This is a genomic window from Streptomyces sp. BK022, from assembly GCF_004217355.1.
Taxonomy (GTDB): domain Bacteria; phylum Actinomycetota; class Actinomycetes; order Streptomycetales; family Streptomycetaceae; genus Streptomyces; species Streptomyces griseoluteus.
The window spans coordinates 1,186,111-1,242,497 of record NZ_SHKU01000001.1; the positions used below are offsets into that span (position 1 = coordinate 1,186,111).

Genomic DNA, 56,387 nt, shown 5'->3' on the forward strand with positions numbered 1-56,387 from the left:
TTCCCGCACGATCTCGTCAATCAGGGAGCCGGACTGGGTCGAGCCGTCGTCGGTGACTACGCTGAGCACGGGCGTGCCTTCCCGACCCGCGCGCCAACGCGGGCCTACTCGGAGACCATCACAGGATCATTCGCGAAGGTACGCCTTCCGCGTCCCCCGTCGATCCACAGGTTCTGAGCATTGCTCGGCGTCAGCCTGCGGCGTTCGCAGCAGTGGGCGGCTCGAACATTCTCCGGGCGAGGCCCCGTAGACCTTCACCCGACTGGACCGCAAACCTTTCAGGCATCGTGCCGTTTTTAAGGACGCGGACCTCCGTGTGAGAGGCCCACGGCAGAGAGAGGGCAGAGATGATCGGCGACGTCACCTACACCGACATGCTCGCTGGGCGAGTGACTTTCACCCAGACCGAGGACAAGACAGTCCGCATGACCGGTCAGTTCAATGACGGCTTCTACGACCCCAACGCACGGTGCCTCCTGTACGTCGGTGATCTGCCTCCCGCCGACCAGCTCGACATGACGATCAACCCTCCGGGGACGTCGGCGTTCGAGTACGACTACGAGGACGTGACCATCGACGACTTCACCGGCGTGAATATCCGGATCATCGCCGATGACGAGGTCATCGCCGTCGGTGACCCCACCGTGCCGGTCGGATAGAGGTACGGGCCACGCGCTGCGGCATGAGGACACCGGCAAGAAGTAGGTAAGACGGCCACCGTCGGGCGTATGGAGAGCCGGCGGGGGCCCGATGGTCTGTCAGGCTGCCTGCTCCCACGGCCAGTCGGCGTCACGGCCTCGGAAGAGCAGGTCGACCACGGTGAACACCTGGTCGGACAAGGGGCAGAAGCTGCAGCAGATCGGGCGTTGCGCCATCGGCGGGCGATGATGCTGCTGGCCTCGGCCGGGGGGAACCGGGTGCCGGTGATCGCCCAGCTGGTACAGGCCGACGAGGACACTGAGCGGGATGTGAGCCACCGGTTCAACGAGGTCGGCCTGGCCTGCCGGGACCCTCGACGGGTGGGAGGCCGTCCCCGTCGCTCAGTCGTGACGAGGCGGACTTCGTCATCCGGACGGCCGCCACCCGCCCCACCAAGCTGGGCCACCCCTTCACCCGCTGGTCGCTGCGCAAACTCGTCGCCTACCTGCGGTTCCACCCGACCGGTCTCGAGACCACCCTGCCTCCCTACTTCCCAGCGTGCGCCCTGCCGTGGAATGCGGCGCACCCTGGGAAGCGAACCTCCGAAGCCCCGGCTTCCGCTCTCTCGTTCAGGAGCTCTGTCATGAGCGTCGACCTTCCGTCGATCCGGACCCGGATGGAGAGCGGCGTGCTGTTTGCCACCCTCGACGCGGGCGCCTTGAACCTTCTCGGTGTCGACCTGGTGCGCGACCTGGTCCTGCTGGTCGACCGGCTGTACGCCGACCCGGGTGACGTGCGTGTCGTCGTCATCGACAGCGCTTCACCGGACTTCTTCTCCGCTCACGTGGACCTCACGGCCGTCCCGCAGTACACCGCGGAGGCCGCGAAAGCTGGTGGTCCTGGCGATGCTTCCCTGGGTATGTTCCTGCACAAGCTGGCCCGGGTCCCGGTGATCACCATCGCCAAGGTTCGCGGGCGTGCCCGCGGTGGCGGCAATGAACTCGCCCTGGCGTGCGACATGATCTTCGCCTCGCGCGAGAAGGCGATCTTCGGGCAGTTCGAGGCCGGCACCGGTGCTCTGCCCGGCGCGGGCGGTGTCCAGCACCTGGCCCGGCAGCTCGGCCGGCATCGCGCCATCGAGGCCATCGCCGGTGCCGACGACTTCGACGCGGACACCGCGGAGCGCTACGGCTGGATCAACCGCGCCCTGCCCGACGCCGAGCTGGACGGCTTCGTCGAACGCTTGGCGAAACGCATCGCCGGCTTCCCGCCGCAAGGAGTGCGAGCGGCCAAGCGAGCCGTCAACGACCTCACCCTGGCATCGGCCGCCCACGTCCGATCGGACAGCGTCACATTCCAGAGTCTGATCACCCGCCCCGAGACCCGTGAGCGCCTGGACTACCTTGCCCGGCACGGCCTGCAAAGCCCCGGAGAGCTCGAGCGGGAACTCGGTAAGGCTGTGGGGGACTTCTCCGCTGAAACCGACCCACAGGCCGGCTGATGCTCCTCGGTAATCACAGGAGGGACGGACGGGGCCACCACCTGCCGATTGGCCTGCGACCTGGAAGCGGATCGTCTGAAAGGCTGCACACCCAGTCCTGCGCCGTGAGGAGAAGCCATGCAGGTAGCCGTGATCACCTTTGACGGATTCAACGAGCTCGACAGCTTCATCGCCTCCGCGTTGATCAACCGCTGGCGCAAGGACGGGCTGGAGGCCTTCATCACCACACCCACACCGGTCATCACGTCGATGAACGGCGTCGAGGTAACCGGGCAGCGCCCCATGGAGTTCGTGACCGACGCGGACGTCGTGCTGATCGGCAGCGGCGTGAAGGCACGCGAGGTGGTCGCCGACGACCAGTTGATCTCCCGGCTGCAGCTGGACCCGTCCCGACAGCTGATCGGTGCGCAGTGCTCCGGCGCGCTGGTTCTCGCCCGGCTCGGACTGCTGAACGGCATGCCGGTCAGCACGGACATGAAGAGCCGCCCCTTCGTAGAGGCATACGACGTCACCGTGCTGGACACGCCGTTCCACGCCGAGGGCAACATCGCCACCGCGGGCGGCTGTCTGGCCTCCCAGTACCTCGCCTCCTGGGTGATGACCCGCACCCTCGGGGAGGACGCGGTGCGCGATGTCCTCGGTTACGTGGCCCCGGTCGGCGAAAGCGAGGAGACCATCGAGCGCGCCCTGCGCGCCGTCCACGCCGGCGAGATCGCACTGCACTGACGCAACCGCGTCCGCCCGGCTCTGCCTCGGGGGGATGGTTGGACGGGGTGGGCGCCTCCCACTCCTCACCATGAGCCCGCGGACGGGAACGGCGCTCCCTCCATCCAGGTGTCGGCTGATCGGCCGCCGGAGGCATCATCTTGTGCCCGCGGATGACGTCGTGCCCTGGCCGTATGGCGCGCGCCCGTGTCGTGCGCTCGGGCGGCGGTCGCTCAGACTGTGAGGCCTTCGATGGCGACGGGAAGATGGCGGGGGCCCCGCAGGACCGCGTTGGCGCGGTACGGCGGCGGGTCCTCGATCAGCCCGGAGAGCGTGACCCGGCGGAACAGTTCGGGCACGGCCAGGTGCAGTTCGATACGGGCGAGCGGGGCGCCGAAGCAGTAGTGGATGCCTGTGTAGAAACCCAGGTGCTCGTTGTCCTTGCGGTCGGGATCGAACTGGTCGGGGTCCTTGAAGCGTTTGGGGTCGCGGTTGGCCGCGGCCAGCATGAGCCAGACCGGCGAGCCCTTGGGAATGGTGGTATCGGCGACGTCGATGTCTGCCAGGGCGGTGGTCCACGGGACGAACTGGACCGGGGGCTCGTATCGCAGCACCTCCTCGATGAGCGGTACGGCCAGTTCCGGCTTCTTCTGGAACCGGTCGAGGACGTCGGGGTGGCGCAGCAGGGTGAGGGTCGTGTTGGTGATCGCGTTGACGGTGGTCTCGTGGCCGGCGACGAGGAGCAGCACCGCGGTGGCCTCCAGGTCAGCCGGTGTCATGTCGGGGGCGAGCGCGCTGAGCATCCCGGCGCCGGGGTGGCGGCGTTTGGTCTCGATCAGGTCGGACAGGTAGGCGCCGATGTCCTGGCGCGCCCGCTGTGCCTTTTCCTGGCCGCTTCCGCCGGCGGCTTGGGGATCGATTCCGGACGCCAGGGCGTCGGCCCAGCCGTGGAAGAGCGGTTCGTCCTCGCGCGGCACGCCGAGGACCTTGCAGATGGCGGTGACGGGAAGCGGGTAGGAGAAGTCCTCGACGATGTCGACCTGGTCCTTGCCCTCAAAGGCGTCGAGCAGCTCGGTGACGGCCTTGGCCAGCTCTCCGCGCAGTCCGTCGAGGAATCCGGGGCTGTGCGGCGGCCCGAACGGCCGGTTGATGGTGTCGCGCAGCCGGTCGTGCTCGGGCGGGTCGGTGAAGATGAAACTGGGCGGCAGGCCGGTCTCCTCCGACGGTTGCCCTGGACGGGCGTGGCCCGGTGGGCGGTGGCTGGTGTCGTTGCTCAGCCGCGGGTCGTTGGCCAGGTTGCGCACCTCGTAGTAGGTGCTGACCAGGTAGGTGCCGTCTTCCTCCCGCCTGACCGGCGTCTTGCGCAGTTCCGCATAGAGCGGGTACGGATCGGCTCTGTTGGCGTAGTCGGTTATCTGCGCGGAGATGGTGTCGGGCGTCATGGTGTCTCCTGAGGGGCTCCGGACGGCGCAGGGACCGGTGATCAGGCATGCGACGGAACGAACTCGACACGCCGCTCGCTCGGTGAGTGACCCGTCAGCGTGACGGTGGGCCCGTGGGTGGGCAGGTGGGGGTCGGGGAAGTCCGGATCGAGCGGCTGCAGCGTCTCCGTCCGGCGGTTGACCGTGCCGTACTCCGGCGGGAAAGGCGCCCCGGCCGCGATCTGCCGCTCGTAGAAGCCCATCCACTTGGCTCCGTCGAAGGCCGCCGCGGCGATGACGCGGCCGCGGTAGCCGTACACCGCGACGAACCGCGCCTCGGCGAGTGCCCCTTGGGCGACGACCATCTGGTCGCCCATCGAGGGAACACCCACCGACTTGATGTTCACGCCGAACTGGGAGGACCAGAACATCGGCAGCCACAGGTGCGGACGGCGCTCAGGGCCTGCACAGACCATGTTGTGGGCGGCGATCTCGGCCTGTTCGACGGCGTTGCCCCAGTGCTCCAGCGCCAGGAACTGGTAGTCGAACAGCGGGTGCGGGCTGCGTGCGACGTCACCGGCGGCGTAGATGTCGTCGGTGACGATGCCGTTGACGTCGAACACCCGGCATCCGGCGTCGCAGGCGATTCCCCGGGCACCCGCGGCCACCCCCGAGCCGGCGAGCCATTCCGTGTTCCGGATGGCACCGAGCGAGACGACCGCCACCTCCACGTCGATGGCCGAACCGTCGGACAGGTGGGCGCGTCTGAGTCGTCCCACATCGTCGCCCTCGAGGGCAGTGACGCTGATGCCGCAGCGCAGGTCGACTCCGTGCTTGCACTGCAACCGGGCCGCGACCGCGCCGATCACTCCGCCGAGTGCGCCTACCAGCGGTGCCGGGCCGCGTTCGGCGACGGTGACCTCGTGGCCCAACTCCCGGCAGACCGAGGCGACTTCGGAGCCCGTGAATCCGGCGCCGATCACCAGCACCCGGGACGCGCCGCCGGTCAGCTTCCGGTGCAGCTGTGCGGAGTCGTCGCGGGTCCGCAGCACAAACACCCCGTCCAGGGCGGCCTCTTCCGGGTGGAACCAGGGTCGCGCTCTGGTCCCGGTCGTGATCAGGAGCCGGTCGTAGGGGACGGTGTCGCCGTTCGCCAGGCATACCTGCTTGGCGTCCCGGTCAAGGCGCGTGGCGGCAACGCCCAGGTGCCATTCGGCGTCGATGTCGCGCCGCCGTGGCAGTGCGGTGTCCTCGGGCCGTGCCCGTCCGAGCAATGCCTGCTTGGACAGCGGCGGCCGATCGTACGGTTCGTACGGCTCATCGCCGATCATGGTCAGCGATCCGGCGAAGCCCTTCTCGCGCAGGGTCTCCGCCGCGCGCAGACCCGCCAGCGAGGCACCGACGACGACAATGCGGCCCTGGCGCACCACGTCGACGTCCGTGTCAGCCGACATGGGGTTCCACCCGCTTCGTCGGCTCGTCGGAGTAGTCGACAAGGATGGCCTGGACCGGGCAAGCGGCGGCAGCCTCTTCCACCCGGTCGCGTTGTGCCTCGTCGAAGCGAGGGGAGAAGAGCAGCGCTTCGTCCCCGTGCAAGGAGAAGACATCCGGGGCGAGAAAGACGCACTGCGCGTACCCCTGGCACCGGTTGAGATCGACGACAAGCCTCATCTGGAAACACGCTCTCTGGGGGGCCGCGGTCACCGTCGGCTCCGCAGTCCTTGCGCTCGGTCCACGACTGGCAGGCATGCCTCATCTCCAGGATCGCCCCCTCCAGGGCCGGCTGGCAAGGCGAGATGTGCACGCGAGTCCCAGCTGACGGACCACGCGTCTACCACGGACCGATCCATCCGACCGGTGCGACCGGTGCGTCGTACAGGCGCGAGGTGCACATTGGTTATATGCACCTTGGCCAGCGGTTTGCCGTCACATGGCAGCGGTGGCACGCCACCCGGGCGTTGGTGCTGCTCCCCATCGGACTGATCGCCACGATCACCGTCGCGGACATCCGCAGTCCGGAATCCGTCCACCTCGGTCCGCTGCTGGTCGTAGCCCCTGCCATCACGGTGGCGATCGGTGGGGTATGGCTGACCGCACTGATCGGCCTACTGGCAGTGGCGGCTCAGGTACTCATCGCTGTTTTCCACGGGGGTCTGACCACCCCCAACCACATCAGCCAGATCATCGGACTCGCGATCCTCTCGATGTTGGCCGTGATCGTCTGCCTGGTGCGTGACCGGCGCAGGGCCGAGCTCGCCCAGGTGCGGACCGTTTCCGAGGCCGCGCAGCGGGCGCTGCTGCGCCCGCTGCCCCGCCGACTGGGCGCGCTGCGCATCTCGTGCACGTACCTGGCCGCCGCGAAAGAAGCCCGTATCGGCGGTGACCTGTACGCCGTGGCCCGCACCGGCAACCGCACTCGCGTGCTCATCGGCGACGTCCGGGGAAAGGGACTGCCCGCAGTGGGTGAGGCGGCCGCACTCATGGGCGCATTCCAGGAAGCCGCTCACCAGCACGCCACACTGCCGGCGCTGGCCAGCGCCCTGGACCGCAGTGCATGCCGCTACTCCGCCCAGTTCCTCGGGGCGGACGACGAGGCTGAGGAGCACTTCATCACCGCGCTGCTGCTGGAGATCCCCGACCATGACTCGGTGGCGCGGCTGACGCACTGCGGGCACCCGCCGCCCCTGCTCATCAGCCGGGGGCAGGTGATGACTGTCCAGACTCCACCGGCACCGCCCCTGGGCATGTGCGCGCTGACGCCGGACATCCGCACTTCTCACACGTTCCCGTTCAAGGCCGGTGACACGCTCCTGCTGTACACCGACGGTCTCGTGGAGGCTCGCGACAGCAGCGGCGCCTTCTACCCATTGGAAGAGCGACTCCCTTTGTGGGCCAAGTGCCATCCCGACACGCTCGTCGAGTGCCTCCAGCACGACCTCCTGGCCCACACGGGCGGGGACCTCCGAGACGATGCCGCCATACTCGCCATACAACGAACGGCAATGACACACGTCGGACACCTCGGCAGCGAGCTTGTAGGCAGCGACGGGCGCCCGATGGTTGACCTGAAGCGCCCTTAGCGCACGACCGGTGAAGCGAGACCTCATCCCTGGAAGGCCGCTCGAGGAACCCCGGTCGACCGCGACCTGTGTCCGCTGCCTCCTGGGCCGTTTCACGCTGAGGTTCGGCGTTGATCAGCGACGTTGGGCGCTGGACCTCGACGCCCTGGGCCGCAGCTGCTCGGCGTTGCCTGGAACGAAGGTGGTCGAGATGGGAGCCTACGACGCTCGCGCACCACGATCCGGCCGACACTCGCGACCGGCGCCCTGTCCAACCCGGAGTCCGAGCGCCCCCGCCGGAGGCATCCCTTGTGCCTGCCGCCCCCTCTCGGCAGGGGGCCCTCGCTCAAGTCGCCCAGACCGGCGTAACCGCCGGGAATCTTTCCGCGGCCGGGCGTAGCGTGAAAGGACAGATTCCCTATCCGAACTCAGGCGGCGAGCGGTCCTGATCGCAGGCCTCAGTAAGCCGCGACAACCCAGTGCTTTTGCGTGATCACACTACGCGAGTCGGGTGTCGTTGGAGGGAGCTCCGATGCAGGGGAGACTCTGCGCTCGGGCCAGTTCCATTGAGAGGGAAGGGTCCGGAGCCCGAGTGGCGACGACGATGCCGGCACCAGCATCGTTGTCGAGAACGGCCGCCGAGTTTCGCCGGCGCCGAGAGACGAAAGGCCGCTCATGCCTCAATCCATGCGCGCGCTCGTAGCCGGAAAGGTCGGCGAGCCTACCGATGTCCTACGCCTCGAATCCCGGCCCGTTCCCACACCTGGTACTGGCCAGGCGTTGATCCGCGTGACGGCGACTCCCATTCACGCCAGCGATCTGCACGTGCTGCGTGGCCGCTACGGTTTCTCCCCCGAATTCCCGACGGTGGGGGGTCATATGGAATGCGTGGGCCGTATCGAGGCCCTGGGCCCGGATGTCGCAGGGCTGCAGATCGGCGAGCGCGTGGTCGTCGCCGCAGTCCCTGCGGTGCCCGGACCCGCCATGGCCGGCACCTGGCAGGAATACCTTGTTGCAGATACACGAAGACTCCTGCCGGTTCCCAACGACCTGAGCGATTCCAGCGCCTGTCAACTGGCCGTCAATCCGTTGACCGCGCTGCTTCTTGTGACTCGCGAACTCGACGTACAGCCGGGTGAATGGCTGTTGCAGACGGCAGCGGGCTCCACCGTCGGCCGACTCGTCATTCAACTGGCCAGGCATATGGGCATTCGCACGATCAATGTCGTGCGGCGACGCAGTGCTGTCGAGGAGATCGAAGCGCTTGGTGGTGACGAGGTCATCTGCACCGAGGATGAGGACTTGTTGCAGCGTGTGGCTGAGATAGCGGGCCCGGCCGGCGTGCACAAGGCCACCGACTGTGTCGCGGGGCCCCTGGGTGCCCAGGTATCTCAAGCATTGGCCCCGGGGGGGAGAGGTCGTGGTCTATGGCGCGCTCTCCACCCATCGCCAAAGCGACCCGGCGGCGCTGACGATCCCGCTGCAGGCACGCTCGGTCATCTACGAGACCAAAGCAGTCCGCGGCTTCTGGCTGAACCGCTGGTTCGGCACGACCCCACCCGCAGATGCGCTGCGCGCGCTGACCCAGGTTCGTGGTCTCGTCGTTGATGAAATGCTGAGCATTCCCCAAGGCCAGCCATTCCCGGTCGTACGCTTCACCGAAGCTGTCTCGCTTGCCGAGACACCGGCGCATGGCACCAAACCGCTCTTCGTCTTCGAAGACAGACGGGACGCGGACTACAACTACTGAACTTGAACGGGTGATGTCGGGCTGGACGACTGCACTTGGATCCTGCTGAGACCTGAGTCAGATGTGGGCTCTGATCTGCTTCACCGGATGCCCGAGTGTGTCGCCGATCGCGGCCAGTTCCTCGTCGCCGAACCAGTCACGTCCGGGGTTCCAGATGGCGATCTCGAAGCGGGCGAAGCCGCACGGCCAGTCGTAGTCCAACACGTCGAGCGACGTGGCGGCGCCGCAGCAGGGCACTTCCACGGCCAAGGTGGCGAAGCCGTCCTCACCGTGGCTTTCCAGCAGGTCGGCGTACCACTCGGTGTCGATCGAGGCGCCGCAGTGCGGGCAGCCGATCCGTTCCAGGTTGTCGCCGCAGTCGACGGATGTAAGGGCATCGTGCCAGGTGACGTCGATCTCGACTTCCACGCCATCGGGCAGGCCGGGAGCCAGGTCCGCGGCAAGCGCGGCAGTCCGCTGGGCCGTCGCCCGGTCGGGCTGCCACTGGGGATCGGTCGGAATGATCGACAGGACGTCGTCGCTCACGGACTTACTCAATTCGTCGGGTACAAGCGCTCGGCTGGGTGCCGCGATCGTAGGGCCACCTGGTAGGCCGGCCGTTTCCTGGGGGCCGCCAGCCCTGGACCAGCGGTCCCCGCTCCAACTGACTTTCCAGCCGGCCGACCTGGGCCGCGCTGAGTTCGGGCCGTCCCGGTGAGCCTGCGGACAGCAACTCCGCCTCGCCCCGCTCCCGCCAAGCCCGGCGCCATCGCTCAACCGACCGCTCACTCACCCGCAGCGCGGCCGCGATCTCCCGGTTCTTTTCCTCGCGTTCGAAGCGCTCCATGGCCCGCAGCCTGACCCGAGTACCCACGAGACTTCCGCTGCGGTGATCACACGAGACATCCCGTGATCTTCGCGTCGGCCGGCAAGGTCTTCCCGGTCCTGAGACAGCGGCGGGGTCCCGGACGCCCCTGCGGGGGATGTCCTCGCCCTCTGGGATGCTGCGTTCATGGCTCTTCCTGGCTCCCGCACGAAGACGACCGATGTGTGGTCGCTACCCGAAGATGAGCAACTCATCGGGCAGCGCATCGGCGAAGCCCTGCCACGATCCGGCTGGCTGTGCAGTCACCCCGGTCCAAGGGGCCTTCACCAGGTGCATCTGCATCGTTCACTCGGGGAGGCTCTGAGCTGCGGTGGCCAGCAAGCGTTTCTGCTTCTGCCAGACGGGTCACGCGCACCTGAAGATGTCCTGGTGGACAACGCGTTCGCCCCCAGATCCGGCATCGGGCACTCGGCCGTCGTGCAGTTCCTTTGCTCACGTCGCTTTCAGGACGGCGAGGGCGAAGTCCTCGAGGCCGGCCGTCTCGCAGTGCGCTGGTTCGCGCAGCAGATTGGACCTGAGAGAGATCAGCTCCTGACCGAGGAGACGAGCCTTGTCTGGAAGGCCCTGCGAGCGGCGACCCGGCCGGCCAACGTCGAGAGCACGCAGGGCCGACGAATCTCCGGCATGCGGATCGGCCCTGCCGCCCATGACCTCGTGACCAGCAGCGGGATGCTGCTGACACGCGGCGGTGTCCAACGTCTGCATCTGGCCGCCTCGCCGCCAACCCGTCAGATACGGGACAGGCTTTAGCAACGCGGCGAAGCGCCTGAAGCAGCTCCAGATAGGGTCGGCTTCCCCCATAGTGGTTCGCTGGCAATCCCCGGGCGGGTTCCCCCTGGAGAGCCACCTCCACGAGAAGTTCACTCGGCTGCGGATCACAGGGGAGTGGTTCAGTTTCCAGCGCACCGCAGACCCGGTGAAGGCCATTGACAAGGCTGCTCGGACGTTCCTTGAGCAGTACGACGCCTCCTGCTGAGCTTGAGTTCGCCGTGTCGAGGCCGGTCACGTTGGTCTGATTCCGCACCGGTCTCGGGAAGTCGCTGCCAACGGAACGGGTGCCACGCCCTTGCCGGGCGGATCATGTTGGCGGCGGGTCGGGCAGGTCGTTTCACCGGTGTCCGGACTGCACGGCGTCCAGCATCTGCTGCTGGTGGCGGTAGCCGATCGTCTCGTATCCGGTCACGGTGACGTAGGGGGCGAGCATGACCACGAGCAGGCACACCGCGACGGAGACTCCCGCTGCCGACAGCAGTGCCGCCGCGGTGAGCACGGCGAGGGTGAGAGCGATGAGCAGGAGGTGGAAGCGGTCTGCCGCCGACAGGAGCAGGGTGTGGAGCAGGTAGACCATGAGCAGGTAGAGGCCGGTGGGCAGGGCCAGGGACAGTACGACGGCGGTGGGGCCGAGGTGTGCGTGGTGTTCCATGTACAGGCCGGCCACGTGGAGCCCCGCTCCGACGCCCGCGATGCCGGTGAGCAGGGGGATGTGCCCGTAGCCGAAGAGGTATCCGCGGTTGCGGCGGTGGACGAGGATGTCGCCGAACGGGGTGGAGAAGTAGACCCACCACATCCCGAAGGTCAGTCCGACGCCGGCGACGATGACGGCGATGGCGTCGCCGGTCCACTGCGTTCCGTCCGGGCCGCCGAGCAGGTCGCCGGAGGAGGCCGCGGTGCCGACGACGCTCTCGCCCAGCACGATGAGCGCGAACAAGCTGTAGCGCTCGGCGACATGGTGCGGGTGCCAGGGCGTGGCGTCGGCGCCGCCCTGGGCGAGCACCGGCAGCAGCAGTTCCAGGGTCCCGATCACGACGACGCACACGATCACCGCGACGAGCGGCAGATGCGCGAATCCCACGACGGTCCAGCCGACCTGGGCGACCAGCGTCCAGACGATGTTGGCCCGGGCCACCTTGCGGAACGACGGGGACTGCCGGGACACGCGCCACCACTGGAGCACCATGGCGACGCGCATCACGATGTAGCCGACGACCATCACGCGCAGTTCCAGGTGGTCGCCTTCCTCGACGGAGTGGAACATCGCGGGGATGCCGAGCGCAAAGACGACGACCCCGGTCATCTGCACCATCGTCAGTGCCCGGTAGAGCCAGTCGTCCGTGCCGAACGCGGAGGCGAACCAGCTGAAGCTGATCCAGGCGACGCTGATCGCGAACATGGCGAGGAGGAACGCGACGACGGCCTGCGCCGGATACCCGCCGGCGAGCAGTTCGGCGTACCGGGAGGCCGCGGTGCCGACCGCGACGACGAATGTCAGGTCGAACAGCAGCTCCAGCGGTGTGGCGACCCGGTGGGCCTCCTCAGGGTTGCGTCCGGTCATCGGCATGAGCCGGTGCGCGAGCTTGCCTCTGCCGGTACTGCCGGTGCTTCGGGAATCGCTCATGCGGATCATGTTCCGTCAAGGAGACGGTGGACGTCTCGGCCTGGAATCGTGCGGATGGGGGAGAGGGCTGCCGGGCGACGGTCAGGCGCCCGCCGGTTCAGGCGCCGTGCGGGAGGAACACGCCGCGGAAGCGCATCTTGCCCGAGGCGAGCCGGTCGTACGCCTCGGTGGCCTGGTCGAGGGAGAAGGTCTCGATGATCGGCTTGACCTTGCCCTGGCCGGCGAGGTCGACGACCTCGGACAGGTGGTGCTGCCCGCCGTGGGTGGAGCCGATGACCTTCTGGCGCATCATGTGGAACGGGATGCCCTCGGAGGAGATGGAGAACGGCCGGGTGAAGTCCAGACCGCTCAGGACCACGCGGCCGCTGGGCCGCAGGCCCGCCATCGCCTCTTCCGCCGCCTCGAAGGCGTTGGTGGTGACGAGCAGGACGTCCGCGCCGCCCAGGTCGTGCAGCTCCTTGCCGTTGGCGACGACGTGGTCGGCGCCCAGCTCGAGGGCCAGATCGTGCTTGTCGGGAGAGTGCGTGACCGCGACGGTCTCGAAGCCCGACGCCTTGGCGAGCTGCAGGGCCACGTGCCCCAGCCCGCCGATGCCCACGATGGCGATCCGCTCTCCCGGCTGCGGGTCGGCATCCCGCAGGGCGCTCCACGTGGTGTAGCCGGCGCACATCATCGGCGCCGCGTCCTCGAACGCCAGCTCGTCGGGCAGCAGCACCGTGCCCCCGGCCGCGATGGCGATGTACTCGGCGTGGCCGCCCTGCGCCGCGAAGCCGGTGGTTCGCGGTGCGACGCAGTTCATCGCGGTCTGGCCGGTCAGCGGCAGGTTCTTGCGGCAGTAGTCGCAGCGGCCGCACGCCGACTGCACCCAGGTCGTACCGACCCGGTCACCGACCTCACGCCCGTGCACACCGTCGCCCACCGCGACGACCTCCCCGACGACCTCGTGGCCAGGGGTCTGCGGGTAGATGTCCCCGCCGTAGCCCTGCGTCGCCCACACGTCGGTGAAACACATGCCCGACGCACGGACCTTCACCAGTACCTGACCGGGCTCGGCCACCGGGGTGGGGACCTCCTGGACCTCCCACGGCTGGTTCGCACCGGTCATCACAACAGCCTTCATGATCTTGCTCCTGGCTTGATGGGGAAGGACGCCAAAGCGTCCTCTGTCACAGGGCCCGCGCGCCTCGGGAGGGCTGGCCGTGCCCTGTCGACCAAAGGTAACCAACTAGATAGGTACAACGTAGCACGGGGTCACCGGGGCCACGAATGGTCAGATTCCTGTACGGGTGGACGGCGCTGTTGACCTGGCATTTCACCCGGTGCGCAGACGTGCGACACGGCACGTCGCCACCTGATTTCTCACGCTACCGCTCGCAAGCTCCGCCGCATCTTCGGCGGGCTGCGCAGCCCGGGCACCGGCCGTTCGCCCGCTGCGCAGGCGAACCCCACCCTTCGTCCGGTCACGCAACGCACTAATCTGTATCCATGCCGCCGGATGCCACCGCCACCAAGAAGCGCCTGCTCAAAGCTGCGTACGACGAGTTCGCGCAGTTCGGGCTCGCGGGTGGCCGCGTGGACCGCATAGCCGAAGCCGCCCAGGCGAACAAGCGCATGATCTATGTCCACTTCGGTAACAAGGACGACCTCTTCGACCTCGTCGTCGCCAACAGCCTGGCAGACCTCGCCAAGGCCGTCCCGTTCGCCGCTGACGACCTCCCCGGCTATGCCGGCAGGCTCTTCGACTACCTCCTGGAACACCCCCAGGTGCTGCGTCTGACCGGCTGGGCCCAACTGGAGCGCCCCGACGCCACACCGGCTCAGGTGGACGCCTATGTGCCCAAGATCGACGCCATCGCGAGCGCTCAGCAGCAGAACATCGTCACCGGGACGGTCGCGCCCACCGACATCCTGGCCCTTCTGCTCGGACTGACCACCGCGTGGGCCAACGCCTCCCCGGCCCTGCGGTCGCTGGCGGATCAACCGCCATGGGACGGGGAGCGCCTGCGGATTCACCGCGTCGCGATGATCGCCGCAGTGCAAGCACTCATCACACTGCCCCCGTCCACCGGCGAAGATCACAGCACGGGGCACCTGCGCACAGCCCCCACGCCCAACTGAACAGACTGGCGCGGCCCGGCGAAGGTGCGCTCAACGACGGGGCGCACCCGGCCAGTCGGCACACGCGGCCGAGACCACGCCGGGCGTCGACGACTGGAGTCGGGGCCAACGCCCCTTTCCCCTCAACAGGATTCTTTCGGTTGGCGGGTCACCCGCGCGAGGCCGTTGCGGACGTGATGCCCCGGCACGCTCACACCGGCCGCCCGGAACAAGACGACGACGTCTCTACGCTGTCCGGCGAGGGAGTCGGAGCCGGACCGGACGCGACGCCTCGCCTCAGTCCACCGGCCAGGTGTGCACCGGGGCGTTGAGGTGCATGTAGTCGATGTACAGCTCCGTCATCCGGCGCAGCGCCTCGTGCCGGCTGGCGTGCGTGGTGTCCTCCAGCTTGCGCACCGTCTCCTTCTGCCACACCGCGCCGTTGCGGGCCGTGACACACCGCTGCTCGATGATGCCGAGCAGCGGCTCCCGCCACGCCGCGTCCATGCCGGACAGCTCCAGACCCCGGTGCGCCAGCGGCAGCAGCCGCCGCAGCACCAGTTCCGGCACCGGCACCTCGCCCATGCCGGGCCAGTACAGCAGTGCCTCGATGCCGTGCCGGGCGGCGGTGTGCAGGTTCTCCTCCGCCGCCGAGAAGGACATCCGTGACCACACCGGCCGGTCCTCCTCCACCAGGGCCCGCGTCAGGCCGTAGTAGAAGGCACCGTTGGCCAGGGTGTCCGCGACCGTCGGGCCCGCCGGCAGCACCCGGTTCTCCACCCGGACGTGCGGCCGGCCGTCCGCCACCGCGTACACCGGGCGGTTCCATCGGTAGATGGTCCCGTTGTGCAGGGTCAGCTCGGCCAGCTCCGGGATGTCGCCCCGGTCCAGCGTCTCCGCCGGGTCCTGCTCGTCGCACAGCGGAAGCAGGGCCGGGAAGTAACGCAGGTTCTCCTCGAACAGGTCGAAGACGCTGGTGATCCACCGTTCCCCGAACCACACCCTCGGCCGCACCCCCTGGACCTTGATCTCCTCGGGCCGGGTGTCCGTCGCCTGCTCGAACAGCGGGACACGGGTCTCGTGCCACAGCTCCTTGCCGAACAGGAACGGCGAGTTCGCCGCGAGCGCCACCTGCACGCCCGCGATGGCCTGCGCCGCGTTCCAGTAGCCCGCGAAGTCCTCGGGGGACACCTGGAGATGGAACTGGGTGCTGGTGCAGGCCGCCTCCGGGGTGATCGTGTCCGCGTAGGTGCGCAGCCGGTCCACGCCGTCCACCTCGATGCGCAGGTCCTCGCCCCGTGCCGCGAACACCTGGTCGTTGAGCAGCCGGTAGCGCGGGTTCTCCGACAGCGCGGCCACCCCGATGTCCGCCTGGCGCAGCGTGGGCAGGATGCCGACCGTCACCAGCCGCGCGCCGACCGTACGGGCCCGGTCCTCGGCGTGGTTGAGCGCCGCCCGGATCTCGCTCTCCCAGGCGTCCGGGCCACCCGCCGTCAGCCGGCGCGGCGGCACGTTGATCTCCAGGTTGAACCGGCCCAGCTCCGTCGACCAGTAGGGGTCCGCGATGGCCTCCAGCACATCGCTGTTGCGCATCGCGGGCTCGGCGCGTGCGTCCACGAGGTTCAGCTCGATCTCCAGCCCCACGCGGGGCCGGTCGCTGTCGAAGCGCGACTCGCGCAGCATCTGGGCGAACGCGTCGAGGCACTCCTGCATCTTGATGCGGTACCGGCGGCGGTCCTCGCGGGTGAAGACGAGCGCCGGGACGTCCCGTCCCATCGGCCCTCCTGGATTCCCTCCTCCAACACCTGTGGACCCAGCCTCGCACCACCCACCGCAGCCCACCACGCGGCGGTGCTACGGGTGGTCCACCACCCGGGCGAGCAGCAGGGCCACGTCGTCGTGGTCGTCGGGGTGGCGCAGGCCGTGCACCAGCCGGTCGCAGAGCTCCTCCAGCGAGGGGGCGGGCTCGCCCAGCAGGGACAGCAGCGTCTCCAGCCGGTCGTCGATGGCGTGCTGCCGGGTCTCCACCAGTCCGTCCGTGTACAGCACCAGCAGATCGCCCGGCTCCATCGGGACGGTCACCGCCTCGAACGGCACCCCGCCCACCCCGAGCGGCGCGGCGGTCGGCAGGGCCAGGAACTCCGGGGGCCGGCCCGGCCGGACGAGGGCGGGCGGCAGATGCCCGGCGTTGGCGACCGTGCACCGGTTGGTGGCGGGCTCGTAGACCGCGTACAGACAGGTGACGATGTAGTGCTCCAGGTCGCAGGTGATCCGGTCCAGATGGCGCAGCACCGCCCCCGGGGCCAGGTCCAGGTCGGCGTAGGCGCAGGTCGCGGTGCGCAGCCGGCCCATGGTGGCGGCCGCGTCGATGCCGTTGCCCATCACGTCGCCGACGACCAGGGCGGTCCGGTCGTCGGCCAGCGGGATCACGTCGTACCAGTCACCGCCCACCTCGCTGGTGGCCTGCGCGGGCTCGTAGCGGGAGGCCACCTCCAGGCCGGTGTGGCGGGGGGAGTGGTCGGGCAGCAGGCTGCGCTGGAGGGTGAGCGCGGTGTTGCGCACGCTCTGGAACCAGCGCGCGTTGTCGATCGCCACCCCGGCCCGGCCCGCGATCTCGGCCGCCAGCACCACGTCGTCCTCGTCGAACGGCAGCGGATTGCTGGTCCGCTTCAGGTCCAGCGCGCCCAGCACCTCGCCGTGCGCGATCAGTGGCACCGCCAGGTACGAGTGCACGCCCGCCTCCGCGAGCAGCGCCTCGCCGTCCGCGTCCCGTGCGATCCGCGGCAGGTCGGCGGCCTGCACATGCGGGATCAGCACCGGGCGCCCGGTGTGCACGCACAGGGTGACGAGCCGGTCCCCGGCGTAGGCGGCCAGGTCGCCCGGCGGGTCGGCGGCCCGGGTCGCCAGGGTCGGTTGGGCCGCCTTCAAGGCGAGCGCCCGGAACAGCTCGGGCCCGTGCTCCGGGCTGCTCATCCGGCGGCAGGCCAGCGCCGAGTCCAGGACGTCCACCGCGACCACGTCCGCCAGTACCGGCGCCGCCACCTCGGCCAGCTCGCGGGCGGTGCGCTCCACCTCCAGGGTGGTGCCGATCCGCGCGGAGGCGTCCGCGATGACCGCCAGCCGTCTGCGTGCCCGGTCCGCCTCCGCTGCCGCCTGGTGCCGCTCGGTGACGTCCACGACGGAGGCGGCCGCGCCCAGCACCCGGCCGCCGGAGTCCTCCAGCCGGTAGAAGGACAGGGACCAGGCGTGCTGCTGTCCGGGATCATTGCGCGGCCGGCCCACGTGGTACTGGTCCAGCAGCGGCATGCCGGTGGTGAGGACCTGGCGCAGCGCCGACTCCACGGTCTCCATGTCCGTCAGCGGCAGCGTCTCGCGCAGGCTCCGGCCCACGTGCTCGGCGGCCGGCACGCCGTCGATCCGCTCCAGCGCCGGGTTGACCAGCAGAAACCTCAGGTCCGGGTCGAGCAGGGCGAGCCCGATGGGGGACTGGTAGATCAGCCGCTCGCACAGGGCGAGGTCGGTCTCCACCCGCTGGAGCAGGCCCCGGTCGGCGGCGATGCCGAGCGCGTACACCTCGCCCTCGTCGTCGAGCAGCCGCATGGTGCGGAACTCGGTCAGCCGGCTGGAGCCGTCCTTGTGCTGCACCGGGAAGGCGCCCGCCCAGCCCTGGCCGGTGGCCAGTACCTCGCTGAACAGCCGTACGGCCGACTTGATCCGGCCCGGCGAGACCAGCAGCCGGCCCGCCTCGGAACCGAGCGCCTCCTCGGCGGAGTAGCCGAACAGCTCCTCGGCCTGCGGGGTCCAGAAGACGATGCGCCCCGCCGTGTCCAGGACGACCGCGGCCACGCTCAGCAGGTCGAGCAGCCCCGTCGGCCGGGGGTCCTCGGCGTCGTGCTCCTCGTCCGACCGGAAGGGGTCCACTGCCATCCCGCCACCTCCACCCAACCGGTACGGGCGTCGCCCCACAGCTCGGGACCGGTACCCCTCCATGCTGCCCCCGCCGCCCGCTCACGCCCACCGCAGAGCCCCGCCGCCCCTCAGCCGCCCTCCTCACGCCCCTCGCGTCCCTCCTCGTCATCGCGCGACGGCACCCAGTGGTGCTCGGTGAACCAGCGGCCGAACAGCGCGCCGCCGTACACGACGAACCCCACACCGATCAGCCAGGACGACACCACCAGCACGGTGCCGACCGCCCCGTAGCTCAGCGCGTTGGTGACGATCAGCGGGGTGAAGACCAGAGTCGAGAAGGCGCGCAGCCCGGCCAGGCCCACCACGCTGGCGATCGCGCCCGGCAGCAGCTCACGCCAGCGGACCTGGCCGCCCAGCAGGAACCACGGTCCCCACCAGAAGAAGAAGAGCGTGGTCACCGTGGTCAGGAAGGTCCGGGAGAATCCCTCCACGGTCGTCCCGGTCTGTACCTCCTGGTAGAGGTACGCCATCAGCACCAGCAGCCAGGTCGCCTGCCGCCACACCCGGTGCCAGCGCCCGGCGGGCAGCCCCCAGATGCGCTCGAACCCGTTCTGCACGCTGCCGCCGAAGGACACCCCGAACACCGCGAGCATCAGGATGCTCCACGCGCTGGTGGTGCCGATGACCTCGCGCGGGGGACTGAACACCTCGTTGAGCACCTTCGCGGAACGGCCCGACAGCCCCATGCCGTCCGACAGCCAGGAGGGGAAGCCGCCGCGCACCAGGGGGTCGGCGGCGGCGACCACGATCAGCAGCGGGGCCAGGGTCACCAGCGCGAGGGTGGCGAACCCCATGGCCCGGTGCAGCAGTTCCAGCTCCCTGCCGCGCTGGATCAGCTTGTGCAGGGCGAGCCACTCCCAGGCGCGCTCCAGGCGGCCCGCGCCCCGCCGGCTCACGGTCCCGCCTCGTCGCACTCGTGGGAGGTGCCGGACCCGTCGGACTCCCCGGGCGGTGGCGGGTAGGTGAGGCGCCCGTCCTCGACGCGCGCGTTCTCGTTCAGCGACGCCGGCTTCGTGCTCGTCGCCGACATGATGTGGTCCACGTCCGCGCCCGCCGCCAGCAGCGCGTCCGTGATCAGCCGGCGGTGGCAGCGCCAGGGCACCGCCTCGCTGCACATGATGGCGGGCCGGCCGTGCTCGGCCAGCTCCAGGAGTTCGTCCAGCCCCTCCCGGAACTCGTCCGTGGCCATGTGGTCGGCGTAGTCCCGGAACGCCTTGACCCGCCAGGCGCCGTTGGGACTCGGCACGTCCTTGGGCGTGTGCCGCCGCCCGCCCAGTTGCGGGATCCAGCGGTACTCGATGTCGGGTGGCAGCGCCTCCTCGATGGCCGACCGGTTCCACTGCGGGAACTTCCGCGAGGAGGGGAACGAGCGCACGTCGACCAGATGGGTGATGCCGTTCTTCCGCAGCATCGTCACCAGCTCGTCGACCTCACGCGTGGAGTGCCCCACCGTGCGGATTCGGTTCGTCATCCCGGTGCCGCCTCACCCGACCCGCGCATGCCGCCGGTTCAGGCGTTCGCGGCCCGCACCAGCACCCGCTCCTGGGAGATCTTCACGTCCCAGTCCGGCTGCGGGACCGTCGCCGGACCCCGCGTCACCTCGCCGTCGGAGAGCCGGAACGCGCTGCCGTGCCAGGGGCAGTGCAGGCAGCCGTCCGCGTCGACCTCGCCCTCGTCCAGCGGGCCGCCGGCGTGTGTGCAGTTCGCCGAGAGGGCGTTCACCGTGCCACCGTGCCGCACCAGCACCACCGGCACACCGCCCGCGTCGACCCGCAGCGGCTTGTCCTCCTCCAGCGCGGTCAGCGCCGCCACGTCCGTCCACTTGCCGGTCGGCTCCTCGAACGCCGTGTGGTTCACGCCGATGCCGTTCACGTACGACAGGTGGCCGCCCAGGTAGGCCGAGGCGCCGGTCAGACCGAGGCCCACCCCGCTCAGCACGACACCGGCGCGCCGACGGCCGGTCAGCCGGGCCACCCAGGACGCGGCCTGGAGCACGGTCGCCGCGCTGTTGAGCATCCCGTGCACCAGGCCGACCCGCTGGGGGCCGCCGATGGTGTCCGCCCAGTCGGACGCGCCGCTCGCGGCCGTCGGCACCACGGCCAGCAGGCCGAAACCGACGAGCTTGCGGGCCGCCACGGCCCCGCGCTCGCCCGCCGTCAGGTCCAGCACGGTCGCCATGCCCCAGGCGCCGATGGGCACATCGGTGAGCACCGGGTGCAGCGCGTGGCCCAGCCAGGTACCGGAGAGCGCGTTCTTGACGGCGGTCGGCCGCGTCACCTTGTTCACCAGCCCCGCGACCGGACCGGTGAGGGCGTCGAGCGCGGTGCGGTTCTCGATGTCCTTGATGACGTGCTCGATCTGCTGGGGCATGTCACTCGCTCCTCGTAGCGTTCGGACCTGACGGGCCGGTGTCCCGACGGTGCTCCGGCTCGCGCTTCTGGGTCAGGCTGTCCTGCCCGAGCATCCCGGGCCGCCGGTACGGCAGTTCGCCGCCGGTGAGGGGCCGGGTTCCCCTGTTCAGCGGGGCCACTCCCGTGGACCCGCGCCCTGCCACTCCACCCACCCCGCGCCGACGACGTCCGCCTCCTCCACCGCGGCCAGGCCCTCGGGGCCGGACCGGCGCAGGAACTCCACGACGTCCAGCACGGTGTAGGCCATGCCGACGAACCGGTCACCGACGCGCACCCGCCTGCCGCCGTCCGGGGCGGGCGGGTAGATCACGACGGGCATCTGCGGGGTCATGTCCCGAGCGTGGCCCAGGAGCGCGGCCGCCGCATGCCGGAGTGCTCCGGGACGGGGGCGCTACTCGACCGCCGGGTCCTCCTGGGCGTGCCGTACCGCTTCCTGGACCGACCGCTCCAGCGCGCCGCGGTCCTCACCGGTCGCGGCCGACCTATCGGCGATGGCCGCGCGCACGGCGTCGTACGCCGCGCGCCAGCGGCGCCGCTGGGCGTCGTACTCGCTCCCGGTGAGGCCGGCCAGCTTGGCCCGCTCCACCTCGGCGGACCGCTCCAGGGCGATGAGGCTGTCGGGAATGTCTGCCACGTGGGGATCGTAAGCGCGGCGGCCCGCGGGCGCCTCCCAGGTCCCCGGAGCGCGGCGTCATATCCGGGGCCGGCGGCTCACCGGATTGGTCTCGATCTTTATTTCACCTGATCGGGGGAGCGACCAATCCGCTGACGCGGCAGATCCGGATTCCCGGTGTGAGGGATGAAGAGCGGTACCACCGATCGCCGGCCGGCCCGGCGCGCTTCGCACTGGGCGCGCCGCGCGGACCGCTCTTCGAAGGAGTCGGGGCGCCGACTGCCACGAGCCGCCCCGACTCCACCGGCGCCGCATGCCTCCCCTCCGCCCCGAATCGGCTTTTCCCGCTATGACCCTCAGCGCGGCCCCCGTCGCACGCCACTCAGGAGATGACGAAGAGATGATGACCACCACCCGTACCCGCCGCGCCGCCGTCACCCTTGCCGCCGCCGCCGTGCTGCCCCTCGCACTGAGCGCCTGCTCCTCCAGCGACGCCAAGGACAGCGGCAAGTCCGACTCCTCGGCGTCCGCCGCCTCCTCGCCGAAGGCGAGCGAGAGCATGGGCGGCACCTCCATGGATCAGCCGTTCGGCCCGGCCTGTTCCTCGGTGCCGAAGAACGGCGCGGGCTCCTTCGACGGCATGGCCAAGGACCCGGTGGCCACGGCCGCCTCGAACAACCCGGCGCTGTCCACGCTGGTCACCGCGGTGAAGAAGGCCGGTCTGGTCGACACCCTCAACAACGCGCAGAACATCACGGTGTTCGCGCCGACCAACGACGCCTTCAACAAGATCCCGAAGGCCACCCTGGACAAGGTCCTCGCCGACAAGGCCCAGCTCACCAAGATCCTGACCTACCACGTCGTCGGCCAGAAGCTCGCGCCGAAGGACCTGGAGAACGGCTCCTTCGACACCCTGGAGAAGTCGAAGGTCATGACCTCCGGCTCGGGCGAGTCGTACACCGTCAACGACTCCTCGAAGGTGGTCTGCGGCAACGTCAAGACCGCCAACGCCAACGTGTACATCGTCGACACCGTCCTGATGCCCAAGAGCTGACCCAACCGGCAGCGCCCGCCCGCTCCGGGGTCACCGGAGCGGGCGGGCGCGCAGCCCTTTCCCCCTTGACGCCCTACTCCCTCGAAGGGAAAGCACGATGCGCCGAACCGCCGTCGTGGGCAGCGGAGTCGCCGGACTCACCGCCGCCCATGTGCTGCGCCGGGCCCACCACGTCACCCTGTACGAGGCGGACGACCGCCTCGGCGGCCACGCCCACACGCACGACCTCATGGCCCCGGACGGCCGCATCCACCGGGTCGACTCCGGTTTCATCGTGCACAACCGGCGCACCTACCCGAACCTGCTCCGCCTCTTCCGCGAACTCGGCGTCGCCACGCAGGAGTCGGAGATGAGCATGTCGGTGCGGTGCGAGGGCTGCGGCCTCGAGTACGCCGGTGCGCGCGGCGCCCGCGGCCTGCTCGCCCAGCCCCGCAACCTGCTGCGCGCCCCTTACCTGCGCATGCTCGCCGAGGTCCCCGCCTTCCACCGGGCCGCCCGCGCCCTGCTGGAGCACGGCGGCCACGCCAAGCTCACCCTGGGCCAGTTCATGGACCGGGCGGGCTTCTCCGCGTACTTCCGGGCCCACTTCATGACCCCGCTGGTCTCCTGCGTCTGGTCCTGCGACGCCGCGACCGCGCAGCACTACCCGGCCGCCTATCTCTTCCGGTTCCTCGACCACCACGGCATGCTCTCCGTCACCGGATCACCCGTGTGGCGCACCGTGACCGGCGGCTCACGCAGCTACGTCGACCGGGTCGCGGCCCAGGTGCAGGAGGTCCGCACCGGCGCCCCGGTCCGCACCATCCTGCGCCACGCCGACGGCGTCGACATCACCACGCGGGACGGCGCCACCGAGTCCTTCGACCACGTCGTCGTCGCCGTCCACCCCGACCAGGCGCTCCGGCTGCTCGGCGACGCCTCCGCCGACGAGAAGGAGGTGCTGGGCGCCTTCCGCTACTCCCACAACACCACCCTGCTGCACACCGACGCCGCCCTGCTGCCCCGGGCCCCCGGCGCCCGCGCCTCCTGGAACTACCTCATGCCGGACTGTTCGGCGGGCTCGGACCGGGTACGCGTCACCTACGACATGAACCGGCTCCAGCGTCTCGACGCCTCCCGGCGCTACCTCGTCACCCTCGGCGGCGAGGACCGCGTCGACCCCTCGCGCGTGCTGGCCCGGATGCACTACGAACACCCCGTCTACACCCCCGAGTCGGTCGCGGCCCAGCAGCGGCTGCCCGAACTCGCCACCGCCGTGACCGCGTTCGCCGGCGCCTACCACGGCTGGGGGTTCCACGAGGACGGCTGCCGCAGCGGGGTCGCGGCCGCGAAGGCGCTGGGGGTGACCTGGTGACCACGCCCGCCCTCTACCCCTGTGTGGTCCGGCACACCCGGCGCGCGCCGATCCGCCACGCCCTGCGCCACCGCACCTACATGTGGCTCGTCGACCTCGACCACATACCCGAACTGCCCCGGCCGGTCCGTCCGCTGGCCCGGTTCCGGGCCACCGACCACTTCACCGGCCGCGCCCCCTCGATCCGGGCCGCGCTCGACGGCTTCCTCGCCGAGCACGGCATCGACCTCGAAGGGGGCCGCGTCGTGATGCTCACCCACGCATCGGTCCTCGGCCACGTCTTCAACCCCCTCACCCTGTACTGGTGCCACGACCGCGCCGGCGGGCCCCGCTGTGTGGTGGCCGAGGTCCACAACACCTACGGCGGCCGCCACGCGTACCTGCTGCACACCGACCCGGCCGGAAGGGCCGACGTGGACAAGGAGTTCTACGTCTCGCCCTTCTATCCGGTGGACGGCCGCTACCACATGCGGCTCCCGCTGCCCGCCGAACGCCTCCAGCTCTCCCTGCGCCTGGACCGGCCCGGCAGCCCGCCCTTCACCGCGAGCGTCCACGGCACCCGCCGCCCCGCCACACCGGGCGCGCTGCTGCGGCTCTCCCTGCGCCACCCCTGGTCGACCCTCGCGGTGTCGGCCGCCATCCGTTTCCACGGCATCCGCCTGTTCCTCAGGGGCCTGCCGGTGCAGCCGCGCCAGGTCCGCCACGACCCGGAGAACGCGACATGACCACAGCCCACCCCCGCCCCACGACCAGGACCTGCGCGGCAGCGGTCCCGGTCCCGGTGGACGCCGGCCGCTGGCCCGACGTGGCCGCCGTGCCCAGGGCGTCCCGCCCGGTGCGCGCCGTCGCCGCCGCCGTCGTGCGGCACGCCCTCGGCGGGCTGCCGCTGCGGGTACGGTTCCCCGACGGCACCGTCCTCGGCCAGGGCGGACCGCTCATAGAGGTGCGGGACCCGGACGCCTTCCACGCCCGCATCGGCACCACCGGCCTGATCGGCTTCGGCGAGTCGTACATGGCGGGGGAGTGGGACGCCCCCGACCTGGTCGGCGCGCTCACCGTGCTCGCCTCCCACGCCGCCGACCTCGTCCCCGCCCCGCTGCAACGGCTGCGCCGCCTGTGGGCGCTGCGCCAGCCCGCCGCCCAGCGCAACACCGAGACCGGCGCCCGCGACAACATCAGCCGCCACTACGACCTGTCCAACGACCTCTTCGCGCTCTTCCTGGACGAAACCCTCACCTATTCCTCCGCCGTCTTCCGCGGCTTTCCCGCCGAGCACGCCCTGCTCCCCGCCGCCCAGCACCGCAAGATCGACCGGCTGCTGGACCTCGCTGAGGTGGGCGAGGGCACCCGGCTGCTGGAGATCGGCACCGGCTGGGGCGAACTCGCCCTGCGCGCCGCCGCCCGCGGCGCCCACGTCACCTCGCTGACCCTCTCCCGCGAACAGCGCGACCTCGCCCGGCGGCGCGTGCGCGAGGCGGGCCTCGCCGACCGGGTCGCCGTCGAACTGTGCGACTACCGCGAGGCCGAGGGCACCTACGACGCCATCGTCAGTGTGGAGATGATCGAGGCGGTCGGCGCGGAGTTCTGGCCCGTGTACTTCCGCACTCTCGACGAGCGCCTCGCCCCCGGCGGCCGGGTCGCCCTCCAGGCGATCACCATGCCGCACGACCGGATGCTCGCCTCCCGCGACACCCACACCTGGATCCAGAAGTACATCTTCCCCGGCGGCCTGCTGCCCTCCGTCGAGGCCGTCGACCAGACCGTGCGGGAGCACACCCGGCTCGCCGTCACCCGGCGCGACGCCTTCGGCGCGCACTACGCCGAGACCCTCCGGCTGTGGCGCGAACGGTTCACCGAGCGCGCCGAGGAGGTCGAGGACCTCGGCTTCGACCATGTCTTCCGCCGCCTGTGGACCTTCTACCTGGCCTACTCCGAGGCCGGGTTCCGCTCCGGCTACCTCGACGTCCAGCAGTACCTGCTCACCAAGGAGCCCACTCGATGACCGACCTCCGCACCCCCGTCCGGACCGGCGCCGCGCACCGGCTGGCCGCGCTCGTCGAAGACGTGCTCGGGGCCCCGCTGCCGGTCCGGCTGCGCGCGTGGGACGGAAGCGAGACCGGCCCCTTCGACGCCCCCGTCGTCGTCCTGCGCTCCCGCCGGGCGCTGCGCCGTCTGCTCTGGCAGCCCGGCGAACTGGGCCTGGCCCAGGCGTACATCACCGGTGAGCTCGACGTGGAGGGCGACCTCGCCGAGGGGCTGCGCGCGGTCTGGGCCTCCGCCCGCGAGCGGGGCGCGCACACCCCCCGGCTCACCCTCGCGGACCGGGCCCGCGCGGTCGGGGAGGCCGCGCGGCTCGGTGTCGTCGGGCCCCGCCTGCCCGCGCCCGCGACCGAGGCCCGGCTGCGCGGCGCCCGGCACACCAAGGCCCGCGACCGGGCCGCGATCAGCCACCACTACGACCTGTCCAACGACTTCTACCGCCTCCTCCTCGACGACACCATGGCCTACTCCTGCGGCTACTGGACCGCCGAGGCCGGCGAGAACGCCGACCCCGCCGACGCCCAGCGCGCCAAGCTGGAGCTGATCTGCCGCAAGCTCGGCCTCACCGCCGGCTCCCGGCTGCTCGACATCGGCTGCGGCTGGGGCTCGCTCACCCTGTACGCCGCCGAGCGGCACAAGGCCCACGTCACCGCGGTCACCCTGGCCCGCGAACAGGCCGCGTACGTCCGCGAGCAGGTCCGCGAGCGCGGTCTCGAGGACCGCGTGGAGGTGGTCTGTCAGGACTACCGCGACATCAGCGGCTCCGCCTACGACGCGGTCGCCACCGTGGAGATGGGCGAGCACGTCGGCGACGACGAGTACCCCGCCTTCGCCGCCGCACTGCACCGCATGGTCCGCCCCGAGGGCCGGGTGCTGGTCCAGCAGATGTCGCGGGGGGCCGCCGCGCCGGGCGGTGGCGCCTTCATCGAGGCCTATATCGCGCCCGACATGCACATGCGGCCCCTCGGCGACACCGTCGCCCTGCTGGAGGCGGCCGGGCTGGAGGTGCGGTCGGCGGAGTCGATGCGCGAGCACTACGTGCGCACCGTCGCCGCCTGGCACCGGACGCTGGAAAGCCGTTGGGACGAGTTCGTCGCCCTGGTCGGTACCGAGACCGCCCGGGTATGGCGGCTGTACCTGGTCGGCGGGGCGCTCGCCTTCGAGGAGGGCCGGATGGGCGTCGACCAGATCCTCTCCGTGCGCCGCGACCGCAAGGGCACCAGCGGGCTCGACCTCTCCGAGGCCGCCGACTGGTACCGGGACCTGGTGTGAGCGGCTTCGCCTGGGGCGCCTTCGCCGCGAACCTCGGCTGGGCGGCGCTCACCGCGCTCGGCGTCATGGTGATCACCTTCGCCGTCGCCGTACGCAAGGGCATGCACCGGATCGTGGACATCGCCTGGGGCGCCGCCTTCGCCGCGGTCGCCCTGGGCACCTTCGGCGCGTCGGCGGGCGAGGGAGACCTCGTCCGCCGGGCCCTCGTCACCGCCCTCACCGTCGTCTGGGGCCTGCGGCTCGCCGTCCACATCGGGCGGCGCGGCCGGGGACACGGCGAGGACCCGCGCTACGAGGAACTGCTCGCCAAGGGGTCCGGCAACCGGAACCTGTACGCCTTCCGCATGATCTACCTGCTCCAGGGCGCCCTCGTCTGGCTGGTCTCCCTGCCGGTGCAGGCCGCCCAGTACGCGACCGGCGCGGTCTCGGTGCTCGCCTGGGCGGGGACGGCCCTGTGGGCGGTCGGCATCTTCTTCGAAGCCGTCGGCGACGCCCAGAAGGCCCGCTTCAAGGCCGACCCCGCCAACGAGGGCCGCATCATGGACCGGGGCCTGTGGCGCTACACCCGGCACCCCAACTACTTCGGCGACTTCTGTGTCTGGTGGGGCCTGTTCCTCATCACCTGCGACGGCGGAGCCGCGCCGGCCGTCGTCTCGTTCGTCTCACCGCTGGTGATGAGCTATCTGCTCATCAACGGCAGCGGCAAGCGGCTGCTGGAGCGCCGCATGGAGGGCCGCCCGGGCTGGGCGGAGTACGCCTCCCGCACCAGCGGCTTCTTCCCGCTGCCCCCGCGCGGCTGACGCCGGACCGAAGACAAAGAGGGGGAGCCCCGGAGATCCGGGGCTCCCCCTCTTCCGTGTCCCACCGCCTACGACGGCATGCTCAGGACCGTCACCGGAGCACTGGTCGGCCTGGCCGAGCCGCCCGCCGGTTCCACGGTCACGCCGACGCCCGAGGCGCCGTCCACCGTGCCCTTCATCAGCACCGACTGGCTGGCGCGTGCCGGGTCCATGAGGCCGGCGTCGCGCATCGTGCCGTCGTCGTCGAACCAGAGCTGGTACACCTTGCCCTTCGGCGGCTCCGGCATCCTGGACGACACGAACACCGCCCGGTCCCGCTGGGCGGAGACCACCACCGTGCCGGTGCCGCCCGCCACCCTGACCGTGCGGGACTTGGCGTCCGGCGCCGCCAGCACCCCGGCCAGGTCGGACGCCTGCCGCTCCGCCTGCGCAGCCCGCTGCTGGGCCTCCTGGGCGCGGTCGTACTGCCACACCGCCGTACCGCCGAAGACGGCCGCCGCCGCGACGCACGCGGCCAGCGCCCATCGGGCCGGGCCCGCGCCGAGCGCCTTGCTCCGGCGCACCCGCTCCACCGGGGTGGTGCCGGGCGTGAGCTGGCGCACCGAGCCGACGCGGTGCAGCACCTCCTCCCGCATCGCCGGGCGCACCGGCACGGTCGAGGCCAGCGCCAGCCGGGCCGCGGCCGCCTCGAACTCCTCCACCTCGCGGGCGCAGGACGGGCAGCCGGCGAGATGGCGCTCGAAGTCGGCGCGCTCGTCGTCGGGCAGCGCGTGCAGCGCGTAGGCGCCCGTCAGCGTGTGCGGATCGGTCATGGTCACGCGGTCACCCCCAGGCAGTCGCGCAGCCGGATGAGGCCGTCGCGCAGTCGAGTCTTGACGGTGCCGAGCGGCAGCGCGAGCGCCTCCGCGACCTCCCGGTAGGTCAGCCCCCGGTAGTAGGCCAGTGTCACCGACTGCCGCTGGAGGTCGGTCAGCGTGCGCAGACAGCGCCGCACCTGCTCCTGCTCCAGCCGGGACTCCACCTGTTCGGTCACCTCGTCGTACTCCGGCGTACGGTCCAGCAGTGCCGCCTTGGTGTCACGGGCGGCGGCCGCCTCCACCGAGCGGACGCGGTCGACCGCGCGCCGGTGCGCGAGCGTCAGAATCCAGTTGATCGCGGTACCCCGGTCGGGCCGGTAGCGCGGAGCGGTGCGCCACACCTCCACCAGCACGTCCTGGGCCACCTCCTCCGACTGGGCCAGGTCGCGCAGCACCGCCCGGACGACCCCGAGCACCGGGCCGGCCACGGTGTCGTAGACCGAGGCGAACGCCTCCTGATCACCGAGGGCCACCTCGTGCAGCAACTGCTGCAAGTCCGGTTCCGCTGCCGGGTTCCTGCCGATGTAGACGGCTTCCTTCACAACTGTCCTCTCCCACTTTGCGCCGGGGCGGGGCTCCCGCGTCGTGCCGCGGGAGTCGTCCCCGCGTAATCCGGGGCCACAGCGGCCGCGGATTGGTCACCCGGACGAACAACGACGACGGGTGCCGGGCTCAGACCAGCCCGGTGACGGTCACGGTGACCTTCGGCGCCTGCCGGCCGGGCAGCAGCCCGGCCAGCCGTACTTCCACGGCCCGTACTACCTCCCGGGCCACGTCCAGCGTGCGGACGTGGCCGCGCACCACGACATGGATCTCCACCTTCCACGGGCCCGTCTCGTCCGGCCGGCTCAGCCGTACCCCGGAAGGCACCGCCCGGCCGCCGTCGGCCGCGCTCGCGCCGCGCGGCAGCGCCGAGCGCAGCCGCCCGCCGAGGCCCGGCCGCAGGAACGCCACCCCCGGCACGGCCTCGGCGGCCGCGGCGATCTCCGCGGTGAGCGTGGTGCGCAGCGCGCGGTCAGTCATCGCCCGGCCCTTCCTCGAATCCGGCCGGAGCGTCCACGAGGTCGACGATCCGGATGTCCACCGACGCGGGCCGCAGCCCCAGCCGCAGCCGGGCCGCCCCGGCCACCTGCCGGCGCACCTCCTTGGCCACCTCCTCCAGCGGCACGCCCAGCGGGGCGTGCACCTCCAGGCGCACCGTCACCTCACCCCGGCCCGCGTCCGGCGGGGTGATCCGGCACGAACCCGCGCGGACCCCGGTGACGGTCTCGGCGGCGGCCCGCAGGGTGCGCGCGGCGACCGCCTCCATCACCCACAGATCCTCGTCGTCGTCCCCGAGCGGCACCGGGCGGCCGGGCCGCAGCTCCATCCGGACCACGTCCATCACGCGCCGGGTCAGCGCGGAGGGGTCGTAGCCGGTCTCGCCCGGCGCGGTCTCCTCGCGCAGCTCCCGTACGGTCGACTCCAGCAGCGTCAGCTCCCGGACGGCGTCCTTGCAGTACGGGCAGGCGGCGCGGTGCGGGTCGGGATCGGCCTGCTCCCAGCCGTCCCAGACCCCGGACAGCAGCCGCCCGCAGGCGAGCCGCTCGTCGTCGCCGTCGGGCCCGGTGTACCGGTCGGGCGGGTCGGTGTGCGTGGTCATCGCCAGGCCCCCAGTGCTCGTGTCAGGCAGCGTCGTGCGCGGAAGACGCGGGCCCGTACCGCCTCCTGGCTGATGCCGACCGTCTCCGCGATGAACTCGTATGAGTGTCCGTCCAGTTCGCGCAGCACCCAGCAGGCCCGCTGCTCCGCCGAGAGCTCGTCCAGCGCCCGGCGCATGCCCCGCACCGCGTCCCGCGCCTCGGTGACCCGCTCGGGGGAGTGCTGCTCCGGCGCGGCGAACTCCCCGGCCGCCTCCAGCGACGTCACCGGCCGGCGCGCCCGCAGGACGTTCAGGCAGCGGTTGGTGACGATGCGGTACATCCAGGTGCCGAAGGACGACTGCCGCCGGAACTCCGGCAGCCGCCGCCAGGCGCTGATGAAGGCGTCCTGCACCGCGTCCTCCGCCTCGGCGCGGTCGCCCAGCAGCCGGGTGGCGAGGCCCACCAGCGCGGGGGCGTGCTCGCGCACCAGCACCGCGAACGCCTCCTCGTCGCCCTCGGCCGCGCGCACCGTCAGCAGGCCGTCGTCCGGGTGTACTTCCTCCGGCTCCCGTGGCGGGGTGGCGTCGGGCGCGCGTTCCTGTCCCGGACACGCGATTTGTCTGCGGACCCCCGACACCGGGCGGCTCCTCTCCGTCGTCCTGCCCCTTCGACACCTCGAAGGGGGCTTTGTGACGCGGATTTCCGCCGCGTCCCTTTCCTGCCGTGCCCCTCATCGGCTACTTCAGGCGCGAAAACCCAGGTGGATGCAGGTCGTGGGGCGCGTCACCGGGGCGCGGGCAGGCTTCGGCGGAGAAAATCCGGGAATCCGCGTCACATTCGTGGACCGGCCGGGTCCAACGGAACGACAACAGCAGTACGGCCCATCGAGAGGACCTGGTCATGAGCGTCCAGAGCGCGCCCGCCACCACCACCGCCCCCGCGGGCCCCACCACGAAGCAGCCGCCGGCCACCACGGCCCTCGCGGGCGGCACCACCGGAGCCGACGAGCCGGCCGCCACGCGCGGCCGTACCTCCATCGCCGACGTTGTCGTCGTCAAGGTCGCCGGTGTGGCGGCGCGGGAGATCCCCGGTGTGCACGCCATGGGCGGCGGCCTCTCCCGCACCATCGGCGCCGTCCGCGACCGCGTCCCCGGCGGCCGTTCCAACGTCGGCCGGGGCGTCAAGGTCGAGGTGGGCGAACGGCAGACCGCCATCGACCTCGACCTCGTCGTGGAGTACGGCGTCGCGATCGCGGACCTCGCCCGCGACGTCCGGGAGAACGTCATCGACGCCGTCGAGCGGATCACCGGTCTGGAGGTCGTCGAGGTCAACGTCACCATCAACGACGTCCACCTGCCCGACGACGAGGACAGCACCCCGGAGACCACCTCCCGCGTCGCCTGACACCGGAGGACGGTCAGGGTCGGCGGGGCAGGAAAAGCAGGGAAGAAGGGGACGGAAGAATGGACAGAGCGCTGGTAGGACTGATCGCCGGCATCGCGCTGGCGTTCGCCGGATGGTTCGGCGGCTTCGGCGCGTTCCTGCTCGTGGCCGCGCTCGGCGCGGTGGGCTACGCCGTCGGTCACTGGTTCGACCGGGGCGGACGCGCCGGGGACCTGCGGCACGCCTTCGAGCGGGGCCGCCGATGACCGCCCCCGAACGGCGCGGCACCACCACGGTCTCCGACCGTGCCGTCCGCCGGATCGCCGGCCGCGCCGTCACCGAGGCGCTGCCCGGCCGCGCGGCGCGGGCGACGGGCTCCTCGGCGGCCGTACGCGGCGGCCGGGCCGAGATCGCCGTCGACGTCGCGCTGCCCTACCCCGCGCCGCTCACCACGACCGTGCGCAGCGTCCAGGACCATGTCACCGCCCGCACCGGCGAGTTGACCGGCCTGGACGTGCGCACGGCCCGTGTCGGCGTCACCGCGCTCACCCCGGACCGCCCGTCGGGACCGGAAGGCGTCACCGGTACCGCCACCGCGCCCTCGCGCGGCCGGGTTCCCCGCCGCTGGTGGGCGCAGCGCAGACTGCCCCTCGGCGTGCTCACCCTGCTCGCCACCCTGACCTGCGGCGCCCTCGCCACCGACCTGATCCTGGTGCACACCGGGCACCGCCCGGCCGCCCCGTGGCGCACCGGCGCCCTGCACTGGCTGTACGCGCACGGCCCCGGCGAACTCCCGGTCACCGCCGCCGCCCTCGGCTGCGCCCTGCTCGGCGTCTGGCTCATCGTCCTCGCCGTCACCCCCGGCCGGCGCGGCCTGCTCACCGCCCACTCCCCGGCAGTGGCCACGCGGGTCGCCGTCGACCGGGGCGCCGTCGCCGCGCTGCTCAGGGACACGGCCGCCGGGACCGAGGGCGTCGACACCGTCGCCGTACGGGTCCGCCGCCGCCGCGCCACCGTGCGCGCCGCCCTCGCCTTCGGGGACCGCGCCGCCGCCCGCGACCAGATCACCGAGGCCGCGCGCCGCGTCCTCGCCGAGTGCGGACTGCGCCGCCCGCTGCGGCTGCGGGTCGCCGTACGCCCCCTGCCGGTGTGGACCCCGCCCCCGGCCGAGACCGCGCCGGCACCCCTCGGGGCCGTGGCGCCCGCCGGAGGAAGCTGATGCGCACCGCCCTGAACCGCTGCGTCCTCGCCGCCACCGGTCTGGCCCTGATGGCCGCAGGCACCTGGCTGGCCACCGCCGACCCGGCCCTCGGCGCCCGGATGCCCGCCTGGTGGCCGGAACTCTCCGGCGACGTCACCTTCCTGAGCCCCGCGCGCGTCCTCGACCTGCGGAGCCGGGGATGGTGGACGCCCACCGTGCTGGCCGCCTCCGTCGCCGCCACCGCGCTCGGCGCCCTGTGGTGCGCCCGCCAGTTCCACGGCGGCGGACGCCCGCTGATCGCGCTCCCCGCACCCGGCGCCACCGTGCGCGCCCGCGCCCTGGAGGAGGCCGTCGCCCGCGACGCGGCCGCCCTCGACGGCGTCGCCCGCTGTCGCGCCCGCGTCCTCGCCGGACGCGGCCGGATCATCGTACGGTTGCACCTCTGGCTCCAGCCCGACACCACCCCCGACGCCGTGCTGCCCGGCGTCACCCGGCTCCTTGGCCGGGCCGAATCGGCCGCCGCCCCCTGTCCCGTCCACGGCCGGGTGCGCCTGAGCGCCCGGTCCCACCAGGTACCGCATGTCCGCTGAACGACACGCCCCCGCCGCCACCCGGCCGCCCCCGCCCCGCCCCGCCGACTGGGGCGCGGCGCTGCGCCGCACGCCGCTGTCCATGTGGCGCGACGACGTCTCCGACGACGCGGCCGCCCTCACCTACTACGCCATCCTGACCGTGCTGCCCGCCCTCCTGGTCACCGTCATCGCCTTCGCGCTGATCAGTCCGGGCACGGCAGAACGGTTCATCACACAGGTCACCGCCTACGCCCCCGCCGAGTCCGGCGGCGAACTCCACGACGTACTGGGCCGCATGCTGCGCCCCGACGCCGCGATCTGGCCGCTGCTGGTCGCCGGGACGGCCAGCGCCATCTGGTCCGCCTCCAGCTATCTGGCGGTCTTCCGCCGCTCGCTGCACCGCATGCACCGCGTCGAGGACCACCGTTCGCCCCTGCGCAAGGCCCACCGGATCGTGCTCACCGCGCTGGGGCTGCTCGGCCTGCTCGTGGTCAGCGCCCTGGTCCTGTTGCTCACCGGCCCGGTCGCCGAGACCGCCGGGCGCTTCTTCGGCCTCGACGCCACGGTCGCCTGGGTGTGGCGCCTGCTGCGCTGGCCCCTGCTGCTGGTCCTCGTGGTCGTGCTGATCGTGGTCGTCTTCCGCACCGGCCCGGTGCAGGCCAAGCGGCGCAGCCACAGCCTGCCCGGCGGAGTGCTCGCCGCCACCCTGTGGATCACGGTGTCGGGCGGCTTCGCGCTCTACACCTCGGTACTGGGCGGCTACAGCCGGCTCTACGGATCGCTCGCGGGCTCGGTCGTCTTCCTGATCTGGCTCTGGCTGTCCAACCTCGCCCTGCTCACCGGCGCCCAGTTCACCGCCGAGCTGAGCCGGACGCCGACCGTGCCGCCCCCGCCGCCGGCTGCCGGCTGAGCCGGGGCGGGCCGGGTCCAGGAGCTGGGCGGCGATCCCGCTCAACCTCGCCTTCCGTCCGGACGCGCGACGGCCGTGGCACCGGAGCGGCTTCGGGGCGGGCGGCCCCGTGCCGTGGGCGGTCCCGGATCATCGCCGGGGGCCCTGACACCGTCGCACGCCCCGGCACCGCGCCACCATCGGTGATGACACCCACGACGGGCGGGGCCGGACACCCACGCGCGGCCGGGCGCGCGGTACGGCGAACGCACCGCGACGAATTGCCGACCGCCACCGGCCGTGTTTCGTTGGGTGCTGAGCCGCCCCGTCCCGGTGGCGGCGCCCTGGCCGGCTGGAGGAACCGTGGCCGAGAAGTTCGTGCAGATCATCGCCTTCGAGACCGACCGCATCGACGAGATGCGCACCCTGGCGATGGACATCGACCGGCGTTTCGGGGGCATGCAGCACGGCCCCACCTACCAGGCCGTCCTCAAGGACAAGAGCAAGGACGACCGCTACTACGAGGTGCTGGAGTTCCCCTCCCTGGAGGCGGCCGGCCGCAGCCGCCACGACCCCGAGGCCCGCGCCTTCGCCGAGCGCATGGCGGCGCTGTGCACCAGCCCGCCCTCCTTCATCGAGTGCGACCTGCTGGAGTCGTCCCGGCCGAGCTGACCGGGACGACTCGCGGCGGCTAGCCGATCCGCCACAGATGGTCGTCGGTGCCGCTGTCCGAGAACTGCACGACCTGCGCGCTGTTCGCCGTGGACATCCGGTCCACGCCGAGCACCTTGCCGCTGTGCTTGTTCTGGAGCCGGAACCAGCCGTCACCGCTGTCCAGTCGCCGCCACAGATGGTCGTCCGTGCCGTTGTCCTCGTACTGGACGACCAGAGCGCTGTCGGCCGTCGACATGCCGTCCACGCCCAGCACCTTGCCGCTGTGACCGTTGCGGACCAGGAACCAGCCGTCCCCCCGGTCGAGCAACTGCCAGGCGTGGTCGCCGGTCGGTGTGTCGTCGTACTGCACCACCCGGGCGCTGTTGGCCGTGGACATGTTGTCCACGGCGAGCACCTTGCCGCTGTGCTTGTTCCGTATCCGCCGGAACGGCGGCTCCGGCGTCCACGGCCGGCCGTCCGGCGCGGCGGTGGGGAAGCTGCTGATCCGCAGCCGCGCCGCCCCCATCGGGACCAGGGTCACCGTCTCGACGGGGGCGGCGGACCGGGCCGGGCTCGGCTGGAGCGGCGCCACCACGTGCTCGTCGTCAGCGATCCACTCCGGGATGCGGCGCGCCCGCGCCGTCAGCCGTACGGGCGTGCCGTCCAGGGTGAACGGGTTGGCCGGGACCGCGCCCCCCGACCGGACGAACTCCGGCACCGCACCCGGCACCAGCCCGTAGTTCCACGGCGTGGTGGCGTGCACCTCGTACTCGGGGAAGGTGTCGTCGCCCGCGTACCGGACGTACCGCTCACCGATCCTCAGCGCGTAGGTCAGCGGACCGTGCGCCACGCTGACCGCGTTCTCGCCGCCTGCCCAGGTGCGCACCGTGGTGCGCTGGGGGAGCTTCAGGGCGATGACGTCGCCGTCCGCCCAGGTGCGGTCCACGGTGACGAACGCGGGGCCCGGACGCGCGCCCACCGCCCGGCCGTTGACCGTGAGCACCGGGTCCGCGCACCACCCCGGCACCCGCAGGCGGAGCGGGAAGCGGACCGCGCGGGGCGTGGACAGAGTGAGCCGGACCGTCTCGCCGAAGGGGTAGTCGGTCTCCTCGGTGACGGTGACCCGCGTGCCCCCGGCCACGGTGGCCGTCACCCGGCAGGGCGCGTAGAGCGCGGCGGCCAGACCCTGGTCCGGGGTGGCCAGCCACAGCTCCTCGGTGAAACAGGGCCAGCCCATGCCGTAGTTGTGCGGACAGCAGCGGTACTGGTCGACGCCCGGCTGGAACGACTGCATGGCGAAGCCGTTCTGGAACTGCCCCTGCGTCTTGGCCGCGTTGTCCAGGTCCACGCTGTTCGCGCTGGTGACGTAGTGCACCGCCCGGCCCTGCGGATCGAGCGCGGCCGGCAGCATGTTGAAGGCCAGCTCCTCGCAGCGGTCCGCCCACACCGGGTCCCCGGTGACCCGTGTGAGCAGCTCGTGGCTGGCCATGAACTCCACGATCCCGCACGTCTCGAAGCCCTGCCGGGGATCACCGAATCCGGGCCGCAGATTCTCGTCCCCGGCGAACCCGCCACCGGGGAACTGCCCATATACGCCGAGCACTTGGTCGTACGTGCGGTACGTCGCATCCGTGTCCGACGCCGACCCCGAACGCCGGGCGTACTGGGCGGGCTCCCGGAAGCCCTGGGCGATGTTGACGTTGTGCGGGGTGGGCAGCGGGCCGGTCCAGTCGGCGCCCCAGGTGTGCATCTTGTCGGCGAGGTCCAGCAGGAAGGCGTCGCCGGTACGGTCGTGCAGCCACAGCGCGACATCGAGCCCGTCGCCCCAGCGGGTGGCGATCCAGCTGTGGTCGAAGGCGCCCTTGCCCTGGGCGTTCACGAAGGTCAGGAAGCGGGTCAGGAACGGGATGATCCGCTGGTCGCCCGAGTACTCCTGCCAGGTCCGCAGCGCCATCAGCAGCGGCAGGAACGGCCAGAAGTCGGGACCGCCGTCCAGAGAGGTGCGCAAGCCGCGCGGCCCGAAGAACCCGTCGGACTGCTGGGTGGCCAGCACCGCGTCGATCCAGCGGCGGGCCCTGGCCAGCGCGTCGGCGTCCCCGGTGGCGATGGCGAGCGGCACGAAACCCCTGAGCCAGTAGGGCAGTTCCTCCCAGCCAGGCTTCTCCGGGTGGACCCAGCCGGAGGCGTCGAAGTCCAGGAAGTGCGAGCGCTGGTCGTAACGCCCGCACAACCCGTCCAGCTGAAGCTTGAGTTGGCCGGCCAGCCAGCCACGCGCGGTGATGCTGCCGGGCGCGAGCCGGGTGAAGGCGGCCGGGGCGAGCGAGCGGGCGGCGGGGGCGGCGTAGGCCAGGGGGCCGGACAGTGCGGCCGAGCCCAGCGCCAGCGCGCCGCCGGCCAGGAAGTGACGTCGGTCGAGGGACATGCGGGCGCTCCTGGGGGTGAGTCCGGCATGGAAACGCGCGGCCCGCCCCGGTGAGGGACGGGCCGCGCGGTACTTCAGGAGGTGCAGGTGAGCGTGCCGTTCTCGGCGCCCTTGATCAGCGCCTCGTGCGCGGCGTGCAGCCGCTTGGCGTCGGCCTTGAGGACCTTGCGGTCATAGGTGAGCAGACCGTTCAGCTCGCCCTCGACATCGGTGATCTGGGTGTACACGGCACCGTTGCCGCCCTTGCAGGCCGCGAGCTGCTCGACCTCCTTCAGCCGGTCGAGGTAGACGTCCGTGTACGTCTCCGGGGTCACGCCGACGTAGGTCATCTGCACCGGGAAGGCGTGTCCGGGAACGCCCAGACCGAGGCCGCCGTACTCGCCGCTGACCAGGGCCCGGCGGCCGTCCGCCTGCGGGACCTGCGGGCTCGGGTAGCCGTGGGCGTCGGCGATGTCGCCGTTGCCGCCGTCCACCGCGCCGCAGCAGTTCAGGCCGCTCATGTTGTTGACCAGCCGGGTCGGGTCGAGCGACTTGGCGTAGTCCGCGATCCGCGCCTGGTCGTACTGGCCCCAGCCCTCGTTGAAGGTGACCCACATGACCACCGAGGGGTGGCTGTCGTGCTGGAGGATCATCTGCTTCAGCTCGTGCTCGTACTCGGTACGGGCCGCGGCCGACGGGTTGACCGTGTTCATCGCCGGCATGTCCTGCCAGACCATGAGGCCCAGCTTGTCGGCCCAGTAGTACCAGCGGTCCGGCTCCACCTTGATGTGCTTGCGCACCGAGTTGTAGCCGAGCTGCTTGTGCACCTTGAGGTCGTAGGCGAGGGCGTCGTCGGTCGGCGCGGTGTGCAGGCCGTCGGGCCAGAAGCCCTGGTCGAGCGTGGCCATCAGGAACACCGGCTTGCCGTTGAGCAGGGTGCGCTGCTTGCCGTTCACCGTCTTGACCTCGACCGAGCGCATCCCGAAGTAGCCGCCCACCCGGTCGGTGCCGTTGCCCCGGCCCACGGTGACCTTGAGCCGGTACAGGTGCGGGTCGTCCGGGGTCCACAGGTGCGGCCGGGGGACCGGCACCGAGAACGCCGTGCCGCCGGTGCCGCTCGCCCGGCCGACCTCGCGGTCGCCGTCGTAGGCGACGGCCGTGACCGGCACGCCGTCCCGCACCCCGCGCACGCTCACCGACACCGAGCGGTTCGCCAGGTCGGGGGTGGTCTTCACGTCCTCGGCGCGGTCCCGGCCGACCGGCTCCATCCACACGGTCTGCCAGATACCGGAGCTGGGCGTGTACCAGATGCCGCTGGGGTCGAGGCGCTGCTTGCCCATCGGCGGGTTCTCGCCGTTCGCCGAGTCGGTCGGGTCGTAGACGCCGACGATCAGCTCCTGGAGGCCGCCGTTCTTCTTCAGCGCGTCGGTGACGTCCAGGCTGAACCGGTCGTAACCGCCCTTGTGCTCACCGACCTTCCTGCCGTTGACGTACACCACGGCCTGCCAGTCCACCGCGTCGAAGTTGAGCTGGAGCCGGCGCGTGCCGTGCACCTGCCAGTCGGCGGGCACGGTGAAGGTCCGCTTGTACCACATGCGGTCCTCGTGCCGTTCGATCCCGGAGAGCTGCGACTCGACGGGGTAGGGCACCAGGATCTTCTCGCCCAGCTTCTTCTTGCCGGTGGGCGGCTGCTCGCCCGCCTCGGCGCCCGCGAACTCCCAGGTGCCGTTCAGGTTCTCCCACTTGTCGCGGGTCAACTGCGGCCGCGGGTACTCCGGATGGGCGTTGGTGGGGCCCACCTTGTCGGCCCAGGGGGTGCGGAGCTGGTACGTGGAGTGGTTGCCGCCGGTGCTCCAGAAGTCGGAGACCGCCACGCCGTCGGTGCCCGTCAGGCCGCCCTTGCCGTCGTAGCGCAGGTCCGCGTAGCCGCCGTGGCCGCCGACCACCGGCTCCGTCAGCTGGACGACCAGCTTGCTCGGGTCGGAGGCGTCCAGGTGCGCGGTGCCGCGCGGCCAGGCGGAGCCGCCGACATCGATGTCGAGGTGGTCGTCGAACCCGGCCGGCGGTGCCTTGAGCTGCTGGGCGAAGTCCAGCACCAGGGTCTTGCCGTCCGGCTGGATCGCCGAGTCCAGCGGGCCGTTGTAGGTGAACCCGTCCGGCAGGCTGAACGCCGACTGCGGGATCGCCTCCTTGGCACCGCCGGGCGGCGTCCAGCGCACATGGAGGTTGGAGCCGCCGTAGTGCTCGAAGTACTCCACCTTGATGTCGTAGGCGTGGCCCGCCTCCAGGGTGACGGGAGCCGAGTTCTGCTCACGGTCCCAGTCGTCCACCCAGTGGTCGATGACCTCCTTGCCGTCGACCCACAGCCGGAAGCCGTTGTCGCCGGTGATCGAGAAGGTGTGCGCGCCGGTCTTCTCCGGGGTGAGCCGGCCCGTCCAGCGCACGCTCACGTCGTCCTGCTGTCCGGCGCGGGTCTTCAGGCGGGGTTCGAGGTCGGGGAAGTCGAGCGAGGGGTCGAAGGCGGTCGCCTTCAGCGTGGCGAAGTCGAAGGCTCCGGACGCCGACTGGGTGTAGTACTCACCCTTGAGACCGTGGGCCCCGGCCGGGCCGTCGGCCTCCGGCGCGGCCGGTGACACCGGGGACGCCTGGGAGGCGGCGGCGCCCGAGACCACGAGCGTCAGGGCGGTGAACGCGGAGGCCAGCCAGCGGTGCGGGCCGGACCTGCGGCGAGAGGATGGTGGCACGAGTACCTCCGGGGGGAACGGAGTTGCGGGTGCGTGCTCTGCCCGTGCTCCAGCACATCTTGTATAACGTTGGAAACAAGGGCAGTTGGCATGAGAACACGCCTCCTGCGCTCTGTCCAGGTGTCTGACACGAGGCGTGGGAGGACTGAGGATGCGCGTGAGTCTGAAGGACGTGGCCGAACGTGCGGGGGTCTCCGTGAAGACCGTCTCGAACGTGGTCAACGACTATCCGCACGTCACCCCGGCCATGCGGGCCCGCGTCCAGTCGGCCATCGACGAGCTGGGCTATAGGCCGAATCTGACCGCTCGTCACCTGCGCAAGGGCCGCACCGGGATCATCGGCCTGGCCGTACCGGAACTCGGCAACTCCTACTTCGCGGAACTCGCCGGCGCCGTCATCGACGCCGCCGCCCAGCACGAGTACACCGTCCTGCTCGACCACACCCAGGGCCAGCGCGAACAGGAGATCCTGGTCTGCCAGGGCTTCCGCGCCCGGGTCATGGACGGCCTGATCCTCAGCCCGCTGGAACTGGAGACCGAGGACCTCGCCGCCCGCCGCGACGACGCCCCCCTGGTCCTGCTCGGCGAGCGCCGTTACGACCTGCCCTACGACCACATCGTGATCGACAACATCGCCGCGGCCCGCGCCGCCGTACGCCATCTGCTCGCCCTCGGCCGGCGGCGCATCGCCTTCCTCGGCGCCCGCCGGGACCACTCGCACCAGCCCGCCCACCTGCGGTTCATCGGCTGGCAGGCCGAACTGGCCGCCTCCGGGGTGGCGGTGGACGACCGGCTGGTCGCCACCACGAGCGGCTGGGGCCACGAGGACGGCGCCCGCGCCATGGCCCACCTGCTGGACTCCGGGGAACGCCCCGACGGGGTGTTCGCCTACAACGACCTGGTCGCGCTGGGTGCCATGCGGGTGATGTTCGAGCGGGGCCTGAGGGTGCCCGAGGACATCGCGGTGGTCGGCTTCGACGACGTCACCGAGTCCCGGTACGCCGCCGTCACCCTGACCACCGTCTCGCCCGACAAGGAGGCCATCGCCCGGCTCGCCGTCGAGTCCGTGGTCGGCCGGCTCAAGGGCGACCAGAACCACGAGGCTCCCCGGGCCGCCCGCCTCCTCCAGCCCGGCTTCACCCTGGTGGAGCGGGAGAGCACCCTCGGACGGCGCCCGCACACATTCTGAGCAGCACAAACCCCTCTGCTTGAAGCCCAGTTGGGATCGATACCGGTTCGGTGTCGTCCCGCACGGGGTGTTTACACGGCACTTCCAACGATGTAAAAAGCATCCTGATCTGGTCACGGCCGGACGGCCTTCCGCAGTCCCGAAGTGGGGTAATCCGCATGAAGCCGCACTCCCGCACCACCACCAGAAACATCCTCGCCGTGGGGCTCGTCGCCGGGCTGGCGCTCGTCACCGGCTGCACCAAGTCCGAGAGCGACAACTCCGCCCCCTCGCAGACCAGCGGCTCGGGCGACGCGGGCAAGCAGGTCGCCGAGAGCGGCGGCGGCAAGACCTGCGCGATCGGCGACTACGGCGCCGACAAGCTCGACCTGAAGAACGCCGTCGTCGGCTTCTCCCAGTCGGAGAAGGAGGCCAACCCCTTCCGTATCGCGGAGACGGCCTCCATCAAGGCCGAGGCGTCCAAGCGCGGCGTCAAACTGCTCACCGCCAACGCCCAGTCGCAGTTCTCCAAGCAGATCAGCGATGTGCAGGACCTCATCGCCAAGGGCGCCAAGCTCCTCGTCATCGCCCCGCTGAACTCCGACGGCTGGGAGCCGGTGCTCCGGTCCGCCCAGGCCAAGAAGATTCCGATCATCACCATCGACCGGCAGATCAACGCGGCCCCCTGCAAGGACTACGTCAGCTTCATCGGCTCCGACTTCGTCGCCCAGGGGCGGCGTGCCGCCGACCAGTTGATCGAGGCGACCGGCGGCAAGGGCGAGATCGCCATCCTGCTCGGCGCGGCCGGCAACAACGTGACCACCGAGCGGACCAAGGGCTTCGAGGACCGCGTCAAGGCCAAGGCACCGGGACTCAAGATCGTCTTCAAGCAGACGGGCGAGTTCACCCGCGAGAAGGGCCAGTCGGTCACCGAGCAGCTCATCCAGTCCAAGCCCGGCATCAAGGCGATCTACGCCGAGAACGACGAGATGGGCCTCGGCGCGGTCAACGCCCTCAAGGGTGCGGGCAAGAAGCCCGGCGCCGTGAAGATCGTGACCATCGACGGCACCCGCAACGCCGTACAGGGCATCGATGACGGCTGGATCAGCGCCGTCATCGAGTCCAACCCGCGCTTCGGGCCGCTGGCCTTCGCCACCCTGGACTCCTTCACCCAGGGCAAGCCGGTCGGCGAGGACATCGTCATCCAGGACAGCCAGTACACCGAGGCGAACGCCAAGGCCGACCTGAACAAGGCGTACTGAGCGCGCACCTCGACCGGGCGCCGGGAGCCCTCCTGAAAGGCTCTCGGCGCCCCCGGCAGGCACGTCGCCCATGACCCCATGGAGAGCAGCCGTGACCGCACCACCCGACGAAGTCCTCGCCGTCACCGGCCTGACCAAGCGCTTCCCCGGTGTACTGGCCCTGGACGACGTGACGTTCACCCTGCGAGCCGGCCAGACCCACGCCCTGGTCGGTGAGAACGGCGCGGGCAAGTCCACCCTGATCAAGGCCCTCACCGGGGTGTACCGCCCCGACGAGGGCGAACTGCGCCACCTGGGCGAGGCGGTGGCCTTCCCGACCCCGCTCGCCGCGCAGCACGCCGGGATCTCCACGATCTACCAGGAGGTCAACCTCATCCCCCTGATGAGCGTGGCCCGCAACCTCTTCCTCGGCCGTGAGCCCCGCACCCGTCTCGGCCTGATCGACTTCGCCCGTATGCACCGCGAGGCGCGGGAGACCATGGCCGAGTACGGCGTCCACGTCGACGTCCGCCGTCCCTTGCGCGAACTCGGCGTCGGCGCCCAGCAGATGGTCGCCCTCGCCCGCGCCGTCTCGGTGGACGCCCGCGTGGTCGTCATGGACGAACCCACCTCCTCGCTCGAACCCCGCGAGGTGGAGACCCTGTTCGGGGTCATCCGGCGCCTGCGCGAACAGGGCATCGCCGTGCTGTACGTCAGCCACCGCATGGACGAGCTGTACGCCATCTGCGACACGGTCACCGTGCTCCGCGACGGCCGCCTGGTGCACACCGGCCCGCTCGCCGAGACCGGCCGCCTGCAGCTGGTCTCCCTGATGCTGGGCCGCGAGACCAGCGAGGTCCGCGCCGAGGGCGTCACCAAGTTCACCGGCAGCCACGACGCCGGGTCCCAGCCGGTGTTGAGCGCCCGCAACCTGGTCCGGCGCCACCAACTGCACGACGTCTCGCTCGACATCCGCCCCGGCGAGGTCGTCGGCCTCGGCGGGCTGCTCGGCTCGGGGCGTACCGAGACCGCCAAGGCCATCGCCGGCGCCCTGCCGCTCGGCGGGGGAGAGGTCACCGTGGACGGGCGCCCGGTGCGCACCGGGTCGGCGGCCGCCGCGATCCGGGCCGGGATCAGCCTGCTGCCCGAGGACCGCAAGTCCGAGGGGATCGTGCCGGGCCTGTCGGTCCGGGAGAACATCGCGCTGGCCGCGCTGCCCCGCATGTCCCGCTTCGGGCTCGTCTCCGAGGCCAAGGTCGACGCCGTGGTCGACACCTTCATGAAACGGCTGCGGATCAAGGCCGCGAGCCCCCACCAGAAGGTCGGCGAACTCTCGGGCGGCAACCAGCAGAAGGTACTGCTGGCCCGCTGGCTGGCCATGCACCCCAAGGTGCTCCTGCTCGACGAGCCGACGCGCGGCATCGACATCGGCGCCAAGGCCGAGGTGCAGAAGCTCATCGACGAACTCGCCGAGAACGGCCTCGGCGTGCTGCTGATCTCCTCCGACGTGGAGGAACTCATCGAAGGGTCCGACCGGGTGGTGGTGCTCCGGGACGGCTCGGTCGTCGGCGAGCTGACCGGGGACGAGGTCGGCGCCGACCAGCTCCTGCGGGCCATCGCCGAGGCAGCCGAGGAGGAGGCGCCCCGCCATGACTGAACTCGCCCTGGACAAGGGGACGCTGCCCGACCGGTCCACGGTCGTCGGCTGGCTCCAGAACTACGGCGTCTACCTGGGCCTCGCCGTCCTGCTGCTGTTCAACGTGTTCTTCACCGACCACTTCGTCTCCGGCGAGAACTTCCGCACCCAGGCCGTCCAGGTCTCCCCGGTGCTGATCGTCGCCCTCGGCATGGCGCTGGCCATCGGCACCGAGGGAATCGACCTCTCCGTCGGCGCCGTGATGGCCCTGGCCACCTCCGTCACCTCCCTCTACCTCGGCTACGGACCCTGGCTCGCCCTGCTGGCCGCGCTGGTCGGCGGCGCTGTCATCGGCCTGGCCAACGGCTCGCTCATCGCGTTCGTCGGTGTCCAGCCCATCGTCGCCACCCTCGCGCTCATGGTCGGCGGCCGCGGCATCGCCCTGGTGCTGCTGCCCCAGCTCAAGGACGTACGCGACCCCGCCATGGCCACCCTCGGCTCCGGCAGCGTGGCCGGCATCCCCTACCTCGCGCTGATCGCCGCCGCCCTCGCGCTGATCGTCGGCTTCGTCGTGCGCCGGACCACCTTCGGCCGCCGGCTCCTCGCCATCGGAGACAGCCGCCCCGCCGCCCAGCTCGCCGGACTCCCGGTGCACCGGGTCCTGATCACGGTCTACGTCTGCTCGGGCGTCCTCGCCGCCGTCGCCGGGTTCCTGGCCACCGCCCGGCTCCAGGCCAGCGACCCCAGCTCACTGGGGAACCTGATGGAGCTGTCCGCCATCACCGCCGTCGTCGTCGGCGGTACCCCGCTCACCGGCGGACGCGTACGCATCGGCGGCACGGTGGCCGGCGCCGTCCTCATCCAGCTGCTGACGGCCACCCTCATCAAACACGACCTGCCCTCGTCCTGGACCCAGATCGCCCAGGCCGTGGTGATCGTGCTCGCGGTGTACGCGGCACGGGAGAGGGGGAAGCGGTGATGCCCAGCACCAAGGAACACCCCGCGGCCGCCGGACGGACCGCGCCCGCCCCCGGCGACACCGCCCGGCGCGGGGACCGGGTGGCCGCCCTCGCCCAGCGGCACGGCGCCCTGGTCGCCCTCGTGGTCCTCGCCGCCGTGGCCTCGCTGTCTTTCGACTCCTTCGCCACCGGCGACAACCTCGGCAACATCGCCATCTCGTCGTCGTTCCTGGCCACCGTCGCCCTCGGCATGACCTTCGTCATCGTCAGCGGCGGCATCGACCTCTCCGTCGGCTCCGTCTTCGTCCTCGGCGGAGTCCTCGCCGCCTGGGGCTCCCAGTACGGCACGGTCGTCGCCCTGCTGCTGCCGCTGGCGGTGTGCGCCGCGATCGGGCTCGTCAACGGGCTGCTGGTGGCCCGTACCGGGCTCGCGCCGTTCATCGTCACCCTCGCCTCGATGCTGGCAGCGCGTGGTCTCATGCTGGCCCTCACCGACGAGGGCGCCGACACCTTCCTCGTCGACCCGGACTCCCTCTTCGCCTCCCTCGGCCAGGGCAAGCTGCTCGGCATCGGAACTCCCGTCTGGATCACCGTCGTTCTGTTCGCGGGCGGTGCCGTGCTGCTGCGGAGCACCCGGTTCGGACAGCGGGTGTACGCCATCGGCGGTAACGAACAGGCGGCCGCGCTGATGGGTGCCCCGGTCGCCCGCACCAAGATCAGCGTCTACACCCTGTCCGGGCTGCTGGCCGGCCTCGCCGGGGCGCTGAACGCGGCCTACCTCGCCTCCGGCGTCACCATCCTCGGCTACGGCATGGAGCTGGACGCCATCGCCGCCGTCGTCATCGGCGGCACCCTGCTCACCGGCGGCCTCGGCTACGTCAGCGGCTCACTCGTCGGCGTGCTCCTGCTCAAGGTCATCCAGAACGTCATCAACCAGATCGGCTCCCTCGACTCCGCCTACCAGCAGGTGGTCAGCGGGGCGTTCCTCGTCCTCGTCGTCGTCGCCCAGACCTGGCTGGCCAGGCGGCGCCGCGTCGGCTGAGTGCCTGTGTCACATCCTCTTTCCGCAGGTCAAGGTGTCCTGGAGCTGGATGGTGATCAGGGTTGCCGTCCGGTTGAGCGTCGATGGACGCCGAAGCGATCGGCAGGCGGAGGGAACGTCAGGCAGCTGTGGCGAGGGTGGTTGGGACCGCCTCGGTCCGGCGGTTTCTTCGGGTGACGCGGCGGGTCATGAGGGTCCGCGACCAGGTCCATGAACTGGGTGCTGTGCTCCATGCGGCGCAGCTGGTCCAGCTGCGGGTCGGCTTCCTCCTGCCCGTACTGGACCTGCTGGCGGAGCTGGCCGAACTGCGCCTCGTTCACGGCGTGTCTGGCGGTGCCGTCGGCCATCCGGACACCACCCCCACGAGGCTCGGGGACAACACCCTCGCGTGCCGTCAACTCGCCCTGGAAGTCCTTCACCTCGCACGATCCGACCGCCTCGCCCGACAGCGAAGGGCGTACGGCCCCGACGGCCGAAGCGGCCCCGTCTCCATCGAACGCGCAGGCTCACGCCTCGCCGGAACGTGCGCGGCGCGCGTGCCAGGACCGTTTGCGGCAGGCGGGAGAGCGGTACACCGCGGAGACTGAAGGGTCGACACCGACCGTCCACGCCACTCCGCACTGCGTACACGAGGCCGTCACGCCGGCCTTCACCGCCTCGGTCCGAGCCCTCGCCCGCCGCATCCGCCGCCAGTGCCGCGAACGGCAGGCCGCCTCGCAGAACACCGCCGTCGACCTCGCCGACGGCATCAGCCGACCACCGCACCCCCGGCAGGACGGCGGCCCGCAAGAGTCATCCGTGATCACGGTCAGCTTCAGCCGGGGCACCCCGTCCCTGCCCATGCAGCCACCGTACGCAGCGAGCACAGCCTCCGGGAGCCCCACCGCCGAAGTCTTGCTCAGCCGCGACGTGACCTGCCTACATATCCTCAATGATCTGGGCCAATGACTTCCTGAAGGTGGCCAGTTGACCACGACGTCACACAGGCCCTAGCCGGCCTGCAGGACGAAGAACAGGAAGCACAGGAAACGCGGCGTGGCCGCGATGACTTCGGGGAACAGCTCGCGGGCCGCTGGATCAGGCTCTGGCTCGCTGATGGCCATTATCCGAAAACCGGCACCGGTGAACGCCTCGATCATCGCGTGCAGCGGCCTGTGCCAGATACTCATCAGCGCGGTATGACCGCCCATGGTCCACTCTTCGGTCCAGTTGGTGGTGTCGAAATACTTGTAGTCGGCCTCGCGGCCGGCTTGGCGATGCATGAGGTTGATGGCAAAGGGATGGTCGACGGACGCGATCAGCCGACCGCCGGGCTTGAGCACGCGTCGCAGCTCGGCCAGCGCCGGCCCCCAGTCCTCCAGATAGTGCAGCACCAGGGACGCCACTACATCGTCGAACGTGTCATCGGCGTAGGGAAGCGGGCTGCCCAGGTCGGCCACCTGCAGGTCCGTACCGTCGCCGAGCCGCCGGCGGGCCAGCTCCAGCATCCCGGCACTTGCGTCGAAGCCACTCACCAAGGCACCACGATCGCGTAATGCCGCGGACAGGGGCCCGGAGCCGCAGCCGGCGTCGAGGATCCGCCGGCCAGCTACGTCTCCGGCGAGGGCCAACATCGCGGGCCGCTCGTAGTGGGCATTGATGAGGTTGGTTTCGTTTTCGGCCGTGTACGCCTCGGCGAAGCTGTTGTAGTCGTTGACCTTCGGCGGGTCCACAGTCACCGCGGACCGCGAGGTAGGCCCGGTGGAACTCGCGTGCTCGTGGTGCTCGTTGTAGATCATGGTGCGGGAGACGTGCGCTGCATCAGTGCGGTTCCGGGCCGCTCCCGATCATCCTCACACTTGAAGATCCAACGAGCCGTTCGTTCAAGGTCATGTCAGGCTCAGGAATAGGCACTGAACTTGTCCTAACGTCGTCGGACGGCGCCTCCTGCCGGTACGTCAGTCCCACGCATTGAAGAGGACTCCGCCCAACGTGGTGATGCCGTAGAAGCGGATCTCACGCCACTCGCCCTGCGTGAGCACTGAGGTGTCCACGTCGGAGAGTGGTGTGGCGAGTCGTTCGCTGCTCAGGACCGTGAAGCCCGCGTTGGCGAAGGCGTGAGCCCATGGCGGCGGCGCGAGGAAGTCCTCTTCGTACCAGTCCCGCCGTGTCTTGGCGAAGGCTATCCAGGGGTGGTGAGCGTGGCATAGGACTACGTTCTCGCCTTCGTGTCCGACGACCGTTGCGGTGTGGAAGGTACGGGGGTACGCCCGTTCCTCGACCTCACCTACTTCGCCATCAGCGACGCGAGCAGCGGCATACAGAGCGGCGCGGAACGCCTTCAGTTCATTCTCGGGAAGTGGGCCGTCCTTCGGCCGGTAGAAGCCTGTCGCCCCCCGAGGCAGCGTGAAGCCGTCGTTCCCCTCGTTGACCATGCCGCTCATTCTGCCTGGTACTCGCCGAAGACGAACTCGCCGCCGTGCTTGGACGGTCGGCCACCCTTGGGGTTGGCCAGGTGGAACTCTTCGCGGGAGGGTGTCGGACGCCGCATCACGCGATCGGACCGGAGTCGGCCGAGGCTGTCTCCGGCATCCAGCACGACCAGGACTCCGGGTCGCCCGGCTTCCACTGGCCGGCGGCAACCAGTCGCTCGACGACCTCACGGATCTGCATGGTGGTCACCGCGGCGACATCGGCGGGCTGAAGGCGGACCGCGTCCAGCACCGCCGTCCAGCACCGCCGTCCAGGACGTGCGGCCGGTCTCCAGCGCGGCCACAACCGAGTATGGCCAGCCGGGCACCATCTGATGCTTGCCCTCACACCGCCCGAAGGTGTGGCAAAAGGCCTGGTCAGCAGATGTGTTGGCGTCCGGTCGCAGCCGCGGCGAGACACCCACCGCGAGCGCGAGCCGACCGTCCGCCGCCCGCGGCAACGACACCCCGGCCAGGGCTCGGCGCAGCTGATCCACCCGATGGCTGAGCACAGGATCAAACGGAGGCCGCCTACATGTCCGCTGAACTGCGAAAGCACTGATCAAGTTCGAGCCGCGTTCGACGCCAACCGTTGAATGACAAGCTGAACGCCCCTTCGGCCCACAGCACTCACCCAGCCGCGGTCAGCGCCGCCAGCGCGCTCGCCTGGGTCCGCCAGTCCAGCTGGTTCGGACTCCCGCCGGCCCAGCGCTGGCCGAGCCGGTTCAGCGGGTCCCGGTCCTTCGCCCACACCGAGTCGGCCTGCCGCGCCAGATACGCGCGGTAGGCCGACGAGCCGGTGGCGGACGCCAGGTCCGCCAGATGCCGGACGAACACGCCCTTGAACTGCTTCTGGTTGTCGTCGCAACTCGCGCCGCCCACGTCGCACGACTCGGTCAGCACCCCGTCACGCGTCAGCGCGGGGGAGGACAGCGCCGCGTCCGCCAGCCGCTTCGCGGCGTCGAGATAACGGCTGCTCCCGGTCGAGCGCCACAGCTCGGTGAAGCCGCCGATCGCCAGCCCCTGGTTGTAACTCCACACCGTCTGGCCGTTGTTGGCGCACCCCGAGGTGAGCCCGTCGTTCACCAGCCCAGAGCTGTTGATCAGCCCGCTGCCCAGGTACCAGTCGCCGGCCGTCACCGCCCGCGCTCCCCACACCGTGTCACCGGTCAGCCGCTGGTGCAGCGCGGAGGCCAGCCACAGATACAGGCCGCTGGTCACCGCGTTCTTGTACGTGCGCTCCCGGTTCCACCAGACCCCGCCCCCGCAGGTGTTCGTGTCCCAGAACCCCCGCACGTAGTCGGTGATGGTCACCGCCTCGTCCAGATACCGCCGTTCGTGCGTGAGGTCGTACGCCGCCACCCACGCGACCCCCCACCACGCCGCGTCGTCCACGGCCCGGCTGATGAAGTGCCCCTCCACCGGGTCCGAGGAGCGTCCACCCGCCGGGAAGACCCCCTTGTTCTGCTCGAAGGTCCGCGCCACCGCCCAGTCGTAGTCGTGCGTCCCGGTGGCCCGCGCGAAGTCGGCGACCGAGGTCAGCGCCACCGCCGAGTTCCACCAACTGCTGCGCCACCAACCCTCGTTGGTCTGGTACGACGCCATCAGGGCGTCCGCCGCGCCCCGCGCCCGGGTCGGCGCCGGGCGCGCCCAGGCGGTGCAGCTCCCGTCCTGGTGCGCGGACTCGCGGCCGCAGGCGCGCACGGCACCGCCGTACAGCAGCCCGCGCGGGTCCCGGGTGGCGAACATCGCCGTGCGGGTCGAGGACGCGCCGGAGGGCACGCCGGTCCGGCCCAGCGAGGAGCCCTCCGGCCAGCTCGCGCCCTCGTCCCATGAGCGGTCCAGCCAGATCTCGTCACCCGCGCCGCCGTTCTCCACCACGCCCCAGGCCAGCCCACCGGCCTGGTCCATGTGCAGGCTGATGGTGCGTCCGTACAGGGTGGTCGCGGGTACCGGACGCTCGTCGCGGGCCGCCGTGGCGGGATCGGCGCCGTCGCAGGAGGTGCCGTCGCACACCCGGGGGCGGAACCAGTCCGTGCAGGTCACCCCGGCCGCGTCCGCGCAGGCCCGGACCCAGCCGCGCCGGTGGCCGACCGGATCGGTGACGTTGTACATCAGCGTCCGGGTGCCGGTCCACGAGGAGGGGATGCTCGCCTTCCCCAGCAGCCCGTCCCAGCTCGCGCCCCGGTCCCAGGAGCGGTCCAGCCACACCGCGTCACCCGGCTTGCCCTGGTCGACACTGGCCCAGACCATGCTGTCGGGCTCGGAGACATGCAGCCTCAGCAGGCGGCCGTTGACCGCCCGGTCCGGCACCGGGAACGACTCCTGGCGTGCCTGGGAGGGATCGAGGGTGTCGCAGGAGAGCGCGCACACGGCCGACGCGGCGTGGGCGGGGGAGGGGAGCGTGAGCACTCCGCCGAGCGCCAGGGCGAGGGCCAGCAGTGCGCCGAGGAAGCGGGGTCTGCGAACCGGCATGGCGAGTCCTCCAACGTTGAACAGGCCCGGTCAGTTGCACGACAGCACCGCGGGGGTGGGCTGTACAGCACCAAAAGCAGCCACAGACGGAACCGGAGGGAACACGCGTCGCGCACGCTTCACGCCAACTACTCTGACAACGCTGTCCGTTCCGGATCTGGACACCGCAAAGCGGAGCATGTTCTCATGCCGGGGAGCCGTGTTTACAACGTTGTATCGCATCTGCGCTGCACCCGTCGTCTCCGCATGTCCGTCGTGCTCGCGAGAGCGCCACCGCCCCCTGGAGCGTGCCGTGCGACCACCCTTCCCCCGTACCCTCCGCCCGCCGCGCGGGCCGGTCATCGCCCTCGTCCTCGCCTGCGCGGGCGTCGCCCTCGCCCCCGTCGGCGCCGACGCCGCCACTCCGGCGGCCAAGGCCCGCTCGGCCACCGTGACCGTGCCGGGCGCCCGGTTCCAGGTGCTGTCCCCGACCCTGATCCGTACCGAGTACGCCGGGGACGACAAGTTCGAGGACAGTGCCACCTTCAACGCCGTCGGCCGGAGCGCCTTCACGCCGCCCGCCTACACCTCCTCCGTCAAGGACGGCGTCCTCACCGTCACCACCAGCGCCCTGACCCTGCGCTACAAGGTGGGCTCCGGTCCCTTCACCGCCGACAACCTGACCGTGCGCCTCAAGGCCGGGCAGAAGCAGGTGCAGGCGAGCCCCTGGCAGCGCCCCGACTGCGCGGTGGGCACCCTGTGCGAGGCCGAGGGCCAGCTCCACGACGGCCCCGGCGTCGCCACCGACCACACCGGGTACAGCGGCAAGGGCTTCCTCGCGGGCTTCGAGGTCGCGAACAACTCCCTGACCACGGAGATGCGTTCACCCGAGGCCGGCACCTACGAGTACGCCGTCCGCTACGCCAACGCGGTCGGCTCGGACGGCCGCAGCGAGACCCGCACCCTCAGCCTCGCCGTGGACGGCGGCGCGAACAGGACGTTCAGCCTCCCGGCCACCGCCGACTGGAACACCTGGAGTGTGGCACGACTGCCCCTGACGCTGGGCGCCGGCACCCACACCGTACGGCTCCAGCGCACCGCCGCCGACTCCGGCAGCGTCAACATCGACAGCGCGGCCCTGGTGAAGCCGGGCGCCGACTACCCGGCACGCGACCGCACAGCCGTCCCCGCCTGCGCGTTCGGCACGAGCTGCGAGGCCGAGGACGGCCTCCTCGCGGGCTCCGCGATCATCGCCACGGACCACCGGGGAAGCTCCGGCGACGGCTTCGCCGCCGAGCTGAACAAGGACGCCTCCCTCACCCGCCGCGTGGTCGACGTCCCCCGCGACGGCACCTACCGCCTCCACCTGCGCTACGCCAACGGCACCGGCGGCGACGGCCGCCATGAGAAGCGCACCGTGGAGGTGCGCCCCGGCACCGGCACCCCCGCGACCCTCACCCTCGACCCCACCGACAACTGGGACACCTGGCAGACCGCCGCCACCACGGTGGAGCTGAAGGCCGGCGCCAACGACGTCACCCTCGCCTGCCCCGACGCGACGAGCTGCCACGTCAACGTCGACACCCTCGGCGTCACCGCCACCGCCGACCCCGCCCCCGAGCCGCACCTCGCCCTCGGCGGCTACCGCCGCAGCCTCGACGGACTCGACGGGGACCGCGACCCCAGCCCCCGCACCACCCCCGGCCTGCTGCACCGCGACGGCTGGCACCTGCTGGACGACACGCCCTCCGCCGTCTACGACGCCCACACCGGCAAGGCCACCCCGCGCGCCGGACACGCCGGGAAGCCCTACCAGGACGGCTACCTCTTCGGCTTCGGCCACGACTACAAGCAGGGCCTCGCCGACCTCGCCACCCTGACCGGCCCGCCCGCGCTGCTGCCCCGCTGGGCCTACGGCGTCTGGTACTCCGAGTACATCGACCGCACCGCCAAGGACTACCAGGACACCCTCCTGCCCGCCTTCCGCGCGGCCGGCGTGCCGCTGGACGTGCTCGTCACCGACACCGACTTCAAGGCGCCCAACACCTGGAGCGGCTGGAACTTCGACCCCGCCAAGTACCCCGACCCCAAGGGCTTCTTCGACTGGTCGACCGCGCAGGGCCTGCACAACACCCTGAACGTGCACCCCAGCATCCTGGAGTCCGACCCGCAGTACGCGGCGGCCCAGCAGACCGCCAAGGGCAAGCTGAGCAAGGGCGGCTGCGCGGGCTCGGCCGGATCGGAGTGCCGTACCTTCGACTTCGGCGACCCCGACCAGCTGCGGGCCTACCTCGATCTGCACCGGCCCTTCGACCGCGCCGGCAACGACTTCTGGTGGCTGGACTGGTGCTGCGACGCCTCCCGCTCCTCGCAGCCCGGTGTCACCCCGGACGCCTGGATCAACCAGAAGTACGCCGGCCTGACCGCCGAGACCGCCGAGCGGGCCTTCGTCCTCTCCCGCGCCTACGGCTCCCTCCAGGCGGGTGGCTACAGCGGTGGGGTCGGCCTGCCCACCGGCCCGTGGGCCGACAAGCGCAGCACGCTCCACTTCTCCGGCGACACCGCCTCCACCTGGGGCACCCTGAGCGCCGAGGTCGGCTACACACCGGGCGAGTCCGCCGCCACCGGCATGGCCGCCATCAGCCACGACATCGGCGGCCACAACGACGGCCACGGCATCCCCGGCGCCGAGACCTACACCACCGACGACGGCCGCACCCACCGCACCACCAAGCTGCCCGACGACCTGTACGCCCGCTGGGTCCAGTTCGGCACCTTCCAGCCCATCGACCGCCTGCACAGCAACCACAGCGACCGGCTGCCCTGGCAGTACGGTGACGCGGCCCGCGACTCCGCCGCCAAGTTCCTCCGGCTGCGCGAGTCCCTCGTCCCGTACACGTACACCCTCGCCCAGCAGGCCGCCACCACCGGCGTACCGATCGTCCGTCCGCTGTACCTGGACCACCCCGAGGACGAGGCCGCCTACACCAGGGCCGGCAGCGAGTACCTGTACGGGCCCGACATGCTGGTGGCCCCCGTCACCACGCCCGGGACCAGCACCACCACCTCCGTGTGGTTCCCCGAGGGCACCTGGACCGACTACTTCACCGGCCGCAGCTACACCGCGGGCACCGGCGGCACCTCGTACGACGTGCCGACCACCCTGGACACCATGCCGGTGTTCGTCCGCGCCGGCGGCATCGTCGCCACCCGCGCCGGCGACGCCGCCCACGACTCCGGCACCCCGCTGGACCGCGTCGGTGTCACCGTCGCCACCGGGGCGCCGGGCGCCTTCACCCTCTACGAGGACGACGGCGTCAGCACCCCCGCCCGCCACCGCTCGGCCACGACCCGCATCAGCTACACCGGGCACACCCTGCGCATCGCCCCCACCCAGGGCACCTACAAGGGCCTTCCGGGCCGCCGCACCTGGACGGTCACCTTCCAGGGCCTCACGAAGCCTCCGGCCCGCGTCACCTCCAACGGCACCGCACTCGCCCCCTCCGCCTGGCAGTGGGACACCGAGACCCGCACCCTGAAGATCACCACCCCGAGGACCAGCGTCCGTCAGCCGGTGACCGTCGGCTTCAACTAGCCCCATCCGCAAGGCAGGAGGGCCCGCGCGACGTCCGCGCGGGCCCTCCACTACGCTCGGACCGAACGACACCGACCGAGGGGGAGACCGTGACCGACTACCGGGACGGCGTGGTCGTCTACTGGCGGCCGCTGTGCCCGTTCTGCATCAGGCTCCGGCTCCTGCTGCGGCTCACCCGGCTCCCGCGCACCGAGGTCAACATCTGGCGCGACCCCGACGCGGCCGGTTACGTCCGCATGGTGGCCGACGGCAACGAGACCGTCCCGACCGTCACCGTGGCGGGCAACGCGATGGTCAACCCGTCGATGAGGCAGATACGCGAGGCCGTACGCCGGCACGCGCCGCATCTGCTCAAGCCGGCGCGCTGACCCGCTGCTCGCCCGACCCCCGCACGATCAGCCGGGTCGGCACCGTGACCGTACGGGCGCGGGAGCGGTCACCGTCGAGGCGGGCGAGGGCCGTGGCGGCCGCCGTGCGGCCGATCTCCTCCGGGTTCTGCGCCACCACCGTCAGCGCGGGCTCCAGCGCCTCGGCGAGTGCCACGTCGTCGAAGGCGACCACCGCCACGTCCTTGCGCCCGCCGCGGGCCAGCTCCGCGACCACGCCGAGGGCCACGATGTTGTTGCCCGCGAACAGCGCGGTCGGCGGATCGGGAAGGGCCAGCAGCCGGGCCGTCGCCACGCCCGCGTCGTGCTGGTCGTGGGCGCTGGCGATCAGCAGCCGGTCGTCGGGCAGCCCCGCGTCCCGCAGCGCCTCCCGGTAGCCGGCCAGCCGCTCCCGCCGGGTGTAGAGCCGCCTCGGCAGGTCACCGACGAACCCGATCCGGCGGTGCCCGTACCCCACCAGATGCGTCACCCCGGCGCGGGCGCCCTCGCGGTTGGAGCTGACCACGCAGTCCGTCGCGAGCCCCGCCCCCGGCCGGTCCACGAACACCACCGGCAGCCCCACGGCCCGGTGCTGCCGCAGATGGGCATGGTCGGCGCCCACCGACGGCACCACCATCAGGATGCTGACCCGGCGCGCCAGGAACTTGTCCGTCAGCGCCCGCTCCCGGTCCGGATCGTCGGCCGAGGACCCCATCAGCAGCGTCAGCCCCCGCTCGCGCACCCGGTCCTCGATGCTGCCCGCCACCGCCCCGAAGAACGGGTTGCCGAGGTCCGGCACGACCAGCCCGATCGTGGTGTCTGGGCCGCCCACCCGGATGTTGCGCGCCATCAGGTTCGGCTGGAACCCCAGCCGCGCCACGGCCGCGAGTACCTGTTCCCGGGTGCGCGCCGAGGCGGGACCGTCCTCGTTGAGGACACGGGAGACCGTCTTGGCGCTCACCCCGACCTCGCGGGCGACATCGGCCAGGGTGGGTCGGCGGTTCGCGGCCATGCGGGACACGTCTCCTGTGCTGGTCGGCTCCGGCCGGGAACCCCCGGGCCGTGGAAGTCAGGTGGCCTGGACCCCGGCGGCCTTCGCGGCCTCGGAGTCCGCGACGACCGTACCTCCGCTCCCGTCCACCGTGAGCGCCCCGGTCATGATGGCGACCACCTCGGCCATCGAGTACTCCGACGGTTTGATCACCGCCG

At 71.2% G+C, this 56,387-nt stretch carries 54 protein-coding genes and 2 pseudogenes (1 of these 56 running past the window's edge); 27 read left to right on the forward strand and 29 right to left on the reverse strand.

Annotated elements, in window-relative coordinates; all coding sequences use genetic code 11:
- Window positions 1-347 precede the first annotated feature (347 nt).
- From EV284_RS05390 to EV284_RS05405, 4 genes and pseudogenes are all read left to right on the forward strand, one after another.
- On the forward strand, window positions 348-659 hold the full coding sequence (locus EV284_RS05390; protein WP_130330711.1) for a hypothetical protein: 312 nt from the start codon (window positions 348-350) through the stop codon (window positions 657-659).
- A gap of 225 nt (window positions 660-884) precedes the next feature.
- Window positions 885-1,150 (forward strand): annotated as a pseudogene (locus EV284_RS05395) (helix-turn-helix domain-containing protein); the annotation flags it as partial.
- Between the two features lie 132 nt (window positions 1,151-1,282).
- Entirely contained in the window at window positions 1,283-2,140 is an 858-nt protein-coding gene (locus EV284_RS05400; RefSeq protein ID WP_130331132.1) for an enoyl-CoA hydratase/isomerase family protein, read from the forward strand.
- 117 nt (window positions 2,141-2,257) lie between these two features.
- Entirely contained in the window at window positions 2,258-2,866 is a 609-nt protein-coding gene (locus EV284_RS05405) for a DJ-1/PfpI family protein (RefSeq protein ID WP_130330713.1), read from the forward strand.
- 212 nt (window positions 2,867-3,078) lie between these two features.
- Here EV284_RS05405 and EV284_RS05410 read toward each other — a convergent pair whose 3' ends face one another.
- The 3 genes from EV284_RS05410 to EV284_RS05420 are packed head-to-tail and all read right to left on the reverse strand — an operon-like array spanning window position 3,079 to window position 5,937.
- The gene (locus EV284_RS05410; RefSeq protein WP_130330715.1) at window positions 3,079-4,287 is read right to left on the reverse strand and encodes a cytochrome P450; all 1,209 of its coding nucleotides are present in this window, start codon (window positions 4,285-4,287) and stop codon (window positions 3,079-3,081) included.
- A gap of 41 nt (window positions 4,288-4,328) precedes the next feature.
- On the reverse strand, window positions 4,329-5,720 hold the full coding sequence (locus EV284_RS05415) for an FAD-dependent oxidoreductase (RefSeq protein ID WP_130330717.1): 1,392 nt from the start codon (window positions 5,718-5,720) through the stop codon (window positions 4,329-4,331).
- Window positions 5,710-5,937 (reverse strand): ferredoxin, encoded by a 228-nt coding sequence (locus tag EV284_RS05420; RefSeq protein ID WP_130330720.1) that lies wholly within the window; start codon window positions 5,935-5,937, stop codon window positions 5,710-5,712. Before EV284_RS05420 ends, EV284_RS05415 begins: the two co-directional genes overlap by 11 nt.
- Before the next feature lie 230 nt (window positions 5,938-6,167).
- Between EV284_RS05420 and EV284_RS05425 the strand changes: the two genes are divergently transcribed.
- Window positions 6,168-7,346: a PP2C family protein-serine/threonine phosphatase gene (locus EV284_RS05425; RefSeq protein ID WP_130330722.1), complete on the forward strand. Its 1,179-nt coding sequence runs from the start codon at window positions 6,168-6,170 to the stop codon at window positions 7,344-7,346.
- A gap of 711 nt (window positions 7,347-8,057) precedes the next feature.
- Here the strand turns inward: EV284_RS05425 and EV284_RS33150 are convergent.
- Complete coding sequence (locus tag EV284_RS33150; RefSeq protein ID WP_242625575.1) at window positions 8,058-8,672, reverse strand: hypothetical protein; 615 nt, start codon at window positions 8,670-8,672, stop codon at window positions 8,058-8,060.
- A gap of 73 nt (window positions 8,673-8,745) precedes the next feature.
- On the opposite strand from EV284_RS33150, the gene EV284_RS33155 reads away from it, so the two are divergent.
- Window positions 8,746-9,075 carry a hypothetical protein gene (locus EV284_RS33155; protein WP_242625576.1) on the forward strand — a complete coding sequence of 110 codons (330 nt, stop codon included), beginning with the start codon at window positions 8,746-8,748 and terminating at the stop codon, window positions 9,073-9,075.
- Between the two features lie 57 nt (window positions 9,076-9,132).
- On the opposite strand, the gene EV284_RS05440 is transcribed toward EV284_RS33155, so the two are convergent.
- Window positions 9,133-9,600 (reverse strand): hypothetical protein, encoded by a 468-nt coding sequence (locus EV284_RS05440; protein WP_130330726.1) that lies wholly within the window; start codon window positions 9,598-9,600, stop codon window positions 9,133-9,135.
- 4 nt (window positions 9,601-9,604) lie between these two features.
- Entirely contained in the window at window positions 9,605-9,928 is a 324-nt protein-coding gene (locus EV284_RS05445; RefSeq protein WP_278045808.1) for a helix-turn-helix domain-containing protein, read from the reverse strand.
- Window positions 9,929-10,309: 381 nt separating this feature from the next.
- Here EV284_RS05445 and EV284_RS32935 point away from each other — a divergent pair, with 381 nt between their 5' ends.
- Window positions 10,310-10,690, forward strand: a complete 381-nt coding sequence (locus EV284_RS32935) for a hypothetical protein (protein ID WP_207228925.1) — start codon at window positions 10,310-10,312, stop codon at window positions 10,688-10,690.
- 358 nt (window positions 10,691-11,048) lie between these two features.
- Here EV284_RS32935 and EV284_RS05455 read toward each other — a convergent pair whose 3' ends face one another.
- Window positions 11,049-12,335 (reverse strand): low temperature requirement protein A, encoded by a 1,287-nt coding sequence (locus EV284_RS05455; RefSeq protein WP_130330730.1) that lies wholly within the window; start codon window positions 12,333-12,335, stop codon window positions 11,049-11,051.
- 97 nt (window positions 12,336-12,432) lie between these two features.
- On the reverse strand, window positions 12,433-13,455 hold the full coding sequence (locus EV284_RS05460) for an alcohol dehydrogenase catalytic domain-containing protein (RefSeq protein WP_130330732.1): 1,023 nt from the start codon (window positions 13,453-13,455) through the stop codon (window positions 12,433-12,435).
- Between the two features lie 365 nt (window positions 13,456-13,820).
- Here EV284_RS05460 and EV284_RS05465 point away from each other — a divergent pair, with 365 nt between their 5' ends.
- A complete protein-coding gene (locus EV284_RS05465) occupies window positions 13,821-14,453 on the forward strand; it encodes a TetR family transcriptional regulator (RefSeq protein ID WP_130330734.1) in 633 nt (210 codons plus the stop codon).
- Window positions 14,454-14,729: 276 nt separating this feature from the next.
- Here the strand turns inward: EV284_RS05465 and EV284_RS05470 are convergent, their stop codons facing one another.
- From EV284_RS05470 to EV284_RS05500, 7 genes are all read right to left on the reverse strand, one after another.
- Window positions 14,730-16,208, reverse strand: a complete 1,479-nt coding sequence (locus EV284_RS05470) for a glutamate-cysteine ligase family protein (protein ID WP_130330736.1) — start codon at window positions 16,206-16,208, stop codon at window positions 14,730-14,732.
- Between the two features lie 78 nt (window positions 16,209-16,286).
- Window positions 16,287-18,359, reverse strand: coding sequence for a SpoIIE family protein phosphatase (locus tag EV284_RS05475; protein WP_130330738.1), 2,073 nt, complete (start codon window positions 18,357-18,359; stop codon window positions 16,287-16,289).
- 110 nt (window positions 18,360-18,469) lie between these two features.
- Complete coding sequence (locus EV284_RS05480; RefSeq protein ID WP_130330740.1) at window positions 18,470-19,297, reverse strand: ribonuclease BN; 828 nt, start codon at window positions 19,295-19,297, stop codon at window positions 18,470-18,472.
- Complete coding sequence (locus EV284_RS05485; protein ID WP_130330742.1) at window positions 19,294-19,872, reverse strand: DUF488 domain-containing protein; 579 nt, start codon at window positions 19,870-19,872, stop codon at window positions 19,294-19,296. Before EV284_RS05485 ends, EV284_RS05480 begins: the two co-directional genes overlap by 4 nt.
- A 38-nt stretch (window positions 19,873-19,910) precedes the next feature.
- Window positions 19,911-20,771 carry a Rieske 2Fe-2S domain-containing protein gene (locus EV284_RS05490; protein ID WP_130330744.1) on the reverse strand — a complete coding sequence of 287 codons (861 nt, stop codon included), beginning with the start codon at window positions 20,769-20,771 and terminating at the stop codon, window positions 19,911-19,913.
- A gap of 147 nt (window positions 20,772-20,918) precedes the next feature.
- Window positions 20,919-21,143, reverse strand: a complete 225-nt coding sequence (locus EV284_RS05495) for a hypothetical protein (RefSeq protein WP_130330746.1) — start codon at window positions 21,141-21,143, stop codon at window positions 20,919-20,921.
- Between the two features lie 60 nt (window positions 21,144-21,203).
- Window positions 21,204-21,446, reverse strand: coding sequence for a hypothetical protein (locus EV284_RS05500; protein WP_130330748.1), 243 nt, complete (start codon window positions 21,444-21,446; stop codon window positions 21,204-21,206).
- Between the two features lie 379 nt (window positions 21,447-21,825).
- On the opposite strand from EV284_RS05500, the gene EV284_RS05505 reads away from it, so the two are divergent.
- From EV284_RS05505 to EV284_RS05530, 6 genes are all read left to right on the forward strand, one after another.
- Window positions 21,826-22,479, forward strand: coding sequence for a fasciclin domain-containing protein (locus EV284_RS05505; RefSeq protein ID WP_242625578.1), 654 nt, complete (start codon window positions 21,826-21,828; stop codon window positions 22,477-22,479).
- 97 nt (window positions 22,480-22,576) lie between these two features.
- Window positions 22,577-23,833 (forward strand): FAD-dependent oxidoreductase, encoded by a 1,257-nt coding sequence (locus tag EV284_RS05510; RefSeq protein ID WP_130330750.1) that lies wholly within the window; start codon window positions 22,577-22,579, stop codon window positions 23,831-23,833.
- Window positions 23,827-24,558, forward strand: a complete 732-nt coding sequence (locus EV284_RS05515; RefSeq protein ID WP_130331136.1) for a DUF1365 domain-containing protein — start codon at window positions 23,827-23,829, stop codon at window positions 24,556-24,558. The genes EV284_RS05510 and EV284_RS05515 overlap by 7 nt, the downstream gene beginning before the upstream one ends.
- Entirely contained in the window at window positions 24,555-25,835 is a 1,281-nt protein-coding gene (locus EV284_RS05520; protein ID WP_130330752.1) for a cyclopropane-fatty-acyl-phospholipid synthase family protein, read from the forward strand. The genes EV284_RS05515 and EV284_RS05520 overlap by 4 nt, the downstream gene beginning before the upstream one ends.
- Window positions 25,832-27,145, forward strand: coding sequence for a cyclopropane-fatty-acyl-phospholipid synthase family protein (locus EV284_RS05525; protein ID WP_130330754.1), 1,314 nt, complete (start codon window positions 25,832-25,834; stop codon window positions 27,143-27,145). Before EV284_RS05520 ends, EV284_RS05525 begins: the two co-directional genes overlap by 4 nt.
- Window positions 27,142-27,945, forward strand: a complete 804-nt coding sequence (locus EV284_RS05530; RefSeq protein ID WP_130330756.1) for a DUF1295 domain-containing protein — start codon at window positions 27,142-27,144, stop codon at window positions 27,943-27,945. The genes EV284_RS05525 and EV284_RS05530 overlap by 4 nt, the downstream gene beginning before the upstream one ends.
- 68 nt (window positions 27,946-28,013) lie before the next feature.
- Here the strand turns inward: EV284_RS05530 and EV284_RS05535 are convergent, their stop codons facing one another.
- The 5 genes from EV284_RS05535 to EV284_RS05555 form a co-directional block, all read right to left on the reverse strand.
- Window positions 28,014-28,763: an anti-sigma factor gene (locus EV284_RS05535; protein WP_130330758.1), complete on the reverse strand. Its 750-nt coding sequence runs from the start codon at window positions 28,761-28,763 to the stop codon at window positions 28,014-28,016.
- On the reverse strand, window positions 28,760-29,344 hold the full coding sequence (locus EV284_RS05540; protein ID WP_086694527.1) for a sigma-70 family RNA polymerase sigma factor: 585 nt from the start codon (window positions 29,342-29,344) through the stop codon (window positions 28,760-28,762). Before EV284_RS05540 ends, EV284_RS05535 begins: the two co-directional genes overlap by 4 nt.
- Before the next feature lie 130 nt (window positions 29,345-29,474).
- Complete coding sequence (locus tag EV284_RS05545; RefSeq protein WP_130330760.1) at window positions 29,475-29,825, reverse strand: hypothetical protein; 351 nt, start codon at window positions 29,823-29,825, stop codon at window positions 29,475-29,477.
- A complete protein-coding gene (locus tag EV284_RS05550; RefSeq protein ID WP_130330762.1) occupies window positions 29,818-30,444 on the reverse strand; it encodes an Asp23/Gls24 family envelope stress response protein in 627 nt (208 codons plus the stop codon). The genes EV284_RS05545 and EV284_RS05550 overlap by 8 nt, the downstream gene beginning before the upstream one ends.
- On the reverse strand, window positions 30,441-30,962 hold the full coding sequence (locus EV284_RS05555; RefSeq protein WP_242625607.1) for a sigma-70 family RNA polymerase sigma factor: 522 nt from the start codon (window positions 30,960-30,962) through the stop codon (window positions 30,441-30,443). The genes EV284_RS05550 and EV284_RS05555 overlap by 4 nt, the downstream gene beginning before the upstream one ends.
- Window positions 30,963-31,324: 362 nt before the next feature.
- Here EV284_RS05555 and EV284_RS05560 point away from each other — a divergent pair, with 362 nt between their 5' ends.
- From EV284_RS05560 to EV284_RS05585, 6 genes are all read left to right on the forward strand, one after another.
- The gene (locus EV284_RS05560; protein ID WP_130330764.1) at window positions 31,325-31,828 is read left to right on the forward strand and encodes an Asp23/Gls24 family envelope stress response protein; all 504 of its coding nucleotides are present in this window, start codon (window positions 31,325-31,327) and stop codon (window positions 31,826-31,828) included.
- A gap of 59 nt (window positions 31,829-31,887) precedes the next feature.
- The gene (locus EV284_RS05565) at window positions 31,888-32,073 is read left to right on the forward strand and encodes a hypothetical protein (protein ID WP_130330766.1); all 186 of its coding nucleotides are present in this window, start codon (window positions 31,888-31,890) and stop codon (window positions 32,071-32,073) included.
- Window positions 32,070-33,026, forward strand: a complete 957-nt coding sequence (locus EV284_RS05570; protein WP_130330768.1) for a DUF6286 domain-containing protein — start codon at window positions 32,070-32,072, stop codon at window positions 33,024-33,026. Before EV284_RS05565 ends, EV284_RS05570 begins: the two co-directional genes overlap by 4 nt.
- Window positions 33,026-33,598 (forward strand): hypothetical protein, encoded by a 573-nt coding sequence (locus EV284_RS05575; RefSeq protein WP_130330770.1) that lies wholly within the window; start codon window positions 33,026-33,028, stop codon window positions 33,596-33,598. Before EV284_RS05570 ends, EV284_RS05575 begins: the two co-directional genes overlap by 1 nt.
- The gene (locus tag EV284_RS05580) at window positions 33,588-34,490 is read left to right on the forward strand and encodes a YihY/virulence factor BrkB family protein (protein ID WP_130330772.1); all 903 of its coding nucleotides are present in this window, start codon (window positions 33,588-33,590) and stop codon (window positions 34,488-34,490) included. Before EV284_RS05575 ends, EV284_RS05580 begins: the two co-directional genes overlap by 11 nt.
- A gap of 342 nt (window positions 34,491-34,832) precedes the next feature.
- Window positions 34,833-35,141, forward strand: a complete 309-nt coding sequence (locus tag EV284_RS05585) for a hypothetical protein (RefSeq protein ID WP_242625579.1) — start codon at window positions 34,833-34,835, stop codon at window positions 35,139-35,141.
- 19 nt (window positions 35,142-35,160) lie between these two features.
- Here the strand turns inward: EV284_RS05585 and EV284_RS05590 are convergent, their stop codons facing one another.
- Window positions 35,161-37,545, reverse strand: a complete 2,385-nt coding sequence (locus EV284_RS05590) for an RICIN domain-containing protein (protein ID WP_130330774.1) — start codon at window positions 37,543-37,545, stop codon at window positions 35,161-35,163.
- 74 nt (window positions 37,546-37,619) lie between these two features.
- A complete protein-coding gene (locus EV284_RS05595; RefSeq protein WP_242625608.1) occupies window positions 37,620-40,160 on the reverse strand; it encodes a PA14 domain-containing protein in 2,541 nt (846 codons plus the stop codon).
- 259 nt (window positions 40,161-40,419) lie between these two features.
- On the opposite strand from EV284_RS05595, the gene EV284_RS05600 reads away from it, so the two are divergent.
- The 5 genes from EV284_RS05600 to EV284_RS05620 all read left to right on the forward strand — a co-directional run bounded on the left by EV284_RS05600 (window position 40,420) and on the right by EV284_RS05620 (window position 46,314).
- Entirely contained in the window at window positions 40,420-41,457 is a 1,038-nt protein-coding gene (locus tag EV284_RS05600) for a LacI family DNA-binding transcriptional regulator (protein ID WP_130330776.1), read from the forward strand.
- A gap of 158 nt (window positions 41,458-41,615) precedes the next feature.
- Window positions 41,616-42,698 (forward strand): ABC transporter substrate-binding protein, encoded by a 1,083-nt coding sequence (locus EV284_RS05605; protein ID WP_130330778.1) that lies wholly within the window; start codon window positions 41,616-41,618, stop codon window positions 42,696-42,698.
- 70 nt (window positions 42,699-42,768) lie between these two features.
- Complete coding sequence (locus EV284_RS05610; RefSeq protein ID WP_130330780.1) at window positions 42,769-44,334, forward strand: sugar ABC transporter ATP-binding protein; 1,566 nt, start codon at window positions 42,769-42,771, stop codon at window positions 44,332-44,334.
- The gene (locus tag EV284_RS05615; protein WP_130330782.1) at window positions 44,327-45,292 is read left to right on the forward strand and encodes an ABC transporter permease; all 966 of its coding nucleotides are present in this window, start codon (window positions 44,327-44,329) and stop codon (window positions 45,290-45,292) included. Before EV284_RS05610 ends, EV284_RS05615 begins: the two co-directional genes overlap by 8 nt.
- The gene (locus EV284_RS05620; RefSeq protein WP_130330784.1) at window positions 45,292-46,314 is read left to right on the forward strand and encodes an ABC transporter permease; all 1,023 of its coding nucleotides are present in this window, start codon (window positions 45,292-45,294) and stop codon (window positions 46,312-46,314) included. The genes EV284_RS05615 and EV284_RS05620 overlap by 1 nt, the downstream gene beginning before the upstream one ends.
- A gap of 56 nt (window positions 46,315-46,370) precedes the next feature.
- Here EV284_RS05620 and EV284_RS05625 read toward each other — a convergent pair whose 3' ends face one another.
- The 5 genes and pseudogenes from EV284_RS05625 to EV284_RS05645 all read right to left on the reverse strand — a co-directional run bounded on the left by EV284_RS05625 (window position 46,371) and on the right by EV284_RS05645 (window position 51,239).
- The gene (locus EV284_RS05625) at window positions 46,371-46,733 is read right to left on the reverse strand and encodes a DUF6192 family protein (RefSeq protein WP_347402171.1); all 363 of its coding nucleotides are present in this window, start codon (window positions 46,731-46,733) and stop codon (window positions 46,371-46,373) included.
- A gap of 570 nt (window positions 46,734-47,303) precedes the next feature.
- The gene (locus tag EV284_RS05630) at window positions 47,304-48,092 is read right to left on the reverse strand and encodes a class I SAM-dependent methyltransferase (protein ID WP_130330788.1); all 789 of its coding nucleotides are present in this window, start codon (window positions 48,090-48,092) and stop codon (window positions 47,304-47,306) included.
- 159 nt (window positions 48,093-48,251) lie between these two features.
- Window positions 48,252-48,728, reverse strand: coding sequence for a hypothetical protein (locus tag EV284_RS05635; RefSeq protein ID WP_347402172.1), 477 nt, complete (start codon window positions 48,726-48,728; stop codon window positions 48,252-48,254).
- A 26-nt stretch (window positions 48,729-48,754) separates the two neighbouring features.
- Window positions 48,755-49,261, reverse strand: a pseudogene (locus tag EV284_RS33160) (transposase); the annotation flags it as partial.
- Between the two features lie 133 nt (window positions 49,262-49,394).
- Complete coding sequence (locus tag EV284_RS05645; protein WP_130330792.1) at window positions 49,395-51,239, reverse strand: glycoside hydrolase family 76 protein; 1,845 nt, start codon at window positions 51,237-51,239, stop codon at window positions 49,395-49,397.
- Window positions 51,240-51,531: 292 nt separating this feature from the next.
- Here EV284_RS05645 and EV284_RS05650 point away from each other — a divergent pair, with 292 nt between their 5' ends.
- Both EV284_RS05650 and EV284_RS05655 read left to right on the forward strand, forming a co-directional pair.
- Window positions 51,532-54,813 (forward strand): TIM-barrel domain-containing protein, encoded by a 3,282-nt coding sequence (locus tag EV284_RS05650; RefSeq protein ID WP_242625580.1) that lies wholly within the window; start codon window positions 51,532-51,534, stop codon window positions 54,811-54,813.
- Between the two features lie 89 nt (window positions 54,814-54,902).
- Window positions 54,903-55,181 (forward strand): glutaredoxin domain-containing protein, encoded by a 279-nt coding sequence (locus EV284_RS05655; protein WP_130330796.1) that lies wholly within the window; start codon window positions 54,903-54,905, stop codon window positions 55,179-55,181.
- On the opposite strand, the gene EV284_RS05660 is transcribed toward EV284_RS05655, so the two are convergent.
- The gene (locus EV284_RS05660; RefSeq protein WP_130330798.1) at window positions 55,165-56,190 is read right to left on the reverse strand and encodes a LacI family DNA-binding transcriptional regulator; all 1,026 of its coding nucleotides are present in this window, start codon (window positions 56,188-56,190) and stop codon (window positions 55,165-55,167) included. The genes EV284_RS05655 and EV284_RS05660 overlap by 17 nt on opposite strands.
- A 57-nt stretch (window positions 56,191-56,247) precedes the next feature.
- Window positions 56,248-56,387: the 3' portion of an ATP-binding cassette domain-containing protein gene (locus EV284_RS05665; protein ID WP_130330800.1), read on the reverse strand. The gene runs 697 nt beyond the window's last position; 140 of the gene's 837 nt are visible here — the last part of the coding sequence; its start codon lies off the right edge, out of view; it ends in the stop codon at window positions 56,248-56,250.

Bases quoted from the DNA above. Each gene is read 5' to 3' on its own strand.
- EV284_RS05490 (WP_130330744.1), bottom strand. From the start codon at position 20,771: ATGCCCCAGCAGATCGAGCACGTCATCAAGGACATCGAGAACCGCACC.
- EV284_RS05565 (WP_130330766.1), top strand. From the start codon at position 31,888: ATGGACAGAGCGCTGGTAGGACTGATCGCCGGCATCGCGCTGGCGTTC.
- EV284_RS05550 (WP_130330762.1), bottom strand. From the start codon at position 30,444: ATGACCACGCACACCGACCCGCCCGACCGGTACACCGGGCCCGACGGC.
- EV284_RS05610 (WP_130330780.1), top strand. From the start codon at position 42,769: ATGACCCCATGGAGAGCAGCCGTGACCGCACCACCCGACGAAGTCCTC.
- EV284_RS05510 (WP_130330750.1), top strand. From the start codon at position 22,577: ATGCGCCGAACCGCCGTCGTGGGCAGCGGAGTCGCCGGACTCACCGCC.
- EV284_RS05620 (WP_130330784.1), top strand. From the start codon at position 45,292: ATGCCCAGCACCAAGGAACACCCCGCGGCCGCCGGACGGACCGCGCCC.
- EV284_RS05635 (WP_347402172.1), bottom strand. From the start codon at position 48,728: ATGGTCAACGAGGGGAACGACGGCTTCACGCTGCCTCGGGGGGCGACA.
- EV284_RS05645 (WP_130330792.1), bottom strand. From the start codon at position 51,239: ATGCCGGTTCGCAGACCCCGCTTCCTCGGCGCACTGCTGGCCCTCGCC.
- EV284_RS05505 (WP_242625578.1), top strand. From the start codon at position 21,826: ATGATGACCACCACCCGTACCCGCCGCGCCGCCGTCACCCTTGCCGCC.
- EV284_RS05410 (WP_130330715.1), bottom strand. From the start codon at position 4,287: ATGACGCCCGACACCATCTCCGCGCAGATAACCGACTACGCCAACAGA.
- EV284_RS05590 (WP_130330774.1), bottom strand. From the start codon at position 37,545: ATGTCCCTCGACCGACGTCACTTCCTGGCCGGCGGCGCGCTGGCGCTG.
- EV284_RS05575 (WP_130330770.1), top strand. From the start codon at position 33,026: ATGCGCACCGCCCTGAACCGCTGCGTCCTCGCCGCCACCGGTCTGGCC.
- EV284_RS05495 (WP_130330746.1), bottom strand. From the start codon at position 21,143: ATGACCCCGCAGATGCCCGTCGTGATCTACCCGCCCGCCCCGGACGGC.
- EV284_RS05425 (WP_130330722.1), top strand. From the start codon at position 6,168: ATGCACCTTGGCCAGCGGTTTGCCGTCACATGGCAGCGGTGGCACGCC.
- EV284_RS05560 (WP_130330764.1), top strand. From the start codon at position 31,325: ATGAGCGTCCAGAGCGCGCCCGCCACCACCACCGCCCCCGCGGGCCCC.
- EV284_RS05485 (WP_130330742.1), bottom strand. From the start codon at position 19,872: ATGACGAACCGAATCCGCACGGTGGGGCACTCCACGCGTGAGGTCGAC.
- EV284_RS05405 (WP_130330713.1), top strand. From the start codon at position 2,258: ATGCAGGTAGCCGTGATCACCTTTGACGGATTCAACGAGCTCGACAGC.
- EV284_RS05615 (WP_130330782.1), top strand. From the start codon at position 44,327: ATGACTGAACTCGCCCTGGACAAGGGGACGCTGCCCGACCGGTCCACG.
- EV284_RS05470 (WP_130330736.1), bottom strand. From the start codon at position 16,208: ATGGGACGGGACGTCCCGGCGCTCGTCTTCACCCGCGAGGACCGCCGC.
- EV284_RS05570 (WP_130330768.1), top strand. From the start codon at position 32,070: ATGACCGCCCCCGAACGGCGCGGCACCACCACGGTCTCCGACCGTGCC.
- EV284_RS05605 (WP_130330778.1), top strand. From the start codon at position 41,616: ATGAAGCCGCACTCCCGCACCACCACCAGAAACATCCTCGCCGTGGGG.
- EV284_RS05465 (WP_130330734.1), top strand. From the start codon at position 13,821: ATGCCGCCGGATGCCACCGCCACCAAGAAGCGCCTGCTCAAAGCTGCG.
- EV284_RS05415 (WP_130330717.1), bottom strand. From the start codon at position 5,720: ATGTCGGCTGACACGGACGTCGACGTGGTGCGCCAGGGCCGCATTGTC.
- EV284_RS05660 (WP_130330798.1), bottom strand. From the start codon at position 56,190: ATGGCCGCGAACCGCCGACCCACCCTGGCCGATGTCGCCCGCGAGGTC.
- EV284_RS05520 (WP_130330752.1), top strand. From the start codon at position 24,555: ATGACCACAGCCCACCCCCGCCCCACGACCAGGACCTGCGCGGCAGCG.
- EV284_RS05475 (WP_130330738.1), bottom strand. From the start codon at position 18,359: ATGGCAGTGGACCCCTTCCGGTCGGACGAGGAGCACGACGCCGAGGAC.
- EV284_RS05390 (WP_130330711.1), top strand. From the start codon at position 348: ATGATCGGCGACGTCACCTACACCGACATGCTCGCTGGGCGAGTGACT.
- EV284_RS05400 (WP_130331132.1), top strand. From the start codon at position 1,283: ATGAGCGTCGACCTTCCGTCGATCCGGACCCGGATGGAGAGCGGCGTG.
- EV284_RS05600 (WP_130330776.1), top strand. From the start codon at position 40,420: ATGCGCGTGAGTCTGAAGGACGTGGCCGAACGTGCGGGGGTCTCCGTG.
- EV284_RS05525 (WP_130330754.1), top strand. From the start codon at position 25,832: ATGACCGACCTCCGCACCCCCGTCCGGACCGGCGCCGCGCACCGGCTG.
- EV284_RS05460 (WP_130330732.1), bottom strand. From the start codon at position 13,455: ATGAAGGCTGTTGTGATGACCGGTGCGAACCAGCCGTGGGAGGTCCAG.
- EV284_RS05455 (WP_130330730.1), bottom strand. From the start codon at position 12,335: ATGAGCGATTCCCGAAGCACCGGCAGTACCGGCAGAGGCAAGCTCGCG.
- EV284_RS05630 (WP_130330788.1), bottom strand. From the start codon at position 48,092: ATGATCTACAACGAGCACCACGAGCACGCGAGTTCCACCGGGCCTACC.
- EV284_RS05580 (WP_130330772.1), top strand. From the start codon at position 33,588: ATGTCCGCTGAACGACACGCCCCCGCCGCCACCCGGCCGCCCCCGCCC.
- EV284_RS05545 (WP_130330760.1), bottom strand. From the start codon at position 29,825: ATGACTGACCGCGCGCTGCGCACCACGCTCACCGCGGAGATCGCCGCG.
- EV284_RS05420 (WP_130330720.1), bottom strand. From the start codon at position 5,937: ATGAGGCTTGTCGTCGATCTCAACCGGTGCCAGGGGTACGCGCAGTGC.